At 43.6% G+C, this 57671-nt stretch carries 54 protein-coding genes and 1 pseudogene (1 of these 55 cut by a window edge); 24 read left to right on the top strand and 31 right to left on the bottom strand.

Translation table 11 applies throughout. From position 1 onward, the window contains the following. The first annotated feature begins 56 nt into the window (after positions 1 to 56). From yihA to M1L62_RS09850, 6 genes and pseudogenes are all read left to right on the top strand, one after another. Entirely contained in the window at positions 57 to 671 is a 615-nt protein-coding gene (gene yihA / locus M1L62_RS09880) for a ribosome biogenesis GTP-binding protein YihA/YsxC (protein ID WP_254412875.1), read from the top strand. Between the two features lie 180 nt (positions 672 to 851). Next, the gene (locus tag M1L62_RS09875; RefSeq protein ID WP_254412874.1) at positions 852 to 1349 is read left to right on the top strand and encodes a DUF5606 family protein; all 498 of its coding nucleotides are present in this window, start codon (positions 852 to 854) and stop codon (positions 1347 to 1349) included. A gap of 84 nt (positions 1350 to 1433) precedes the next feature. Further along, on the top strand, positions 1434 to 2093 hold the full coding sequence (gene deoC / locus M1L62_RS09870; protein ID WP_254412873.1) for a deoxyribose-phosphate aldolase: 660 nt from the start codon (positions 1434 to 1436) through the stop codon (positions 2091 to 2093). After that, complete coding sequence (locus tag M1L62_RS09865; RefSeq protein WP_254412872.1) at positions 2090 to 2545, top strand: hypothetical protein; 456 nt, start codon at positions 2090 to 2092, stop codon at positions 2543 to 2545. Before deoC ends, M1L62_RS09865 begins: the two co-directional genes overlap by 4 nt. Further along, a pseudogene (locus M1L62_RS09860) lies at positions 2542 to 3233 on the top strand (glycosyltransferase). The gene M1L62_RS09865 and the pseudogene M1L62_RS09860 overlap by 4 nt, the downstream one beginning before the upstream one ends. Before the next feature lie 124 nt (positions 3234 to 3357). Next, positions 3358 to 4305 carry a 3-oxoacyl-ACP synthase III family protein gene (locus tag M1L62_RS09850; protein WP_254412870.1) on the top strand — a complete coding sequence of 316 codons (948 nt, stop codon included), beginning with the start codon at positions 3358 to 3360 and terminating at the stop codon, positions 4303 to 4305. Positions 4306 to 4476: 171 nt separating this feature from the next. Here the strand turns inward: M1L62_RS09850 and M1L62_RS09845 are convergent, their stop codons facing one another. Then, a complete protein-coding gene (locus M1L62_RS09845; protein ID WP_254412869.1) occupies positions 4477 to 6471 on the bottom strand; it encodes a M1 family metallopeptidase in 1995 nt (664 codons plus the stop codon). A 136-nt stretch (positions 6472 to 6607) separates the two neighbouring features. Here M1L62_RS09845 and meaB point away from each other — a divergent pair, with 136 nt between their 5' ends. Both meaB and M1L62_RS09835 read left to right on the top strand, forming a co-directional pair. After that, the gene (gene meaB, locus M1L62_RS09840; protein ID WP_254412868.1) at positions 6608 to 7600 is read left to right on the top strand and encodes a methylmalonyl Co-A mutase-associated GTPase MeaB; all 993 of its coding nucleotides are present in this window, start codon (positions 6608 to 6610) and stop codon (positions 7598 to 7600) included. 112 nt (positions 7601 to 7712) lie between these two features. Beyond that, positions 7713 to 8195 (top strand): lipocalin-like domain-containing protein, encoded by a 483-nt coding sequence (locus M1L62_RS09835; protein ID WP_254412867.1) that lies wholly within the window; start codon positions 7713 to 7715, stop codon positions 8193 to 8195. Positions 8196 to 8275: 80 nt separating this feature from the next. Here M1L62_RS09835 and nhaA read toward each other — a convergent pair whose 3' ends face one another. Beyond that, a complete protein-coding gene (gene nhaA, locus M1L62_RS09830) occupies positions 8276 to 9466 on the bottom strand; it encodes a Na+/H+ antiporter NhaA (RefSeq protein ID WP_254412866.1) in 1191 nt (396 codons plus the stop codon). Positions 9467 to 9497: 31 nt separating this feature from the next. Further along, positions 9498 to 9929 carry a YybH family protein gene (locus M1L62_RS09825; RefSeq protein WP_254412865.1) on the bottom strand — a complete coding sequence of 144 codons (432 nt, stop codon included), beginning with the start codon at positions 9927 to 9929 and terminating at the stop codon, positions 9498 to 9500. 244 nt (positions 9930 to 10173) lie between these two features. On the opposite strand from M1L62_RS09825, the gene M1L62_RS29555 reads away from it, so the two are divergent. Together M1L62_RS29555 and M1L62_RS09815 are read left to right on the top strand one after the other, a co-directional pair. Next, positions 10174 to 11049 (top strand): diacylglycerol/lipid kinase family protein, encoded by an 876-nt coding sequence (locus tag M1L62_RS29555; RefSeq protein WP_254412864.1) that lies wholly within the window; start codon positions 10174 to 10176, stop codon positions 11047 to 11049. 29 nt (positions 11050 to 11078) lie between these two features. After that, entirely contained in the window at positions 11079 to 11414 is a 336-nt protein-coding gene (locus tag M1L62_RS09815) for a translation initiation factor (protein ID WP_254412863.1), read from the top strand. A gap of 86 nt (positions 11415 to 11500) precedes the next feature. Here the strand turns inward: M1L62_RS09815 and M1L62_RS09810 are convergent, their stop codons facing one another. After that, a complete protein-coding gene (locus tag M1L62_RS09810; protein WP_254412862.1) occupies positions 11501 to 11953 on the bottom strand; it encodes a DUF8785 domain-containing protein in 453 nt (150 codons plus the stop codon). A gap of 72 nt (positions 11954 to 12025) precedes the next feature. Beyond that, the gene (locus M1L62_RS09805; RefSeq protein ID WP_254412861.1) at positions 12026 to 13267 is read right to left on the bottom strand and encodes an ABC transporter permease; all 1242 of its coding nucleotides are present in this window, start codon (positions 13265 to 13267) and stop codon (positions 12026 to 12028) included. A 235-nt stretch (positions 13268 to 13502) separates the two neighbouring features. Between M1L62_RS09805 and ggt the strand changes: the two genes are divergently transcribed. Further along, entirely contained in the window at positions 13503 to 15269 is a 1767-nt protein-coding gene (gene ggt, locus M1L62_RS09800) for a gamma-glutamyltransferase (protein ID WP_254412860.1), read from the top strand. Between the two features lie 3 nt (positions 15270 to 15272). Here the strand turns inward: ggt and M1L62_RS09795 are convergent, their stop codons facing one another. After that, positions 15273 to 15776, bottom strand: a complete 504-nt coding sequence (locus tag M1L62_RS09795) for a cupin domain-containing protein (RefSeq protein ID WP_254412859.1) — start codon at positions 15774 to 15776, stop codon at positions 15273 to 15275. 21 nt (positions 15777 to 15797) lie between these two features. Continuing rightward, on the bottom strand, positions 15798 to 16547 hold the full coding sequence (locus tag M1L62_RS09790) for a DeoR/GlpR family DNA-binding transcription regulator (protein ID WP_254412858.1): 750 nt from the start codon (positions 16545 to 16547) through the stop codon (positions 15798 to 15800). Positions 16548 to 16604: 57 nt separating this feature from the next. Between M1L62_RS09790 and nudK the strand changes: the two genes are divergently transcribed. Next, a complete protein-coding gene (gene nudK / locus M1L62_RS09785; RefSeq protein WP_254412857.1) occupies positions 16605 to 17186 on the top strand; it encodes a GDP-mannose pyrophosphatase NudK in 582 nt (193 codons plus the stop codon). Positions 17187 to 17231: 45 nt separating this feature from the next. Here nudK and M1L62_RS09780 read toward each other — a convergent pair whose 3' ends face one another. The 11 genes from M1L62_RS09780 to rpsU all read right to left on the bottom strand — a co-directional run bounded on the left by M1L62_RS09780 (position 17232) and on the right by rpsU (position 28369). Next, complete coding sequence (locus tag M1L62_RS09780) at positions 17232 to 17570, bottom strand: YtxH domain-containing protein (RefSeq protein WP_254412856.1); 339 nt, start codon at positions 17568 to 17570, stop codon at positions 17232 to 17234. Between the two features lie 78 nt (positions 17571 to 17648). Then, complete coding sequence (locus M1L62_RS09775; protein ID WP_254412855.1) at positions 17649 to 18386, bottom strand: SIMPL domain-containing protein; 738 nt, start codon at positions 18384 to 18386, stop codon at positions 17649 to 17651. A 118-nt stretch (positions 18387 to 18504) separates the two neighbouring features. Then, complete coding sequence (locus M1L62_RS09770; protein ID WP_254412854.1) at positions 18505 to 19380, bottom strand: flavin reductase family protein; 876 nt, start codon at positions 19378 to 19380, stop codon at positions 18505 to 18507. Between the two features lie 15 nt (positions 19381 to 19395). Further along, positions 19396 to 20652 carry a fumarylacetoacetase gene (fahA, locus tag M1L62_RS09765; protein ID WP_254412853.1) on the bottom strand — a complete coding sequence of 419 codons (1257 nt, stop codon included), beginning with the start codon at positions 20650 to 20652 and terminating at the stop codon, positions 19396 to 19398. 5 nt (positions 20653 to 20657) lie between these two features. Continuing rightward, positions 20658 to 21092 carry a MarR family winged helix-turn-helix transcriptional regulator gene (locus tag M1L62_RS09760; protein ID WP_254412852.1) on the bottom strand — a complete coding sequence of 145 codons (435 nt, stop codon included), beginning with the start codon at positions 21090 to 21092 and terminating at the stop codon, positions 20658 to 20660. A 109-nt stretch (positions 21093 to 21201) separates the two neighbouring features. Further along, positions 21202 to 21927 (bottom strand): phenylalanine 4-monooxygenase, encoded by a 726-nt coding sequence (locus M1L62_RS09755; protein WP_254412851.1) that lies wholly within the window; start codon positions 21925 to 21927, stop codon positions 21202 to 21204. A 36-nt stretch (positions 21928 to 21963) separates the two neighbouring features. Next, a complete protein-coding gene (gene hppD, locus M1L62_RS09750) occupies positions 21964 to 23100 on the bottom strand; it encodes a 4-hydroxyphenylpyruvate dioxygenase (protein WP_254412850.1) in 1137 nt (378 codons plus the stop codon). Positions 23101 to 23155: 55 nt separating this feature from the next. Next, positions 23156 to 24325 (bottom strand): homogentisate 1,2-dioxygenase, encoded by a 1170-nt coding sequence (locus M1L62_RS09745; RefSeq protein WP_254412849.1) that lies wholly within the window; start codon positions 24323 to 24325, stop codon positions 23156 to 23158. 211 nt (positions 24326 to 24536) lie between these two features. Next, a complete protein-coding gene (locus tag M1L62_RS09740) occupies positions 24537 to 27122 on the bottom strand; it encodes a phosphoenolpyruvate carboxylase (protein ID WP_254412848.1) in 2586 nt (861 codons plus the stop codon). 66 nt (positions 27123 to 27188) lie between these two features. After that, positions 27189 to 28061 carry a phage lytic cycle repressor MrpR family protein gene (locus M1L62_RS09735; RefSeq protein ID WP_254412847.1) on the bottom strand — a complete coding sequence of 291 codons (873 nt, stop codon included), beginning with the start codon at positions 28059 to 28061 and terminating at the stop codon, positions 27189 to 27191. Between the two features lie 113 nt (positions 28062 to 28174). Then, positions 28175 to 28369: a 30S ribosomal protein S21 gene (gene rpsU / locus M1L62_RS09730; protein WP_090336895.1), complete on the bottom strand. Its 195-nt coding sequence runs from the start codon at positions 28367 to 28369 to the stop codon at positions 28175 to 28177. Positions 28370 to 28526: 157 nt separating this feature from the next. Here rpsU and M1L62_RS09725 point away from each other — a divergent pair, with 157 nt between their 5' ends. From M1L62_RS09725 to M1L62_RS09715, 3 genes are all read left to right on the top strand, one after another. Then, positions 28527 to 29462, top strand: coding sequence for a Ppx/GppA phosphatase family protein (locus M1L62_RS09725; protein WP_254412846.1), 936 nt, complete (start codon positions 28527 to 28529; stop codon positions 29460 to 29462). 223 nt (positions 29463 to 29685) lie between these two features. After that, positions 29686 to 32259: a zinc-dependent metalloprotease gene (locus M1L62_RS09720; protein WP_254412845.1), complete on the top strand. Its 2574-nt coding sequence runs from the start codon at positions 29686 to 29688 to the stop codon at positions 32257 to 32259. A gap of 67 nt (positions 32260 to 32326) precedes the next feature. Next, a complete protein-coding gene (locus M1L62_RS09715; RefSeq protein ID WP_254412844.1) occupies positions 32327 to 32998 on the top strand; it encodes a peptidoglycan DD-metalloendopeptidase family protein in 672 nt (223 codons plus the stop codon). Positions 32999 to 33093: 95 nt separating this feature from the next. Here M1L62_RS09715 and M1L62_RS09710 read toward each other — a convergent pair whose 3' ends face one another. The 4 genes from M1L62_RS09710 to M1L62_RS09695 all read right to left on the bottom strand — a co-directional run bounded on the left by M1L62_RS09710 (position 33094) and on the right by M1L62_RS09695 (position 37641). Further along, positions 33094 to 34329, bottom strand: a complete 1236-nt coding sequence (locus tag M1L62_RS09710) for an MFS transporter (RefSeq protein WP_254412843.1) — start codon at positions 34327 to 34329, stop codon at positions 33094 to 33096. Between the two features lie 24 nt (positions 34330 to 34353). After that, positions 34354 to 35025: a FadR/GntR family transcriptional regulator gene (locus M1L62_RS09705; protein WP_254412842.1), complete on the bottom strand. Its 672-nt coding sequence runs from the start codon at positions 35023 to 35025 to the stop codon at positions 34354 to 34356. A 111-nt stretch (positions 35026 to 35136) separates the two neighbouring features. Then, positions 35137 to 35889, bottom strand: coding sequence for an SDR family NAD(P)-dependent oxidoreductase (locus M1L62_RS09700; protein WP_254412841.1), 753 nt, complete (start codon positions 35887 to 35889; stop codon positions 35137 to 35139). A 48-nt stretch (positions 35890 to 35937) separates the two neighbouring features. Further along, entirely contained in the window at positions 35938 to 37641 is a 1704-nt protein-coding gene (locus M1L62_RS09695; protein ID WP_254412840.1) for a S41 family peptidase, read from the bottom strand. A gap of 154 nt (positions 37642 to 37795) precedes the next feature. Between M1L62_RS09695 and M1L62_RS29835 the strand changes: the two genes are divergently transcribed. Together M1L62_RS29835 and M1L62_RS09690 are read left to right on the top strand one after the other, a co-directional pair. Beyond that, entirely contained in the window at positions 37796 to 37951 is a 156-nt protein-coding gene (locus M1L62_RS29835; RefSeq protein WP_510185842.1) for a hypothetical protein, read from the top strand. 348 nt (positions 37952 to 38299) lie between these two features. Then, positions 38300 to 38728, top strand: a complete 429-nt coding sequence (locus tag M1L62_RS09690) for a hypothetical protein (RefSeq protein WP_254412839.1) — start codon at positions 38300 to 38302, stop codon at positions 38726 to 38728. A 53-nt stretch (positions 38729 to 38781) separates the two neighbouring features. On the opposite strand, the gene M1L62_RS09685 is transcribed toward M1L62_RS09690, so the two are convergent. Then, the gene (locus M1L62_RS09685; protein ID WP_254412838.1) at positions 38782 to 40731 is read right to left on the bottom strand and encodes an acetoacetate--CoA ligase; all 1950 of its coding nucleotides are present in this window, start codon (positions 40729 to 40731) and stop codon (positions 38782 to 38784) included. A gap of 374 nt (positions 40732 to 41105) precedes the next feature. On the opposite strand from M1L62_RS09685, the gene M1L62_RS09680 reads away from it, so the two are divergent. Continuing rightward, on the top strand, positions 41106 to 42875 hold the full coding sequence (locus M1L62_RS09680) for a pseudouridine synthase (RefSeq protein ID WP_254412837.1): 1770 nt from the start codon (positions 41106 to 41108) through the stop codon (positions 42873 to 42875). A 76-nt stretch (positions 42876 to 42951) separates the two neighbouring features. On the opposite strand, the gene M1L62_RS09675 is transcribed toward M1L62_RS09680, so the two are convergent. Together M1L62_RS09675 and M1L62_RS09670 are read right to left on the bottom strand one after the other, a co-directional pair. Continuing rightward, positions 42952 to 44496 (bottom strand): Do family serine endopeptidase, encoded by a 1545-nt coding sequence (locus M1L62_RS09675; protein ID WP_254412836.1) that lies wholly within the window; start codon positions 44494 to 44496, stop codon positions 42952 to 42954. A 203-nt stretch (positions 44497 to 44699) separates the two neighbouring features. Continuing rightward, positions 44700 to 45131: an Hsp20/alpha crystallin family protein gene (locus tag M1L62_RS09670; RefSeq protein ID WP_254412835.1), complete on the bottom strand. Its 432-nt coding sequence runs from the start codon at positions 45129 to 45131 to the stop codon at positions 44700 to 44702. Between the two features lie 295 nt (positions 45132 to 45426). Here M1L62_RS09670 and M1L62_RS09665 point away from each other — a divergent pair, with 295 nt between their 5' ends. Next, on the top strand, positions 45427 to 46968 hold the full coding sequence (locus M1L62_RS09665) for a sensor histidine kinase (RefSeq protein WP_254412834.1): 1542 nt from the start codon (positions 45427 to 45429) through the stop codon (positions 46966 to 46968). 35 nt (positions 46969 to 47003) lie between these two features. Continuing rightward, on the top strand, positions 47004 to 47708 hold the full coding sequence (locus tag M1L62_RS09660) for a LytR/AlgR family response regulator transcription factor (RefSeq protein WP_254412833.1): 705 nt from the start codon (positions 47004 to 47006) through the stop codon (positions 47706 to 47708). A 7-nt stretch (positions 47709 to 47715) separates the two neighbouring features. Here the strand turns inward: M1L62_RS09660 and rnc are convergent, their stop codons facing one another. Genes rnc through M1L62_RS09645 form a run of 3 tightly spaced genes read right to left on the bottom strand, consistent with a single transcriptional unit; the run spans position 47716 to position 50011 of the window. After that, positions 47716 to 48462 carry a ribonuclease III gene (gene rnc, locus M1L62_RS09655; RefSeq protein WP_090337817.1) on the bottom strand — a complete coding sequence of 249 codons (747 nt, stop codon included), beginning with the start codon at positions 48460 to 48462 and terminating at the stop codon, positions 47716 to 47718. A 14-nt stretch (positions 48463 to 48476) separates the two neighbouring features. Beyond that, positions 48477 to 49730, bottom strand: a complete 1254-nt coding sequence (gene fabF, locus M1L62_RS09650) for a beta-ketoacyl-ACP synthase II (RefSeq protein ID WP_254412832.1) — start codon at positions 49728 to 49730, stop codon at positions 48477 to 48479. 44 nt (positions 49731 to 49774) lie between these two features. Continuing rightward, entirely contained in the window at positions 49775 to 50011 is a 237-nt protein-coding gene (locus tag M1L62_RS09645) for an acyl carrier protein (protein WP_015813362.1), read from the bottom strand. Between the two features lie 229 nt (positions 50012 to 50240). Between M1L62_RS09645 and kdsA the strand changes: the two genes are divergently transcribed. The 4 genes from kdsA to M1L62_RS09625 all read left to right on the top strand — a co-directional run bounded on the left by kdsA (position 50241) and on the right by M1L62_RS09625 (position 52928). After that, positions 50241 to 51053: a 3-deoxy-8-phosphooctulonate synthase gene (kdsA, locus tag M1L62_RS09640; RefSeq protein WP_254412831.1), complete on the top strand. Its 813-nt coding sequence runs from the start codon at positions 50241 to 50243 to the stop codon at positions 51051 to 51053. 62 nt (positions 51054 to 51115) lie between these two features. Beyond that, the gene (locus M1L62_RS09635; RefSeq protein WP_254412830.1) at positions 51116 to 51826 is read left to right on the top strand and encodes a phosphatase PAP2 family protein; all 711 of its coding nucleotides are present in this window, start codon (positions 51116 to 51118) and stop codon (positions 51824 to 51826) included. 103 nt (positions 51827 to 51929) lie between these two features. Next, a complete protein-coding gene (locus tag M1L62_RS09630) occupies positions 51930 to 52394 on the top strand; it encodes a GyrI-like domain-containing protein (protein WP_254412829.1) in 465 nt (154 codons plus the stop codon). Positions 52395 to 52400: 6 nt separating this feature from the next. After that, positions 52401 to 52928: a DNA-3-methyladenine glycosylase I gene (locus M1L62_RS09625; RefSeq protein WP_254412828.1), complete on the top strand. Its 528-nt coding sequence runs from the start codon at positions 52401 to 52403 to the stop codon at positions 52926 to 52928. Between the two features lie 432 nt (positions 52929 to 53360). On the opposite strand, the gene M1L62_RS09620 is transcribed toward M1L62_RS09625, so the two are convergent. From M1L62_RS09620 to M1L62_RS09610, 3 genes are all read right to left on the bottom strand, one after another. Next, positions 53361 to 53717, bottom strand: coding sequence for a type II toxin-antitoxin system antitoxin SocA domain-containing protein (locus M1L62_RS09620; RefSeq protein ID WP_254412827.1), 357 nt, complete (start codon positions 53715 to 53717; stop codon positions 53361 to 53363). A gap of 90 nt (positions 53718 to 53807) precedes the next feature. Further along, a complete protein-coding gene (gene recQ / locus M1L62_RS09615) occupies positions 53808 to 55961 on the bottom strand; it encodes a DNA helicase RecQ (protein WP_254412826.1) in 2154 nt (717 codons plus the stop codon). Between the two features lie 113 nt (positions 55962 to 56074). Beyond that, positions 56075 to 57671, bottom strand: the 3' portion of a protein-coding gene (locus tag M1L62_RS09610) for a ComEA family DNA-binding protein (RefSeq protein WP_254412825.1). 533 nt of this gene lie beyond the right edge of the window; only the last 1597 of its 2130 coding nucleotides appear in the window; its start codon lies beyond the right edge, outside the window; its stop codon occupies positions 56075 to 56077.

The raw sequence follows: 57671 nt of genomic DNA, 5'->3' as shown, positions 1-57671 counted from the left end.
TTCCCGGATAAAAAGAAAACCCGTACATTTGTCCCGAAAAAATATAACCTACCGTCATGAAAATTCAAGATGCCAGATATGTGATGAGCAATTCTGATTATGAGAAATGCCCTAAACCTGATTTGCCGGAATACGCATTCATTGGACGCTCAAACGTGGGAAAATCCTCCCTGATTAACATGCTGACCGTGAAAAAGGCACTTGCCAAGACTTCACAACAGCCTGGAAAAACGCAGCTTATCAACCATTATTTCATCAATGAGCAATGGTACCTTGTGGATTTACCCGGGTATGGATATGCCAAGGTAAGCAAAACAGAGCGTGAAAAGTGGGAGAAAATGATCGGCGATTATCTGCATAACCGATCCAATCTTGTTTGCACGTTCGTTTTGATCGACATACGTCACGAAGCACTGGCGGTTGATCTCGAGTTTATGGAAGAATTAGGCCAGGCAGGAATTCCGTTTCATATCATTTTTACCAAAGCCGATAAGCTTAAAGCATACCAGCAAGAGGAACAAGTAAAAAAATACAAAGAAAAACTTGGGGAAATCTGGGAAGAAGTTCCTCCGTTGTTTGTTACCTCAGCCGAAAAAAACGAAGGAAGAGATGCAATTCTTGAGACAATAGAATCTTATAATCAAACGTTTGAGAAAACGAACGTCGAATAAGGTTGCTTACCGACCAATCTTTCCGTTATTTTGCGGAAATTTTAATTTAGTCATAAACCGTTATCAGGAGTTTTTTCCGCTCCGGTGTTTTTATTTCACTGGAATGTAAATGCTTTGATAGCCTTCATGACATCGAAAAGACATTAAATAAAGAGACCACTAATAGCACAAACAAAAAGGATGAGCGAGAAAGTAGAATCAACAGGAATGGAATTGTTGAAGGAGATAGCAAACGTTTCAGGGAAAAGCGGATTGTTCCGTATTTTGAAACCAAGCCGCGCAGGTGTCATTGTAGAAAGCCTGGATGAAAAACATGAAAAGTCATTGATCGGGCCTACTGCTCGTGTTTCCGTTTTGAAAGACGTTTCTATTTTTACAGACGGCGAAGAAGAGTCTGCTCCATTGGCTGACGTATTTCTTAAAATCAGAGAAGTGCACGGTGAGCAAATTGCCGTACAGATCAAAAGTGCATCTGACAAAGACCTTATTGAGTTTTTGAACGAAATCCTTCCTGATTTCGACCGTTCAAGAGTTTATGTATCGGATATCAAAAAAGTGATCACCTGGTATAACTTGTTGTCTAAATACGTACCTGAGCTGTTTGTAGCCGCTGCGGAAGAAGTAGTATCAGAAGCAAAAGAAGAAACAACAGTGGAAGCTGAGAAAAACGAGGCTTAAAACTGAAAATGTATAAGTGATAACGCAAAGCCCCGTCTGAACGACGGGGTTTTTGCATTATCTTTTCCCGACCGCGCACTTGCAATGACCGACCTTTCACGATACATCGACCACACGCTTCTTTCACCCGTTGCCAGTGAAACCAACATTCGTAAGCTCTGTGAAGAAGCCTGGATTCATCAGTTTAAAGCTGTTTGCGTCGCTCCTACCTATGTTTCGTACACAAAAGAAATGTTTGAGTTTTGCCCGGTAAGCATTGAAATTGCAACGGTTATCGGGTTTCCGCTCGGTTATTCCACTACGGAAACAAAAATATCCGAGGCAAAAAACGCTATTCGTGACGGCGCGACTGAGCTGGATGTAGTAATTAATATCGCCCAGTTCAAATCCATGGCCTATCTGAGCATTCGCGAGGAACTCAGACAACTGGCAGCCATCGCGCATGAAAACGATGCCATACTTAAGGTGATCATAGAAACCGCTTATCTGGATTCTTTTGAGCTTTACACAGCCTGTGAAATATGTGCAGAGGCCAAAGTGGATTTTGTAAAAACATCAACCGGGTTTGCCCCTAACGGCGCCGACATTGACATCGTAAAGAAAATGAGGTCAATTCTGCCAGCGGAAATCAAGATTAAAGCATCCGGCGGCATCAAAACCTATGAACAAGCCATAGCTTTTATCGAAGCCGGGGCCGACAGAATAGGAACATCATCGGGCGTGCTGATTGTATCTGAAAAATGAAACCACGGGTTTTACTTCTCAGTACTGCACATCCGCCGACCGATCCCAGAATCGTTTACAAGATCGCTCCCTCGCTGTCACCGTATTACGAAGTAATTTGTGCATTACCCAACGTTAAAAACAAGAATGCGCAGGCTGATATCCGTTTTATAAGTCTGCCTTATTTCAGGGGTTTATTGCAGAGAATTTTACGCTGTCATCCGGTTTTACTTTGGAAATGTCTGCGTTTTCGTCCCGCAATTGTTCATATCTTTGTACCGGAACTGATTCCAATGGCCTTTTTGTTGCAATGGCTGGGTGCAAAAGTGATTTATGAAGTACAGGAAAATCTTTATAAAAAATTTGCGATCAAACGTTACAACAACGCATTAATATACAGGCAGCTTTTTAATTTTTTCGATCATATTGCCCGAAAAATTTTCACTGCCTTTTTACGGAAGACGCTTATCTGAACGAATATTCAAACCTGGCATTTCCTCATGCGGTTGTCCACAACTATGTTTCATTACCGTTTATTGACGCTTATGGAAAAACAAAACAGGAAATAACAAAATCACCGGTATTTTTCTATTCCGGCGTAATTTCCCTGGAACGATCTTTTGATACCATCATTGAAGCATTAGCCATTTTAAAAATAAGATACCCTGAATTTCATTTGCATCTGTTTGGCAAGGTTCAGTTTGACTGGAATGAGGTGAAAAAGTCGCCTCATTATGAAAAAATTCAGCAGAATCTGACTTTTCATGGTTACACAGATCTCCGTAAAGTCCTGTCCTACGCACAAAATGCAGTTGCAGGAATTGCTTTATTAAAGCCGGTTGCAGATTATTCGGACTCATATACTACCAAATTGTTTGAGTACATGGCATTGTCATTGCCTGTGATCACATCCGATTTTCCTCTTTCAGGGAGGTGGTAGAAAAAACAGGCTGCGGCTTTTGCATTTCGCCTTACGATCCAAAAGTGTTGTCAGATAAATTTCAGTGGTTAATCGAAAATCCTGAAAGTGGCAGACGGATGGGACAACAGGGAAGAAAAGCCGCAGAAAGCAAGTATAACTGGGCAAACGAAGAACAGATTCTGCTGCACTTTTATAAAAATTTAAACCAAATCAAAAAAACAGGAATTTTAACAACTTAAAATATTTGTATAATTTTATAAACTTATTATTGAATTGTTCAAATATTAAGTACTATGCTTTCTACGAAATATTTAACTTTCGGAATTAAACAGAATTGTAGATTGCGAAGTCAACTTCTCAACCATGTATATTAATACACTCAGTCATTATCTACCAAGTGAAGTAATTGGTAATGAATATTTTACAAATCTCAATAACCTGTCCAGCGAATGGATTGTTGAGCGCACGGGAATTTACGAACGCCGCAAAGCTGCAGAGGGAGAAAATACTTCAACCATGGCTATTGAAGCCGTAAAATTATTATTAGAGGATAACATCCCATTCAGTAAAAATGAAATTGATCTGATTGTTGGCGGGACTTATACTCCTTACGATACGATAGTAACTGTTGCGCATGCGGTACAGCATCATCTGGCTTTGCCGGACATTCCGGTTGTTTCCATCTCCTCGGCCTGCTCTTCTTTGCTGAATGCGATTGAGATTGTGGAAGGTTATTTTGCCATGGGTAAAGCATCCAAGGCACTGGTTATCGTTTCTGACCACAACACGGCTTATTACAATGAGAGCGACACGGTTTCGGGTCACTTGTGGGGCGACGGCGCTTCGGCCATGCTGATCACAAAGGAGAGACAGTCGGAATCGGACATGGAAATCAAAAAGCTGATCACGGGTGGTGCTGCAACAAGCGGAAAGGCTGTTGAAGCCGTTGTACTTCGTCCAAACGAGCGCGGTGTGATCATGCCATTTGGCCGTGATGTATTCCAGAATGCCTGTATTTATATGCCAAAGGTCAGCCAGCAGGTTTTACAGGCTTGTGGTTTAACGATCGAAGATCTTGATTACCTGATCCCGCATCAGGCCAATCATCGCATCAGCTTAAACGTAATTAATACCCTAGGTATTCCGGCAGAAAAACTGATTTCGAATATTCAGTACCTGGGAAATACAGGATGTGCCGGTTGTGCCATTGCGCTTTCCGAAAACAGACCGAAGTTTAAAAAAGGTGAGAATATTGTGTTAACAGTTTTTGGCGGCGGTTATTCGTACGGTGCCATGCTGATTACCATCTGATAAAATTGCAATCGTCGGTCGGCAATCGGCTTTCGGTTAACGGCGGTTAAATAAAAAGCCTTTCAAATTTGGCATTGAGTCAAATTTGAAAGGCTTTTCATTTCGGGTTGGCAATCGACGGATATCATCCGAAAAAGAGTTTTGACGCTGAACGCCGACTGCCGACAACCTCTAATTTGTTTCCGAAACAGGATACTTAACAGGTTTCCAGCTATTGTTTTGAGGATTGATATCCGGAAGCTGATGATCAGGATCGATCGTCACAGATTTAAGCGGCTGTTGCGTTTCCACACGGAAAGTCCATTTACCGCCGCGCTGCCAGATCTCCACAGGCAATTCAACACGCGTCTTTTTACCGCTGATTTCTTCCACATCCACTTTGGCAGGCATCGCCCACTGGTCAAGGTTTTCAATCGTGATGATAGAACCCTTCTGTGGATTTTGCTCGATATAAGCAACATCTTTCACGCTCTGGTCCAGTTTGTAATTTTCAAAGAACCATCCTTTCCAGAACCAGCCCAGATCTTCTCCCGCTGCGTCTTCGATGGTACGGAAGAAATCATAAGGTGTAGGGTGTTTAAACGCCCAGCGTTTTACGTAAAGATGGAAAGCGTAGTCGAAGCGGTCTTTGCCCAAAACTTGCTCACGTAACATTTTTAAACCCAAAGCAGGTTTGTAATAAGCTTCCCATCCCAGATTGGAAGCCTGAACCACATCAGGAATCGTCATTACCGGATCTGCATTGTCACGGAAAATGATCGGTGCCAGACGGTGCAGGTCATTCATCTGACTATCCTTAAATTCACCATTATTAAAGTTATCTCCCGATAGGAAATTGATGAATGTATTAAAACCTTCATCCATCCAGGCGTACTTACGTTCATTACTTCCCACGATCATCGGGAACCAGTTATGGCCAAATTCATGGTCGGTAACGCCCCAAAGATCGTCCTTGCGGCTTTTACTGCTGCAAAAAACAATACCCGGATACTCCATTCCACCCACAATTCCGGCTACGTTGGTAGCAACCGGGTAAGTATATTCATGAATGTAGTTGGAGTAAAACTCGATACACCCCTTTACATATTCGGTCGAGCGGCCCCAGCCATCTTTTCCGCCATCTTCGGCAGGATATGCCGACTGCGCCAAAGCTATTTTTCCATTGGGCAAATTCATGCGTGCTGCATCCCAAACGAACGCTTTTGAGCTCGCCCATGCGATATCACGTGCCTGAACGCAACGGAATTTCCACGTTAACGTACCTGACTGTTTTGGGCGTGAAGCCGGATTTGTAACCTCTTCAGCCGTACGGATCATCACTGTCTGATCGCTTTTGGCAGCATCAGCCAAACGTTTTCTTTGTTCCGCTGTAAGCACTTCCGCAGGGTTAAGCAATTCGCCCGAACCTACAACAATATGGTCCCAGGGTACAGTAACTGCATATTCAAAGTCACCATATTCCAGATAAAACTCGCCTGCACCAAGGTATGGCAATACGTTCCAGCCTTCGATATCGTCGAAAACAGCTACACGCGGATACCACTGCGCCATTTCATACACAATTCCGTTTTTGGTTTCAAGCGTTCCCATCCGGTCTGATCCGTATTCAGGAATTTTGAAAGAATAGGCAATTTTAATTTTGATGATATCACCGTTCGATTTTACCGCATTGGCCAGGCGGATTTGCATACGCGTGTCGTTGATGATATAATTCGCATCAACAGCCTTATCTTTTCCCTGCTGCACTGACACCGACTTAATGGCATCACCGCCATTAAAACCAATGTTCCCAAATCTTCCTCCGGTTATTGAAGTCGTTTTACCACCGCGGGACTCGGTGTTGAAAGAATTCTGGTCCAATTGAAGCCAGATAAATTCCAGTGCTTCAGGACTGTTATTTTTGTAAGTGATTTCTACATCTCCGCTAATGGTGCCTTCTGCTTCATTTAGCGCGACATTAATCTTATAATCTGCCCGGTTTTGCCAGTAACTTGGGCCCGGCGCGCCACTTCCTGTACGATATTCACTTCCAGGCTGGAAATTAAACAAGGGATGGAAAAGCACGTGCGCATCGTACTTGGGCTTCTCCGCTTCCTGAGCGAAAACACTTAGGGAGCTCAGGCACCATATGGCCATAACCCATAAGCGATTGGATAAGATCTTCATTCGTATTATTGAAAAGTAAAATATGAATTTGTAAACGAACAATATACAGCTTTTCGCCTTTTTACTCTAAAAAGTTTCATTATTGCTATTGATTGGCGAATTTTACAAACTTGCTTTTTTCACAAAAATCCACTCCATGCGCCAGCGCCTCACTGTTGAAGCTTACACAGCAGGTATCCTTTCCGGCGACCGGATTATTCTGAGCCGCGCAATTACACTGACTGAAAGCAGGCTCAAAAACGACCGGGCTCTGGCTAAAAAAGTACTGGAAAATATCCTGCCTTTTACCGGCAAGTCATTGAGAATCGGGATCAGCGGAGTACCTGGCGTTGGAAAAAGTACTTTTATCGAAGCTTTCGGCCGGCATGTTACCGGTTTGGGTATGAAGATTGCCGTCCTCAGTATTGATCCAAGCAGCAAAAAATCCGGTGGCAGCATTCTTGCCGACAAAACACGGATGGAAAATCTCGCTCATGATCCGCTTGCTTATATCCGTCCATCCGCTGCCGGGCCGTCTTTGGGCGGCGTTGCTAAAAATACGCGTGAAACAATCTTACTTTGCGAAGCAGCCGGTTACGAAGTCATCATCATCGAAACGGTCGGTGTCGGACAGTCCGAAACCCTCGTAAGGGGTATGAGCGACTTTTTTTTGCTGCTGATGCTGGCAGGAGCTGGCGACGAACTTCAGGGTATAAAAAAGGGAATTATGGAAATGGCAGACGCGGTAGCGATTAATAAGGCAGATGGCATGAATCAGGTGTTGGCCGAACAGGCGGTTGGAGAATACCGGAATGCGCTTCATCTCTTTCCTAAACCCGAATCCGGCGTAGATACGCAGGTACTGACCTGCTCTGCTTTGGAAGGAACGGGTATCGCTGCGCTTTGGGAGCTGATCCGAAAGTATCAGGAGACGACTTTGCAAAACGGCTATTTTGATCAAAACCGCAGGAATCAAAACCTGGAATGGATGCACGATCATATCCGGCAGACATTGGAAGAGCAGTTTTATGAAAATAGCATTTTAAAAAAAGCAGTTAAAACCACGGAAAAATCGGTTTCCGAAGGCCGGGAACTTCCTGTGGCCGCAGCAGAACGTTTGCTCGAATTTTTCTTCAAAAACCGGATTTAATACCCTTAACTCAATTTTAGCACTGAAAACGTCTTAATTTGTCAATCAGGACAATTTTTCGCGTAAGTTTGATGTTTGAATATCAGATCTTAATCATTAACTACCTTTCGCTATGAAAATTTTTGACCTTTTAAGAAAAACTGCATTTTTTTCCTTCCTGCTGGTGGCGTTTGTATTCGTTGGCTGTAAAGATGACGACGATGATAACAACACAACACCGGTTGATAACAATGAAATTGTAGGTACCTGGCAATTAACTGCCATAACACCTGAAACATCAGGTACACTTCCTGAAATCGCTTTATTGCCTGGCTTGGCTCCTTGTATTTACAGCCTGAAATTTAAATTTACCAACGATAACAAAGTAGCTCTTTCTGACTGTCCTGCGGCTGTAACACTGATTGGCAGTTTCATCAAAATTGAAGGTGATACGAAATGGAAAGTAGAAACAGGCAAACTGACCATAACAAACGGATCAACAAGCAACACTTTCGCCCTGGTTCAGAACACGAATGACATGAAAATCACTGTCAATACAAATACAACCGGAAGCGGTGCCGCAGTAAATGCAATTTTGTCATTGAAGAGATTGTAAGATATTTGAAGGATACGCAAAAGACCCGGCTTGCTTTCAGGCCGGGTCTTTTCATTTAAATAACATTGCGCAATTGAATTTCAGACCGTTCTATTTCCGATTTGGCTCAACCAAACCAGACCAATAAGCGCTGAAAGCGTGGTTCCCACCATGATTGCGATCTTGGCGCTGTTTTGCAGGTCAAGATCTTTGAAAGAAAGCGATGCTATAAATATGGACATGGTAAAACCGATACCGGCGGTAAAACCCAGTCCTGTGATATGTTTCCAGTTTAATCCTTTTGGCAAACTGGCCAGCTTCACTTTAACCGCAAGCCAGGACATTCCGACGATGCCTAAAGGCTTTCCAATAACAAGGCCAAGAATAACCCCAAAACTCAGGTTTGAAACCAATAGTCCTGAAATGTCCCCCGGAAGGATAATGGCAGTATTGGCCAGTGCAAAAACCGGCATGATCAAATAGTTCACCGGCTCATGAAGTGCGTGCTCCAGCTTGCTTATTTTATGCAGCGGAATCGTAACTGCCAGTAAAACACCGGCAATGGTCGCATGAATACCCGATTTAAGGACGAAATACCAAAGGATCGCCCCGGGTATCAGATACCAGATCGTCGACTCTACCTTGAAATAATTCAGCAAACACAAAACCAGCAAAACGCATCCGGCATACAAAAGCATATCCGTTTGAATGTTGGAGGTATAAAAAACGGCAATAATCAACACCGCGATCAAGTCGTCAATCACCGCCAATGCCGTCAAAAATACTTTTAAACTAAAAGGAACGCGGTCGCCCAGAAGAGACATAATACCCAGTGAAAAAGCAATATCCGTAGCCGTTGGAATAGCCCATCCATGAGACGAAGGCCCTGTCCTGTTTAATGAAAAATAGATAATGGCCGGCACCATTACACCACCCAGCGCAGCCAATGATGGCAACAATGCTTTCTGTACCGAGGCAAGTTCTCCGCCCAGCACCTCACGTTTGATTTCAAGCCCCACAAAAAAGAAAAAGATCACCATAAGCCCATCGTTGACCCAATGTTCAACACTTTTTTCCAGCGGGCCAATGTGTAATTCCTGATGCCAAAAAGCGATATAGGTCTCTCCGGTTTCCATATTCGCCCATATCAGCGAGATTGCCGTAGCGACCAGCAGGAGAATGCCTGATAAGCGCCCTGTATCGGCCAGATCTTTGATCGGGTTAACCAGTACCTTCCTGATTTTACTTTCTTTGCCTCCGTTCGGGTTTAACTTCTTTTTATGTTCTGCCATTGAATTTTAGATAGAGTCAATAAATGTGGGATTAGCTGGAATGATCACAAACGATGACCCACTTTCCCTTCATTTTTTTCCATAGTAAGGTATAATGTCCGCCGATATCTCCTTTTTCCGGGCGGGTAAGATGCCATTTACCTACCAAAAAAGCGACGTCCTTTGCCGGAAAAGTCAGATTGACGAACTCAAATTTGAGGGTTCCCATAGAGGCACGGTCCGGATAACGTTTCAGATAATTCTCGTATGTTTTATTATAACCGTAGGTTACGCCAGCCTTCCCGACAAACATCAGAGAATCGGATTCCCAGTATCCATGCATGAAAGATTTAACATCACCCTTGTTCCAGTCGCCGTTCTGACGGTTCAGGATGGCATAAATTTCATCGCGGTCCGCTTTTGACTGCGCCATGGCAAAACAGCTGATGGATAATAGAAATAGCGTTAACAGACAGTTTCTCATATTTTTTACGGATTTTTGTAAAATGTTTCTTTCGTTTAAAGATACAGTAAAGATTCTTTCTGAAAGATATTTGGCGGTATTTAAGTCCGCAAGCGATATTTAAAATAAACCAACTGGTTTTATGAGCAAATTTGATGATATATTTAAACGGCTGGATCGGCAAAAATATCCCTTTATCGATGGCTTGTACTATCTTTTCATAATCATTTTCATAGGCATTCTCTTCTTATTTTTCGCTTAACCCGTGGCTGACTCTTATTTATTTATCATTAACCCAAGTTCAGGCACTTCCATCGGACAGCAACCTGAAAAGATTTCCCAGGCCATTGAATCCTTTGTAGAAAAGAGCGGTGGACAATCACAAATTATCTTTACTGAGGGAAGAGGGCACGCCACAAAACTGGTTAACGAAAATATAGACAAACAAAACTGGAAGGCTGTTGTAGCCGTAGGTGGCGACGGAACAGTCAATGAAGTAGCCAAAGCGCTCGTGAACCGCTCGACCCCGCTGGGAATACTTGCACTGGGATCAGGAAACGGTCTGGCGCGTCATTTAGGCTTACCGCTGACACTGGATGCCGGCCTGAAACAGCTTATTTCGGGTTCTGTTAACACCATCGATAGCGCAGAACTGAACGGGATTCCATTTTTTTGCACGGCCGGAATGGGGTTCGATGCTTATGTAGGTTATTTGTTCAGTCAGCAAAATTCGCGTGGACTGGCTACCTATGTAAGTGTTTCGCTGAAATCATACTGGAATTATAAACCTCAGACCTACAAGCTGAACGGAAAACAAATCGAGGTGTTCTCACTTTCATTTGCAAACGCGGGACAGTTTGGAAACAACGCCTGGGTGGCTCCGCAGGCCAGTTTGTTTGACGGACTGCTGGACATTTGTACCATTAAACCGTTTCCGACATGGTATGGCTCTAACCTCACCTACCGGCTTTTCACCAAACAATTGAAACCATCGACCTATATCTCTTACCAAATGGCGCAGGAAGCTGTTGTTGAAGCAGAGAAACCGCCTTTGGTACACTACGATGGAGAGCCGTTGCAACTTGATACAAACCGTATCGAAATCAAGATCAAACCGAAAAGTTTAAGGGTTATCGTTTAACCCGCTATAAATCAATTCTCAATCTCCTTATGTCTAAAAAGAACCGCTCAGGAATCATTTATTCTACCAATCCTGATTTTGAGTATTCTGATTCAAGCCAGGATGAAGCAGAAACATTACCACCGGCACAGCAGGATTTGCGTGTCTGGCTGGATAGAAAAGGTGGTGGAAAAGTCATTACCGTTGTGAAAGGCTTTATCGGCACGCTCGCAGACCTGGAAACACTTGGCAAACAGATAAAAGTATTATGCGGAAGCGGAGGCTCCGTAAAAGAAGAAGAAATCCTGATCCAGGGCGATCACCGCGAAAAAGTGATTACCTGGCTGGTGGGGAAGGGATATAAAGCGAAGAAAGCGGGAGGATAATTAATTTTGAATGATAGAATGATAGCATGAGTGAATAAGATGGCCCAATCCGACATTCTATCATTCTATCATTCACTCATTCAAAATTAAAGCGCCTTCGTCGTATCAATCTCAGTCGGCTGCTCTGGCTGTACTTTTGGGAAATTGGTTGGGTTTTGCTGTGATGCTCCGCCTGCCAAAACTTCTACGTTGGTCACAAAAAACTTGGTGTCCCCGTTCCACGGAAGTGTAAAGAATTTTTCTTCATAAGTCAATGAAACCCGGTGACCACTGGCAATAGCCTCTTCCAGTTTCGAAATCGCATCTTTATTTTTCCCGCTTACTGAAAACGTCCATTCCGATGCATTCAAAGAGCCGTCGCCTTCATACAAGCCGCCCATTTTAAGCTCCCCTTCATAGGTTTTAAAAACGTATCCTTTATTGCTAAGCCGTGTGATAAACCCGCCACGCTTACCTTCACTGTAATAACCAAAAGTTAAATAATACAGGACTCCGAAAACAATTGCCAGGAGTACAAAGAGAATGACCCATTTACGCATGATTAGTTTGTTAGTTAAAAGATGTGTGATTTTTAAAGCAACTTCGGAAAACCGAATGATTTTTCCTATTCCCTACTTCGCCCGGATCGCAATTACAGGATCCATGCGGGCTGCAAGCATAGCCGGAATAATCCCCGAAAGGATGCCGATAACGCAGGAAACCCCTAGGCCAAGCATTATATTTCCGGGTGTCAGAATAATCACCAATGTCCCCAATTGCATGAAAGAAAGTAAGTATACAAGAAATATACCAACCAACCCTCCCACCAAACTTAACATGATGGCTTCAAAAAGAAACTGAAAGAGAATTGAATAATTTTTTGCCCCAAGCGATTTCTGGATGCCGATCAGGTTCGTCCGTTCTTTTACCGAAACAAACATAATATTGGCAATACCAAAGCCACCCACCAGAATAGAAAAACTACCTATAACCCAACCCGCCAACGATAACACGGCAAATAGCCCCGATACCGCCTGAGCCGCAGCTTCCGGTCTGTTGATCGAAAAATTATTTTCTTCCCTTGGTTTAATCCCGCGTTTGGTCCGCATCAGCCCGATCACTTCCGCTTCCACCTCTTTCATTCCCTCATCATTCTCAAATCCCTTTACGACAATATCAGGATCGGGTCTGCCAGACTGGAACATTTTTGCAAATGCCCCATAGGTGATCAGGCATTTTGTGTCGGGATTTCCCCCAAAGTCAACCAGGCTCTCTCCTTTTTTGACCTGAACCCCAATGACTGTGAATTTATCTCCATTGAGTTTGAAAACCTTTCCTTCCGCAACCTGATTAGGAAAAAGTGCCTCGGCAATATCGGCCCCGATGATAGCCACATTACGCGCATTGGTTGTTTCAAGCGGCATGAAATAACGGCCGGTTTCAAGAGGTACGTCAGAAATCTGATTGTACTCATAAGAAACACCCTGGATCAAAGCATCAATACTGCTTGATCCGTTTTTCAGGGTAATATTCCCTCTGAAATCCATCACCGCCACGGCGCTGGCGTTTTCAAGATTATCGTATAAATATTTGTACTCCGCGTTCGATGGGCTCGGCCATTGGAAATATTTCCACCACTGATATTCCCCACCAAAACCCCAGGGCCATTTTTGAACATATAAAACCTTTTCGCCAATCGCGCTCATACTGTCACGGATACTTTTTTCCAGCGAATCAACGATGGTAAAAACAGCAACGATCGCAAAAATACCAACCGTTACCCCGAGTAGAGACAGCGTGGTTCGGGTGATATTGGATCGCAATGCCTGCCATGCAAACCGGAAGCTCTCGTAAATCTGCCGTATAAGTTTCATAATAGCGCGTTAGCCTAAATTTCTGATCAGGGACTTATTATTGAGTTCGAAAAGTTAACTGTAAAGTGCCGTGCTCAGAAATAAATTAGTATAAAAGGTATTTTGAGCGTTTGAGCAGTTTAATAACCTGTAAGTTATGCGAAAATTCTCATAAATAACTTCAAATATCCACGTTGATGCAACACCTCTTCTGAACATTCATTAAATTACATTTACAATCTTTGACTGTCAAAAAATGAACCTACGTTACACGTTAATCTTTTCCTTCTCGCTGTTATCCGGCCTTGTGGCAGCCCAGCAGCCTGTTAAAGAGTCAAAAGGCTTCTATCAGTTCCTGACCGATGATCCCAATCAAAAACCATTTTACAACGACCGCCAGGGTGTGTTTGCTAAAAATGGTGTTGTAGCCTCCGCGCATCCGGAAGCATCGAGGGTGGGTGTGGAAATTTTAAAGGCAGGCGGAAACGCGATTGACGCTGCCGTGGCGGTTCAGTTTGCATTGGCGGTTGTACATCCTTCTGCGGGTAATATTGGCGGCGGCGGATTTTTGGTTTTCAGAGATAAATCGGGCAAAAGTTTCAGTATCGACTTCCGCGAAAAAGCGCCCATAAAAGGCGACCGGGATATGTTTCTCGACAAAGACGGCAATGTCATTCCGAAACTCAGCATTTTAGGCCGGCTCGCATCAGGCGTCCCCGGCTCTGTGGATGGCATGGTAGAAGCCCACGCAAAATATGGCAAAATGCCCTGGAAAGATATTTTACAGCCTGCAATTGACCTCGCCAAAAAAGGGGTGATCCAGACAGACCGCGAAGCACGTGGACTGAACGCGGTAAAAAAAGATGTCGTCGCACTGAATCCGGGCAGCAAATATTTTCAGCGCGCCGATGGAAAAGACTGGGCAGCCGGCGATACCCTGATTCAGAACGATTTGGGCAACGTACTGACCCGTATTCAGAAAAAAGGCAGAAAAGGATTTTATTCCGGGAAAGTCGCTAAACTGCTTGCCAGGGAAATGAAATATAAAAAAGAAGGGATCATCAGTAAAAAAGACCTCGTCGAATATCATGCAAAGTGGCGTGAAACGATTACAGACAGCTATAAAAACTACAACATTATCACGATGGCTCCGCCATCCAGCGGCGGTATTGCGCTGATCCAGCTTTTGAAACTTACGGAACCTTATCCATTGAAAAAATGGGGATGGCACAGCGACTCAACGGTGCAGGTGATGATCGAAGCAGAAAGACGGGTTTACGCTGACCGCGCCAAATTTCTGGGAGACCCGGATTTTGTGAAAATTCCACTGGCAACACTCACAAGCAAAAACTATCTTGAACAACGCTGGAAAGATTTCTCTTTCGATAAGGCAACAGAGAGTAAAAATGTTAGCGGCGGTGTTTTTCCGGGTTATGAAAGTACCGAGACTACTCATTTTTCGGTAGTCGATAAGGAAGGCAATGCAGTTTCGGTCACTACGACCTTGAATGGCGGTTATGGCAGCCGGGTTGTGGTGAAAGGTGCAGGATTTTTCATGAACAATGAAATGGACGATTTCAGTGTAAAAGCAGGCGCACCAAATATGTATGGACTGATCGGAAACAAGGCAAATGCCATAGCACCAGGCAAGCGGATGCTTTCTTCCATGACACCAAGCATCGTAGAAAAAGACGGCAAGTTATTGATGGTGGTGGGCACGCCAGGCGGCTCCACGATTATCACATCGGTTTATCAAACCATCCTCAACGTGCTCGAACATGGTATGACCATGCAACAAGCCGTTAACGCCTTCAAATTCCATCATCAGTGGCTGCCGGACAAAACGGTTTTTGAAGACGGCGCTTTTACTGAAAACACCATCAAAAAACTTCAAAGCAGAAGTTACAATATTGAAATACAGCGTAACTCCATTGGTCGCATGGATTGCATCCTGGTTTTGCCGGACGGAACACTCGAAGGTGGTTCCGATCCTCGCGGCGATGATACCAGTCTGGGTTATTAAAACTTATCGGGTCAGTTCTTCGATCAGCTTTGCATGCTGTGGAAAACTGGCCCTTAATGTTTCCCGTTCGGCCATTTCAAAATCTGCAAAATCAAAACCGGGAGCAACCGTACAGCCTACCAGCGCATATTTGCTGCCGGACGCAGGACGTGAGGCAAACCAGGTGTTAGCCGGCACCACAGCCTGAAACGTCTCACCTTTATCAGGATCATCACCCAGCCTGATGACATCCAGTTTTCCGGAAACCGGGTAAATTACAAATATTTCCAGCGCCTCTCCCTGATAGAAATGCCACATTTCATCAGACTTGATCCGGTGGAATGCGGAAAAATTATGTTTTTCCAGCAGAAAATAAATGCCCGTCGAAAAAGAACGGTCACCGCTGAAACCTTCCGGCAAAGCTTTCTGAGGAATATTTTCGAATGACCTGTACGTTTCTGCATAAAACCCGCCTTCCGGATGTGCCGTCAGATTGTATTTCTCGACCCAGTAACTTGCCTTTTTCATTTTTTCTGAATTCAATGTTAACTAAAAAGTGAGCACACGGATACCGGCCTTTTCAATTTCCTCGGTATCATCCGTTTTTTTATTGGTAATCATCACATCGAGCGCATTCAAGGGTGCGAACTGGAAATACTTATCCTTCCCCACTTTGGATGCGTCACAAAGCAAGTACGAAATGGCGGAATTGGCAAACATCGCCAGCGTAATTCCGGCTTCAATCTCACTGAAAGCACTCAGCCCGTTTTTTACCGAAATCCCGTCCACCCCAATAAAGGCCCTGTCCGCTTTGTAACGGCCTATATGTTCCTCGGCAATGCGACCGTGTACGGCCTGCCTCTCCGGATCTATTTCACCACCAACCAGATTAATTTTCACCGAAGAATTCATCAGCTCATAAACAACTGGCAGCGAATTGGTAATAACGTGAATTTTTTTGTTTCGTATAAACTGGCACAACCTGAAAACCGTACTGCCGCAATCCATAAAAATAATGTCGCCCTCCTGAATTTCCTTTGCGGCCAGCCGGCAGATATTATCCTTTTCTTCGACATTGATTGCTGCTTTATTGGCAAAATGAAAAGGTGTTTTTGTGAGTTCCACTTTCATGATCCCGCCATGGGTACGGTAAACCAGCCCATCCGCTGTCAGAACAGTCAGATCACGTCGTACGGTAATTTCCGAAATCGCCAGCTCGTCCGCTAATTCCTTGACAGTGACCTCACCCCGCTCTTCCAGAATATTTAAGATTATATTTTTTCTCTTTTGAAAATTCATAAGTTATTGTACATTTGTTCAAAAATAATCAATTACAATCAAAAACAATCATTAGCCATGAATAAAAACATCAACCTGATCTCAGAAGAAATTCTCTCCGATAACTGGTACACGCTGAGAAAATTTACTTTTGATTATCAACTCGCCGACGGAAGCTGGGAACGGCAGTCGAGAGAAGCGTACGACCGCGGAAACGGTGCCACCATTTTGTTATACAATAAAGAAAAACAAACGGTTATTCTTACCCGACAATTTCGTTTACCGACTTATACCAACGGAAATCCGACCGGCATGCTCATAGAAGCCTGCGCGGGATTGCTCGATAAAGATAATGCAGAAGATTGCATCAAACGGGAAACGGAGGAAGAAACAGGGTATAAAATTAAATCGGTAAAGAAAATTTTTGAAGCGTACATGTCTCCGGGCTCCGTGACTGAAATACTTTATTTCTTCGTTGCAGAATATTCGGCTGACATGAAAGTAGGTGACGGTGGTGGCTGCGAAACGGAACAGGAAAATATTGAGGTAATGGAAATTCCTTTCAGCCAGGCGATTCAGATGGTAACGTCGGGCGAGATTAAAGATGGAAAGACGATCATGCTGCTGCAATATGCGCAGATTCATAGCCTCGTTCAATAAAAAAGACAGAAGAGAAATTTTCCCTTCTGTCCATTTTACTTATAATTATTGCGCCGAAGGCGTTACAGAAGCAACATCGCCACTTTCTGTGGTGGTACCAGCCGTAGTGGCTCCACTTGTGAATTTATCGATCAGGTCTTTCAGAAACTTTTCAGCGTCCGGGAAATTGGATTTCAATGCTTCCGAACCCTTCGTTTTCAATTCCTGAAAATATTCCGGTGCTTTATCCACGGCGCCTTCTGCCTCGGCTTTCAGATCGCTTGCTTTCGTTTTCAAATCTTCAAGAAGTTTTTCTCCTTCCTCGGTCTGAAGATATTTATGGGCTGCTACTCCGGCTGCTGCGCCAAGAATAAAAGTGGCCAGATGTTTTGCGTTAATGCTCATTTCGCTATGTGGTTCGTTGATTGATAGGTGAATATACAATAAATCAGTAACTTATTGACCTTCAAATATCGTTCCAGCTTACTTAATCTCAAAAGCGGCCTGCATCCGGTAATTGATCTTTATTTTTTGATACTGCACATCACTGTCCTGCACCGCGTCCGCTGATTCTGCGGCTGCATACATACGCACATTGGCCTTTGCAAACATCGGCTGCGGGTAGTTGATGTTATCCTCAACTTCTCTGATTTCCAAAACCTGTCCCAGTTTCTGGTCCACGGCTTCCAACAGATAAGTGGCCTTATCCTTGGCTGCTTTCAAAGCATTGATCTTCACCTGCTTCTTGAATTCCTCTTTTTTAGAGTGATCTACACGTGCGATGTTCGCATACTGCACACCACGGCTCTCTACTTTTGACAAGATTCCGTCCAGTTTGTCGGCGCGGTCTACTTTCAGTTCATACTGTTTACTTTCCAGGAACGTAGCCGGTTTTTTCTTTTTATCGGTATAATTCTGATACCCTCCAACGCCAACGATCGACAGACTTTCTTTCGGCAATCCCGCATCGGCAATGGCCTTCAAAAGTTGTTTTTCCAACGTGGTGATGATCACCTTATCCTTCTGGTTTTTTTCGTCATTGAAATATTCTCTCAATGAAATATTGAAATACAGCTCGTCGGGAGTGACCTCAATTTCGGCAAAACCCGCTACTTCTATTTTTCTGGTTGGAGGCGTTACGGACACAGTGGCTGTTTGTGAAAAAGTTGGAAATAAAACAGCTCCCATTAAAAGCGAGCTCAAAAGAATTACTTTTTTCATGGCTGAAAAATTTAATAAATTAAAAAAGTTGTTGATAAAATTGCCTGAGCCTTTATCCCGGTAAAATGTTCTCCGGAATGTAAACTCAAAGTTTAGACGCAAAAAGGATGCAAAAGGTTTAAATGGCCTGCAATAAAGTTAACCAGGCCTCTTTCACTTTGTTGACCGTCAACAGCTTCCGTGCATGCTCGTGCAGCAGATCCGGGAGGTATTGACAGCCATATTTTGCCTGTTCCAGGATTTCAGTCATTTCTCCGGTTTTAGCGAATGCATCGATCTCGGCCGTATCGGGCAGGCAGAGAACGCTTCCCAGTTGTCCTAAATTGTTCCCCGACAGAATTTTTGAATTCCGGATACGCTCAGGCATCGCATCGACGCCAATCCCCATCTGCGGGCGCGCTACTTCGAACAAAGCATTTTCATTGGCCCGCGCATACCAGTCATTGCCAAGTCTGGCGATCCAGTCGGTCCGGCGCTGATCAATTTGTCCATGTTCGTCCATAAGCTCCTCAGAAAAATGTGCCAGGACCACTTCTGCCAGAATCAATACCATCGATCCATGTTCCCTGATCTCAATGACCTTACATTCAAGCTGAACCGGAGATTCTTTGACACGTGGCGGCCGGATGCGTTCAGAAGGCAATGGCGTAAAACCAGCTTTTTCAAATTCATTGACGCCACGCTCAAACTCTGCACTGGCCAGTGAAATCTGCTGTACCATGTCATAAGTTACCAGATTAACAACAACTTCTGGTATCTCAAAAATATTCAGGGCGGTATCTTTGTAGGAATTATCACGGCCACGCCGATTGGGTGCAAATGCTACAATGGGCGGGTCAATACCCATGTAATTGAAAAAACTGAACGGGCTTAAATTAACATTCCCGGCCTTGTCAACCGTACTGGCAAATGCCACGGGACGGGGCGCAACCGATGCCGTCATGTACTTATAAAATACGCGCGAACCCATTTCCGCCGGATCGATTGTTTTCATATCAGGGTAAATGATTTATATAAAATCAGGGTGTGCTGACAAAATTTCACCTCGTACTTCTCCAAAACCCACTTTTATACCATCGCGTTCTGCAAATCCACGAATAATCACTTCGTCACCATCTTCCAGAAATATCCTGTTAATACCATCGTTTAGGTTCAGCACCTGCTTACCTCCCTGTGTCGCTTCCAGAAGACAGCCGGCTCCTTTTGGACCGGGCATACTGATTGTCCCGGTTGCCAATAAGTCGCCCACATTCAGGTTGCAGCCCGTTATCGTATGATGTGCGGTTTGTTGATTGATATTCCAGTATAGGTGTTTGGCATTGGTCTCGGTAACCACCGTTTCTACGTGTCCTTTCGGCTGAATCGCTGCGCTGAGGCGGATATCAAAGTTTTTCAGACCGGTTGTTCGCAAATAACACATCACCTCCGGCACTTGCAGAGGACTTTCCACCCGAAACGTTTCCAGCGCATCCATCGTAATAACCCAGGGAGAAATGGAGGAGGCAAAATTTTTACTTGCAAAAGGTCCCAGAGGCTGGTATTCCCAACGCTGGATATCCCGTGCCGACCAGTCATTAAAAAGTACAACGCCAAATATATATTCCTCAGCCTCCGAAGCAGTCACCGGTTTCCCCAGTTCGGAATTTTTCCCGACCACATAAGCCAGTTCCAATTCAAAATCCAGGGCTTTTGTAGGACCAAAAACCGGATAATTCGAGGTTCCCGGTTTTGTCTGTCCCAGCGGACGATGTATGGCTGTTCCTGATAAAATAATAGAAGATGCCCTGCCATGATAAGCAATCGGCATGTGTTTCCAATTTGGCATGAGCGGATTCTCGGGTCTGTAAAGTTTCCCGACGGCCGTTGCGTGCTCTTCACTGGAATAAAAATCAGTATAATTCCCGATCTTTAAGGGCATATGCATCCGGGCAGCATCCTGTCTGACTAAAACCCTGGAAGCCATTTGCCGGAACGGAGAATTTTCATCCGTCAGCCATTGCTGAATCATCGAACGGATCGTTTGAGTCTCCGTTCGCCCCAACGATATAAGATCGTTGAGTGTCTCCTTTTTGAAAACAGCCGCTTCGATTTCAAGAGTTTTGAAAAACCCAAGCTCGTAAGCGGCTGTCATATCCATAATCCATTCACCAATAGCCACACCTACCCGCGGTGCTCCCGACTTCGTGCTAAAAATCCCAAATGGTAAATTGTAAAGCGAAAAGTCGGACTGGGCCGAAACCGGCAGCCAGGAAGCACGGTGTTGCATAAAACTCAGGTAAAGTTATTGTAGATCGAATCCATGATCCGTACAAAATGCTGATAGTCTGCCTCATCCAGATCGCCCCACCCTTTGTAACGGATTTCAGCAACGATCGGGAAGGCTTCGTTATATGTTTTTTCACCTTTTTCCGTAAGAAAAAGATTGAATTTACGACGATCCCCAACAGCCGGGGTACGTTCAACAAGCCCTTTTTTTTCGAGCAGATCAACAATCCGGGTTACAGTCGGTGGATCTTTAAAGGTAAGCTCGGCCAGTTCATTCTGGCTTATTCCTTGTTTGCGAAAAATATGGTCAATAAGCACCCATTGATCGACAGTTAAATCAAAGCCAGCTTCATTTAACTGTTTCTGCAATGCGTTGCGAATTTTTTTTATAGTCGTGTCTATTTTAAAAAAATAGGCACGTTGATCGGAATGATGGGTCATAATAATTCAATAAGAGTACCAATACGTTTATACAGCATACTAATATAAGGCAACCCAACTATTCGTCTACTAATAATTGAATAATATTTATTGAATAAATTTTAACGAATCAAACCATTTCTACAAATTTGTCTAATAATTTCTCAATTTCAGAAACAGATTCGTAAAGCTGGTCGTAAGAGTCGATCACAAAGTAATGATCCTGATACCGGTCAATGTGGTAGGGAGTAGCCAATAAAGTGGCCGTATCAAAGTTCAGTTTTGGTACTTTTTCGCTCAAACAGTAAGCGCTTTCTCCTGCTGACGAGATGATCCCGCCTCCATATATTTTCAATTCCCCGCGCTCTCTGATTAAACCAAATTCAACGGTATACCAGTACAACCTGGAAATCTGCGCCAGCGCATTTTCATTTTCGATAAATCGCAGGGCGACATGGCTCAGATGTTCGATAAAGTCGCAAAAGGGTTGATTGCTCAATAAAGGCACATGCCCGAAGGTATCATGAAACATATCCGGCTCTTCCAGATATTCCAGCTGTTCGGGTTTCCGAAGCCAGGTTGACGCCGGAAATTCCCTGTTACTTAAATGGGTATAAAACTCTTTGTGTGGAATCAAACCCGGGACCACATACACCTTCCAGTTGGTCAGCGCCTGTAAACGTGGATTGGTCTCTTTCCTGAAATCAGGGATATGATCCGTAACAAACCCTACCTTATCAACGCCTTCAAGATAAGTCCGGCTGGCTATCGAGGGCAAAACATCCATTTGCCGTTCAAATAACAATTTCCACATCCTGTGGTCAGCCTCCGAATATTTTTGATAATCCTGGTCCATGGTTTTCAAAAATAAGTTTCTCTGTTTTCGCGGGGCTCACAACGTTCCCCTGAGCATTTGTTCGCGTTCAATGGCCTCGAACAACGCTTTGAAATTCCCTTTTCCAAAAGACTTCGCGCCCTTCCTCTGAATGATTTCAAAAAAAAGTGTCGGCCGGGGCATAATAGGTTTTGTAAAAATCTGAAGCAGATAACCCTCGTCATCCCGATCGATCAGTATACCCAGCTCACGGAGTTTGTCAATTTTTTCATCGATATAACCCACCCGTTCGGCAAGGTTTGCATAATAGGTTTGTGGAATCTGCAAGAACTCAACACCCCGGTTCCGAAGTTCGGTAACGGTTTCAACAATGTTATCCGTCGCAACGGCGATATGCTGCACACCGGGACCGCCGTAAAAATCCAGATATTCTTCTACCTGGGATTTCTTCTTTCCTTCGGCCGGCTCGTTGATCGGGAACTTGATCCGTCCGTTTCCATTGCTCATTACCTTGCTCATCAGCGCGGTATATTCGGTGGATATTTCCTTGTCGTCAAAAGATACCAGTTGCTGAAAACCCATCACATCGGCGTAGAAATTAACCCAGCTGTCCATTTCATGCCATCCCACATTCCCGACCATATGGTCTACGTAACGCAATCCTACCGGTTTGGGAATATAAGCAGGATTCCAGGCCACAAATCCCGGCAGAAAAACACCGTCATATGCCTTCCGCTCCACAAAAACATGGACGGTTTCACCATAAATATGGATTCCCGAACGAATTACCGTACCCTTCGGATCTTTTTCAGTAACGGGAGCCAGGTAAGAAAGCGCCCCACGACTTATTGTTTCCTCATATGCTTTTTTGGCGTCATCAACCCATAAGGCTATGACTTTAACGCCATCACCGTGACGGTCTATATGCGTACTTACGGGCGTTTTACCGCGCAACGGAGAGGTCAGCACAATACGGATTTTGTCCTGCACCAACACATAGGATTCCCGGTCGTGAAGCCCCGTTTCCAACCCTGCATAAGCCAAAGGCTGAAAACCGAAGGCAGTCTGAAAATAGTGCGCCGACTGGAGTGCATTACCCACATAAAATTCAAGGTAGTCAGTCCCGTTAATCGGCAAAAAATCGGGTTGATCACCTGAAACAACTTCTTTCTGATCCAATTCCTGTATTTCCATTGCTTTGAATAGTTATAGACACTACCGAATATTTTTTCTATTGCACGCCAGTGAGTTACGGTTCCAGCCAGCTCTGATAATATTTACCATCATCGATACCCATTGCCGCTTCTGTCACCATCAACGGCCGGAACGTATCCACCATCACCGCCAGCTCCTGTGTTTCCTTTTTACCGATGCTGCGCTCGTAAGCACCCGGATGCGGCCCGTGCGGAATCCCTCCCGGATGCAGCGTGATATGCCCCTGCGCAATGTCATTCCGGCTCATGAAATCCCCATCCACATAATATAATACCTCATCCGAATCAATGTTACTATGGTTATAAGGTGCAGGGATGGCCAATGGATGATAGTCGTACATTCTCGGACAAAAAGAACAAACGACAAACGCATCGGTCTGGAAGGTTTGGTGCACCGGCGGCGGCTGATGGACACGCCCCGTGATCGGTTCAAAATTATGAATCGAGAATGCCCAGGGATAGTTATATCCGTCCCAACCCACGACATCAAACGGATGTGTCGCGTAAATGACGGGATGCATTGTGTTTTGTTTTTTTATTTTTACCAAAAAATCACCCTTCTCGTCATGCGTTTCCAGGTTCCGCGGTAAAATATAATCCCGCTCGCAAAATGGCGACTGTTCCATCAACTGGCCGAAATGATTCCGGTATCGCCTGGGTGTATAAATCGGCGAATGCGATTCGAGATAAAAAAGGCGGTTGTCTTCCGTGTCAAAATCGATCTGGTAGATCACACCGCGAGGTATAACAACGTAATCGCCATATTGAAATGGTATCGACCCAAAAGATGTCCGCAGCCTGCCACTGCCCCGGTGAACGAATAACAGCTCATCGGCGTCGGCATTTTTATAAAAGTAGCGGGTCAAAGAATGTCTGGGCGCGGCCAACCCTATGGTCAGATCGCGGTTGACGAGCAACGGAACCCGGCTGTCGAGATAATCACTTTCAGGTAAAATATTGAAACCAATCAACTTTCGCATCATCAGGCTGTTGCCACTGGCAATTTTGGGAGTAACGTCATAGGGTGAAAGCAAAGATTTCACCTGTGTTGGCCGGGCAACATGATACAGCAGTGAGGACATTCCTTCAAAACCAATGGTACCAAAAACTTCTTCATAGTACAACCCTGCTCCTGCTGCTTCCGGTTTGCGGAACTGGGTGTGGCGCTTCGCCGGAATATTCCCAAGTTGATGATAGATCGGCATTTTTCTTTCAGTTTACATACTGGAAATTATGTCTCTACACTAAGCTGTCAAGTATTTAGAATCAAGAAAATTTTATATAGTTGTTTTAATAACAATTATATAAACAATTTAATATTTAAACAAATATTTGTATTATTTTGTTTTTGTAAGAACATAAAAAAGCCCCTGACAAATCAATGTCAGAGGCTTGGAATTATTTTATCTGATAAATCTATGCAGAATTTCTAGCCGCATTGATAATACCGAACATCGCACGCATGATAAGCTGGTTGTAGGTTTCTACATCCACAGGCAATGTTTTAGGATCCTCGGCCAGCATTTGCAGCGCATATTGCTGGATCGTGATGAGCGGTAATACAATACGTTCACGGATTTTGATCGATACTTTCGTCACGTTATTGCTGTCCAGCAATTCCTTTTGTTCCGAAACTTCAAGCAATAAATCCAGCGTCAATTTGAACTCAGCGTACATTTTATCCCAGAATTCCTGATACTCCGGCTCTTCACGAAGATATTTGGTTGCCGGGAAAAATGCTTTCGACAAAGATTGCATCGAGTTCTCGATCAGCGTACGGAAGAAAAGTGATTTCTTATACAACTTCTTGATTGACTCTTTTTTACCTTCCTGCGATAACTGCTGGATCGACGTTCCAAATCCGTAGAAGCCCGGAACATTTTGCTTCATTTGCGCCCATGAACCCACGAATGGAATGGCACGCAAATCTTCAAATTTCAACCCTTCATCTCCATTGCCACGTTTCGTCGGACGACTTCCAATATTGGTTTGTCCATAAAAACGAAGCGGCGTTTTCTTATCCAGATATTTTACAAACATCGGATGGTTTTTCAGGTCAAGATAAGAATCGTAAGCAGCAGCTGCCATTTCTTCAAGCAAATCTTTGTCCTCAGGGCTTAATTCTTCCTCTTTTCTGTTGCCGCGGAAAAGGTGATTTTCAAGACCGGCTGTGAAAAGTCGTTCAAGATTGTACATCGCCGTGGTCACCGTTCCATAGTTAGAACTGATCGTCTGTCCCTGTACAGTCAATTGTATTTCTTTGTCTTCAATATCTTTTCCAAGTGACGAATAGAAGTTGTGGTTGTTTCCACCGCCACGCGCCGGAGGGCCTCCACGACCGTCGAAGAAGGTCACTTTGATCCCAAACTCACGCGACACTTTTGTCAGCTCTTCTTTCGCACGGTAAATAGACCAGTTTGCACGCAGATAACCACCGTCTTTTGTACCATCTGAGAAACCAACCATGATCGTCTGGTGATTTTCACGTTTCGATAAATGGGTGCGGTAATAGTCATTGGTATAAAGCGTACGCATGATTTCAGGCGCATTGGCCAAATCGTCTACCGTTTCAAACAACGGCACTACATCCAGCGCCAGATATCCGTTTTCGTCGGCAATCAGGTTTTTCGCAAGCGAAACCACCTCCATCACATTCAGTGCAGACGTGTTGTTGCTGATCACATAACGGTGGGCACCCTGCTCGCCATTAAGTCCCTGAATCGTTTTGATCGCGCTGATGGATCCAAGAATATCCTTCGTAAGCGGATCTTCATAATCTTCAATACGCAAAGGAATATTGAGCGAAAGCAGAAGATCTATTTTCTTGCTCTCATCCCAGTTCTGGTAATCGCTGTATTTCAGCAACGGGATTTTCTTCTCAAGACGTTTCAAAATATCTTCCCAGGCTTTACCGTGTTTACGGCTGTCCTGACGAACGTCGAGACTGGCAAAGAAGAAACCGAAAAGATTTAATTTCAGAATAAAGTTATCCAGAAGTTCAACGAACAAGCCCTGGTGTTTGTCCACAAGGACCACTCTGGCTTTCAGAAGTTCGTCGATCAGCTCCTGCGCATTTTCATATCCTTCTTCCGTCGGTCCGAAAATGGTGCTGTTCATTTTGCGTTCTGCCAGTGAAATAGCATCTTCAACACCTTTGAAAGTTAATCTGCGTTTCAGGTTACGGATATCACGGTAATAGCCGCGAAGCAACGTCTCGCGCAGACGGTCTGCCACCTGCAACGTAGTATCCGCATTCACAAAAGGGTTACCGTCCCGGTCGCCTCCCGGCCAGAAGCCCAAACGGAAAACATTCGGATAAGGCCAGTCGTGTGCGCTCATGCCCAGTCCGTTGATCAGTTTGATCAGAATGGCAGGAATGGCATCGTAATATACATTTTCAAGGAACCAGCATAAACTCACCGCCTCGTCAAAAGGAGTGGGTTTTTCGTGATTGATAAAGGCTGTCTTTCCAAGCTGAAGAAGCAACTGATTGACTTCTGTAAAATCATTTACTTTGATTGCATCTTCCAGGTCATTGATAATGCCCAGCACTTTTCCTGAATAAAACTGCGTCGGGTGTGCGGTTAACACGATCCTTACACTGAAATCATCCAGTTTATGTAAAAGTTTTTTTCGAAGAGATTCATTATCCAGACGGTCCGTCAGATAAGTTATTGATCCTTTCCCGTTCAATTCATGCGTCTGGTCAAAAGCAGCATCTTCTACGGAATCAAATAAAACAACCTGCCTTTCAATATATTGAATAAAGGCAAACAAAAGATCGGTACGTTCCTTTGGGGTAGCAGTTTCAAGCAATTCTTCAAAAAAATGTTCGATGATCTGCTTGGGTGACTTCCCTTCCTGGAATCCTACTTCACTCTGCTGGGTGAGTAACGGAAGTAACGAACCTGTCTGAAAAATACCCCTGTAAGGTAAACTCAGGAAAAGGCTATTAAAAATATTGTACTTCGTAACTACTGCGTCCTGGAAACTGTGATTCATATGGAGTGACAAAATTTTATTTTGAGACCGGCAATTTGAAACAAATATACCTGAAAAAAATCGGTATCAGGCCTTCGGATGGGCCTGCTGGTGTGTTTTTTTAAGTTTTTCTATCGAGTTATGAGTATAAATCTGAGTAGCCGCCAGATTTGCGTGACCAAGTAACTCTTTAATCGCATTCAGATCCGCACCGCGGTTTAGCAAATGCGTGGCATAGGTATGACGTAAAACGTGAGGACTTTTTTGAGATAAGGTGGTAACGCCTGAAAGATATTTTTTAACCGTTCGCTGGATAAACACCGGATAAGCAGCCTTCCCGGAATCTGTTAGAATAAGCGCGTTGGTAGGTTCTTCGGGAGACCGCTGCGTGAGATATTCTTTTAAAAACCCCACCAGCAAAGTGGAAACAGGGATCAGCCGTTCCTTTCCTCTTTTTCCAGTCACGCGGACAATCCTGGCTTCGAGTTCGAGGTCTTTTATTTCCAGATCGATCAATTCAGAAAGTCGCATTCCTGTCCCATACAGGAGTTCCATGATAATCCGGTCACGATATCCGGCAAAATCATCGGTAAAATCTTCCGAGATAAAAAGTGACTCCATGGCTTTCTCGTCCACAAAAGCAGGCAACTTGCGTCGCATTTTCATCGAGGATAATATACCGGAAGGATCTTTGGTAATATATTTTCTCCGACGGAGAAATCCGTAATAGGATCGTAACGAAGCCATCTTACGATTGATAGAAGTCGGGTTTAACTTCTCTTCCATCAAACTGACGATCCATGAGCGAAGCATCACCGGTGTAGCAGTTTCAGGCTTGTCCAGCTCATATTGGAACAACAAATATTTTCTAAACTGGTCCAGGTCAGTGCGGTAAGAAATCACCGTATGTTCACTGGATCGTTTTTCAAATGCAAGGTATTCCAAAAAGGGCTCTATCATACCTCTAACCTACAAAAAAGGGTTGTCTAATACAAGACAACCCTTTTTTATATGATGTTGGTCAGGATATAATTATCCCATCCTACTTTCAACAGAAAAACAATTCAAATGAACTAGTCTTCCAGGTGACCGTAAGTTTTTTCTTTATATACCGCACGCAAAACTTCGAAACGACGCTTTACAGATGGCTTTTCGAATGCGGTACGAGAGCGAAGCTGACGCATAGTGCCGGTTCTCTCAAATTTCTTTTTGTAACGCTTCAATGCGCGATCGATCGATTCGTTGTCTTTGATGTTAATAATAAGCATGCTTATAAGATATAATGTTCTTTGAACTGGTTTTCTGAAATTGGACTGCAAAGAAAAGACTTATTAAACAGAAAATCAAGAAATAAGTCATTAAAAATTAGGTTATTTTTGCAACTTGTCCATTATAATGAAGGGATTAACCCGTTAACCATCGCTTATGAGCTCCCGATTGGGTATTATTGATTTAGGAACAAACACATTTCATCTGCTGATTGTTGAAAAAAATAGTGACAAAATCACTACACTTTTCCATAAAAGCCTGCCAACTCAGATTGGTTTGGGCGGGATCAACAAAAAACTCATTACAGATGAGGCCACGGAACGCGCGCTGAAAGTGCTTCACACTTTCCGTGAACAGCTGGATATTTTTGAAGTTTCACAGGAAAATACTTTTGCTTTTGGAACGAGCGCGATTCGGAATGCCGAAAATCAGGAAGATTTTTGTAAAACCATTTTGCAGGAAACCGGCATTACCATCACCGTCATTAATGGCAACCAAGAGGCGGAATACATTTATCACGGTGTTCGTACGGGTGTAAATTTAGGAAAAGAACCTTCGCTGATCATGGACATTGGCGGTGGCAGTGTTGAATTTATTATCGGTAACGAAAACCAGATTTTCTGGAAACAAAGTTTCGAAATTGGCGGGCAGCGGCTGATGGAAAAATTTATGAAAAATGATCCTATTTCCGACAGTGACAAAAAACGTCTTTATAACTACTTTGACGAAAATCTGATCGATCTGGCCAACGCCGTTCACCAATACGCCCCGACCAAACTGGTTGGTTCCTCCGGAACATTTGATACCTTGGTGGATATTGATTACCAGTATCGTACAGAACAATGGCCCGACAGAAGCCAAACCGATTTTGCCATAACCCACGAAGAATTTTACCGGGCATACGCATTAATTCTTTCCGGAAACCACGATGAGCGGATGGCCATTCCCGGTATGATCGAACTTCGTGTGGATATGATCGTAGTGGCAGTCTGCCTGGTTGATTATGTCTTAAAAAGCCACAACATTTCGCATATTCAGGTTTCAAGCCACGCGCTCAAAGAAGGTGTTTTGTCAAAACTGATCAACGGGTAATCCCGGCACGCAACGTATTATTTAAAAATACATCTTTGACAATATAGAATGTTCAGACAGGCGATTCCGTCCGACGGTTTTTCTACCGTCGGACGGATAATTAAACAGCAAACCTGTTTTAATTCCGCCTCCGTAAATCCCGACCGGATCAATAAGTCATTGTCATACCAATCAAATTCCTATTTTTGTTTCTGAATCATAAATTATACTTTCTCAAACTTTCATGAAAATAAAAGAACTTCTCCTACCCCTCTGCCTGATCTTAACGACCCTGCCGTTTGCTCAGGCACAAAAGAAAAAAGACAAAAAAGAAGACGAAAAGAAAATCGAAAAAGCAGTTGATGCCGTTGCAGACGCCGCAAAGGACAAGCTGAAAGACGAAAAAAAGAAAGGCCCCAAGGCTTATAAGGACTTCCTCGACAACACAGCCGTCAGTCAGAAAGGTATGATTTCTGTCCACAAAATGGCAGAAAAATGGTATTTTGAAATACCCGATACGTTGCTCAACCGAGACATTATGGCCGTGACACGCTACTCAAAAACAGCTGCCGGTGGCGGGATTTTTGGCGGCGAAGAGGTCAGAAGGCAGATGATCCGCTGGGAACGTGGAATAGACAATAACCTTCTACTACGATCAGTGACTGTTGTCGTAGCCAGCGCAGACAGTACAAAGCCTATTTTTCAGGCAGTCAAAAATTCTAGTTCTGATCCGATCATCGGTGTTTTTGATGTGAAGGCTCTAAAAAAAGATGACAATGATAAAGCCTCGGTCATTGATGTTACCGACTTTTTCAATGCCGACAACCAGACTTTTTCTTTAAATCCGATTGTAAAACAGTTACACAAACTTGCCGCCTTTAAAAAGGAAGCTTCATTCATTGAAAAAATTAAAAGTTTTCCTCTGAACACAGAAATACGGACAGTCAAAACTTTTGCAGTTGTACCACCCGTAGTCAGCGCTACTCCCGCACCAAGTGTCGGTCAATATTTACCTTCCGGATATGATGCCGGTGTTGTAACTATGGAATTGAATACATCACTGATTCTTCTTCCTAAGACACCAATGAAAAAACGTACATTCGATGGGCGAATAGGCTTTTTTGCCAATCAGTACGCTATTTTTGGCGAAGAGTCTCAAAAATCTGATAACGATGTATTTGCAGTTCGGTGGAGATTAGAACCTAAAAATGCTGCTGACGCTCTGCGTCAAAAAAATGGAGAATTAATTGAGCCAAAAAAACCAATCATATATTACATTGATCCTGCAACACCCGTTAAATGGAGGAAATTTCTGAAGGCAGGTGTTGACGATTGGCAGGTTGCGTTCGAAAAAGCAGGTTGGAAAAATGCTATTCGTGGCGAGTACTGGCCTGAGTCTGACACGACTATGAGTTTGGAAGATGCTCGTTTTTCAGTAATCCGATATTTTGCTGCTGACATTCAAAATGCTTACGGCCCTAATATTCACGATCCTAGAAGTGGGGAAATAATAGAAAGTCACATTGGGTGGTATCACAATGTTATGCGGTTATTGAGAAACTGGTATCTGGTTCAGGCTGCCGCAGTTGACCCTGCTGCACGCAAAAAGACTTTCGATGATGAACTCATGGGGCAACTGGTTCGCTTTGTTTCCTCTCACGAAATTGGGCATACGCTAGGCCTTAGACATAATATGGGCGCAAGTTCAGCAACCCCTGTAGAAAAACTTCGTGATAAAGCCTGGGTTGAACAAAATGGACACACATCGTCCATTATGGATTATGCCCGTTTCAATTACGTGGCACAACCGGAAGATGGAATAACCAACTTGTTTCCTAGAATCGGAGATTATGATAAATGGGCTATTCGTTGGGGATATAGTTATTTCCCAAATATCGACTCCAAAGAGGAAAAAGGTGTATTAAATAACTGGACAAAGGATGCTTACAAAAATCCACGGCTTCGTTTTGGAACTGAAATAAGTCCGCATGACCCTAGATACCAAACAGAAGATTTAGGTGATAATGCTATGAAGGCATCGGATTATGGTATAAAAAATCTGAAGAGAATTGTTCCTAATCTGATTGAATGGAGCAAAGAAGACGGCGAAAGCTACAAGGAATTAGAAGAATTATATGGCAACATTGTTGTGCAATACAGACGCTATATTGGGCACGTAATTAAAAATGTTGGTGGTATTTATGATACTCCGGTAACTTATGACATGGCGGAAGTTGGCTTCGCAACTGTCCCAAAAGAAACACAAACCGAAGCGGTGGCATTCCTGAATAAACAATTGTTCAAAACTCCGACCTGGCTGCTTGATCAGAATATTCTTAACAAAATAAAACCGGAGTCTGGCGTTGAATCAATCAAGTCTTTGCAGGAATATGCACTTAACTCACTTCTTACAGGAGACAGGGCAGCTCGTCTAATAGAAACCGGAAATTCTGTTAAAAATTACTCCGTCGACGACCTTTTCACCGACTTAGATAATGGGATTTACACCGAAATAAAAACAGGACAAAGTATCGATGTATATCGAAGAAATCTTCAAAAAGTCTACGTTGACAAAATGATTACTTTATTAAAACCAGGAAAATCTAATGTACTTTCCATACCTGTTGGTATTTCATTTGGATTTTCAACAAGAATCGTGGATTTAGAAAAAACCGATTTGCCATCCATCGCACGCGGTCACCTGGAAATTTTGAAAGGCTCGATTCAAAAAGCGATACCGTTGCAGACGGACAAACTGAGCAAGTATCATTTGAAGGATGTTTTGCAGAGAATTGATCTGGCACTGGATCCAAAATAACAAAACGAAAGCATAAAAGGCAGTATCCGCGTCATTAGGGTACTGCCTTTTTTATACCTTTTGCATCATGAAAACATTATCAGAAATACTCCGCGGCCATCCTCATTTTGAAAAGGTTATTGCTAGCCATAAACCTTACAAAAAATTGGATTTTTCAGCAACCAATAAAGATCTTCTTAAACAGGATCTGACGGAAACGGATGTATTTTCTACCTATGTTTTCGATACGATGTTGTCAAAAAGCCAATATATCGGCATTGGCGGATATGACGAAAACCGTGTCATTTACCGACAACGCGAACATTTTACCAGTCAGGAAAATCCAAGAAGTATTCACCTGGGAACGGATCTATGGGCAGATGCCGGCGAACCGGTTTACACTCCGCTGGACGGCGAGATCCATGGTTTTGCCTTTAACAATCACTTCGGGGATTATGGTCCGACGATTATCCTGGCACATGCATTGGAAGCTACCCGTTTCTACACCTTGTACGGCCATCTTTCTTTACAGTCCCTCGACGGATTATTTGTAGGAAAAACATTTACCGCTGGCGAAAAGATTGCCGAGATCGGATCTTATCCTGAAAACGGTGACTGGCCGCCACACCTTCATTTTCAGGTTATCAGCGACATCGGCAACGCCCAGGGAGATTTCCCGGGCGTGAGCAGCCTCCCCGACAGAAATTATTTCCTATCCCTGTGCCCCGACCCAAACCTGATCTTACGGATTACTGTTTAATGCAATGGGTAACGAAAGAAAAAGGAGTTTCGCCGAGAACTAACAATCTCTCGACGAAACTCCTTTTTTAACTCAACTACCTCTGCGTTTAAACCTTAGTTTTTCTTCCGTTCGAGATTTGGCAAAAAGCCTGTTAATAATCCGATTAGAGGTAGGAATGAACAAACCCAGAATACGTATTCGATACTGGTGCTATCGGCAAGTTTTCCCAGAATCGCGGAACCTATACCGGCAATTCCGAAAGCAAAACCGAAGAATAACCCCGCTACCATGCCCACCTTACCCGGAATCAGTTCCTGTGCATAAACAAGGATCGCTGAAAACGCCGATGATAATACAAGACCGATTACAACCGTAAGCGCTCCCGTCCAGAAAAGATTGCAATATGGCAGCAACAGGGCAAATGGAGCAACCCCAAGAATGGAAATCCAGATCACATATTTCCGCCCGATGCGGTCACCAACCGGCCCGCCCACAAAGGTTCCGGCGGCCACAGAGAATAAAAATATAAACAAATGGATCTGAGAGCTTTGTACAGAAATTCCGAATTTCTGAATCAGGTAAAAAGTATAATAGCTCGTCAGGCTCGCCATGTAAATGTATTTTGAAAAAATCAGCAACAACAATACACCTATTGAAAATGCCACTTTTCCTTTTGAAAGATTCAGTGCAGTATCGTTTGTTACCGCTCCCCCCGATTTTTTCCGGTTCAGGTGCATATTGTTTTTGTACCATCCACCAACTTTTGATAAAATGATGATCGCCAGCAACGCGACAAGTGAGAACCAGATAATCTGAAACCGGCCAAAGGGTAAAATAATCAAAGCAGCAAGCAATGGGCCCAGCGAGCTCCCGGCATTACCCCCAACCTGGAAAAGTGACTGCGCCATACCATGTCGCCCACCCGAGGCCATACGTGCGATCCGGGAAGCTTCCGGATGAAAAACAGCAGAACCAATTCCAATCAGAGCAACAGAAAGCAAAATGATCTCAAAGCTTGGTGCCATCGATAATGAGATCAGCCCTAGCATTGTAAAACACATCCCTATCGCAAGCGCATAAGGTTGCGGTTTTTTATCGGTATACAACCCTACGAGCGGCTGAAAAACAGACGCGCTTAGCTGAAACGTAAATGTGATTAATCCTATTTGCGAAAAAGTCAGATGGAAAGAATCCTTTACCATCGGGTAGATCGAGGGAATCAGGGATTGCAGCGTATCATTTAAGAGATGGGAAAAGCTTAATGCTAATAAGATGGGAAATACGGCCTGTTCGGCACTGACCACGGGCGCCTGATAGGAGCCTGAGGGATTTTCTTCAATGGTTTTCATAAACTTATATGCTAAAAACGGATATTAAACAGGCTGGCCGGTTATTCTTGCGGCACACTCCCAGGCCTTTTGCGGGTTCTGATCTACAATGCTTTGCAGCAATGATTCATGCAGCTCCTGCGACTGGATAAAACTTTCGGTATCTATAAATAATTCTAAAAAATACTGCTTCAAATGATGCGCCACCGTTTTGTACATATCCAGCAGGATTTCACTTTGTGAGGCCGTAGCAATACTAAGGTGAAAGTTAATATCCGCCTGGATACACGCTTCCGGAATATTGGCAAACGCCATTTTCCGACGCTCTTCGAGATGCTTTTTCATTTGGAGAATATCCGCGTCCGTCCTGTTCAGCGCAGCCTTTTCAGCCACTTTCAATTCAAAAAGCTGGCGAATTTCATTCAGTTCCAACCCTTTCGCCCGCAAAAACCGCTCCGATAGAGACTCTGAGGTCACCTGTTGACGTTCCACAAATGTTCCTAATCCTTGCTGAACACGCACCAGTCCGGCATTTGACAAGTTCCGCACCGCTTCCCGTATCGTTGAGCGCCCTACCCCGAAAACCACCATCAACTCGGGTTCCGTCGGCAGTTTTTCACCAATGGCATATTCACCAAGAGTTATTTTCTCCTGCAACCTTCCGGCAACTTCATCTGCCAGACTTAATCTTTTTATAATTGTATCTTTATTCATCATATCATCTGATGTTTCAAAAGTACAAATAATTTTTATTCTGCAAAAAAATAATCGCTTTTCTACCAAATTTTATTTGGCGGAAAAGCGATCTATAAATTTTTACGCTGATTATTATTTTCTGTAAATCGTTGTGGCAGCGGATTGAGCAGCGGCAAGAATGGTCACATCCGCGATCGTTACACGAGCCGGGGCATTGACTGCATATAAAATTGTGTCGGCAATATCGCTGGCCTGTAATGGGTCAAAACCCTGGTATACCTTTTCTGCACGCTCTTCGTCACCCTTAAATCGCACCAGCGAAAACTCGGTTTCAACCGCGCCTGGGGCAACATTGGTAACCTTTATACCATGTTGTGTCAGTTCAAGGCGCATACCTTCGCTTAAAACTTCTACCGCAGCCTTTGAAGCACAGTACACCGCTCCATTGATATAAGTCTGTTTACCGGCCACAGAACTGATATTGACAATATGACCTTTTCCGTTGGCAATGAGCGTAGGAATTATAGCCTTGGACACATAAAGGAGGCCCTTCACATTGCCATCGATCATGGAATCCCAATCCTGAATATCACCTTCGTCAAGGGTTCCAAGGCCATGTGCGTTACCGGCATTATTAACGAGTATATCAATATTTTTCCATTCGTCGGGTAATGAGGCTATCGCATCGAAAACCGCTTTTTTATTTCTTACATCAAAAAGCAAAGTCGTGGTCTTTACCTTACCGGATAGTTCGGCCACGACACTTTCCAGTTTTTCCTGGCGACGGCCACACAATATGAGATCTATACCTGCCTCAGCAAACGCTTCTGCTGTGGCTTTTCCTATGCCGGATGTTGCTCCGGTAATTAATGCAATTCGGGACATTATATTTTTTGTATGTATCGACGACTCCCGCGAAGGGTCAATCGCCGACTATTTATCAATCTTTTTTGTATTTAAACTACTAAAATTTCCGTGCTCGAGTTCAGCCGCTTTATCAAAAAGTTTCAGCGCATTCTGATAAACATTGTCCGTTGGATTAAGCACTTCATAAACTTCATTGTTCAATCCGTTTTTACGCTTACGCCCCCACACATAACGCCCGATAATCGCCTTGGTTTGTGATAACACGATCGGTTTCGAGCGGTTCAGTTCTTTTTCATTTAACTTAATCCCTGATCTGGTTGCGTCTTTAACCAGCTCCCCAACCATCACATCCGACACTTCAAATGTTTTCAGGAATTCATTAAACGTTTGTTTTTCAAGTTTTTTCTGGTTCTCGTTGGCATAACGAAGCGCGTATTCACGGATAATATTTTTGGCATACAGCTCAAATAAATACTTGCTGTTCATCAACGTATCCCTTGGCACAAACACATCCGGCATGATTCCCCCACCGCCATAAACTGTCCTTCCACCATCCGTTTTGTAGGCTTTTGTCTTATCAAACTTAATGCTGTCGGCGTTGAAGAATTCTCCGCTGTCGTAACGGTGCGTCAGATCCTGGTTATAATCTTCTCCCTTGCCCATTTCATAAGGTTTCTGGATACTGCGACCGCTTGGTGTATAATATCTCGAAATGGTCAGGCGTAATTCAGATCCGTCCGAAAGTTTGATCGGCATTTGCACCAATCCTTTTCCGTATGATCTGCGTCCTACAATCAGCGCACGGTCATGGTCCTGCAAAGCACCAGCCAGAATTTCAGAAGCAGAAGCACTTCCTTCATCGACCAATACCACCACTGCACCCTGCTCAAAGCCGCCTTCCACATGTGAGCGCGTTTTTCTGTCAAAGCGACTATCCTTTCCTTCGGTGTAAACCAATAGCTTATCTCCTGAAATAAATTCATCTGCCATACTGGTCGCTCTTTCCATGTAGCCTCCCGGATTACCACGAAGATCCAGCACCAGTTTTTTAAGGCCGTTCGCCTTCAGGGTGGTTAATGCCGATTTGAATTCGTCAAAAGTAGTTTCTGAGAAACGGCTCACTTTGATGTAACCAATTTCTTTGTCAACCATATACGCCGCATCGACTGAATAAGTCGGGATACGATCGCGGACAACTTCAAAATTCATTTTATCCTTCAAACCGAGACGCTCAATCGTCAGTGTAACCTTGGTTCCTCGCTTGCCTCTAAGCAGTTTATAAACCTGGCCATTCGTTACGCCAGGTGCAGACAGCACCTCTTTATTAACTTTTATAATGCGGTCACCGCTCTGAATACCTGCCGCTTCCGACGGGCCGCCGCTCAGTGGCGTTACCACATAAACTGTATCATTGTAAATATTGAACTCAACGCCAATGCCGTCAAATCCCGAATCCAGCTGTGATCTCGCCGCAGTTGCCTCTTCTGTATTGAAATATGCCGTATGCGGATCCAGTTTTTCCAGCATTTTTGAAATGGAATAATCAACCAGCTGCTCTGTATTCACAGAATCGACATAATTGTTTTCCACCAAAAGTAAAACCTCACGGAATTTTGCATATCCCTTCGCCACGTCTGTCAGCTTTTTGCCTCCGCTGAAAAAAGTGCTCCCTATCAACATCCCCGCTGCCAGGGTAATGCTGATGATAATGGGCAAACGGATGATTGATTTTGAATTGCGGACGGGCTCTTCAGGAATTTCTTGGTTCATGTATAAATGACTTTTTTAACAAGTAAAGTTAAAATTTTATTTGACTTAAAAATACGCTGTTAACGCTTGTTTCTCCTTAATCCTTATGCTGGATTATAAATATACATAAACTATATATTATAGCATAGTATCGGAAGTGCCATTACCTATAACCATGCTCCATGAATACGTATATTATGGAGACCTGCTATCAGGCGTTGAATATTACGAAGAAGAGGGAAAGGAATTTGAAAAAATGGTTTACGGAGTGGTAGTTGATCGCTCAAATGCATATAATATTTTTATAAAATTATATGGCAGACCAAAATGACAAATCTTTGTGTAAAATATCCAACACCAGGCAAAGTGACTTTTTAAATAACTTAGGGTCAAATGTTTAATCTTACTTCTTTGAGGATGGACTCGATATCAATTGTAAACGCCGTACTATATGACCGACAGTTAAACGACCCAATTCTAAGATATTACAGAAACAATTCAATCCCACTCAAAATAATCAATATACATTTCAAAACCAGTATAAAAAACGGATGTCTGGCCCAATGACATATTATTTCCTGTAATTGAAATCAAAAACTACACCGATTCCGGTGCTGCACAGATTTGTATGACTATTAATCGGAAGTTTATATGGTGTCTTGATTAAAACAGATGGAACATGAAAAAAATATTTTTATACACAATTTTAGTAGCAGAGACTCTTACATGTTGTCAAAAACGTCATATTTGGGAGTATCAAGTGTTACCTGAAACATGTTATGCGGACGCCTTTTTTATCCAGCCCGATTTTAAACCTAATGGTTATATTATTAAAGTAACGGGCATATTGAATCAAGATGTAATGTTAACAATTTTAGGCACTCAACCGATTTCTGAATATTCAAAAAAGAGGAGTGTGGGTTACAATCATTATGCCAAACTAAGTAAAGGAAAAGTATCTTTTTCGGATAGTGCTGAACTTTATGTGGATGATCTGAAGATTATTCTTTCAGGATCTGATACAAAGTTGCATCCTAGCTCAGAAAGCAGAGAAAAACTTGGTTGTTTACCATTGGGTAATATAAAAATTAAACTCGATTTGCAATAGTAAAAAATGGTAGCAAGTGTTTGCTGCCATTTTTTTATCTCGGCTAATTTAACTCATACAAACCCATCCAAAGCCTCCGGATTCCGCATCGTGTCACGGCTTACGGCTTTTGCCGGATCCATACCCATAAGTATTTTTTTGATCGGCGCTTCCATTTTTTTACCGTTAATGGTATATGGAATTGCGGCAACGGCTTCGATCGTGTCGGGAACATGGCGGGGACTGTACTGCGTTCTCAGCACTTCTTTGATCTCCGCCTTCAATGCTTCCGTGAGTTTTTTATTTTCTTCTAACACCACAAAAAGCGGCATAAAACCTCCGCCGTCTTCTTTTTCAAGATAAACAACCAGGCTATCTTTGATATCAGGAATACTCTCGACTGCGCTGTAAACCTCCGCCGTTCCTATTCTCACCCCACCTCGGTTGAGTGTCGCATCCGATCTTCCATAAATAATAACCGACCCACGGGGGGTTATTTTAATCCAGTCGCCATGACGCCAGACATTCGGATAACTTTCAAAATAACTGCTTTGATACCGCTCGTTATCTTCATCATTCCAAAAGTAAACCGGCATTGAAGGCATGGGCTGGCTGATGACCATTTCGCCCAGCTGGTCAATAACCGGATTCCCGTTTTCGTCAAAAGCTTCTACCTTGGCACCCAGTGCCCGACATTGAATTTCGCCGGCGTAAACCGGTTCCATAGGATTTCCGGCCACAAAAGCACTGCAAATGTCCGTTCCTCCACTCAGAGATATCAGCTGCACATCTTTCTTAACATGCTGATAAATCCACTCATAAACCTCCGGAGGAAGCGGAGAACCAGTTGAACCTATGGTTTCCAAATGCGAAAGTCGCTCCGACGGAATGCTCGTGCCTGCTTTCATACAAGCTATAAAAAACGCTGCGCCACTGCCGAAATGAGTAATTTTCGCACGCTCAGCCAGCGTCCATAAAACCTGGGTGGAAGGGTAATTCGGGGACCCGTCATAGATTACCAGTGTAGTACCGGAAAGCATGGACCCTATCGCATAATTCCACATCATCCAGCCCGTGGTGGAATACCAGAAATAGCGGTCACCAGGTTTGACATTTTGATGGATCGATAAAATTTTAAGGTGTTCCAGCAGACAGCCCCCAACACTGTGGGTTATCGCCTTGGGCTTTCCCGTTGTTCCGGATGAATAAAGCACCCAGATCGGATGATCGAAAGGAACGGCTTCGAAGTCGATCCCGAAATTTGGCAGGTGTAAAATATCTTCCCAGGAGGTCACTCGTTCCGGTTTGACTTCCGAGTCAATATTGGAGATCATCACCAGATCTTTAACCGATGGCAAAGCAGTCCCCAGTTCCATCGCAGCGGAGGTGGTATCGTAGGTTTTGCCATTGTAGTGATAGCCATCTGCCACAAAAAGTACCTTGGGCTCAATCTGGGAAAACCGATCGATAATCCCGGCTTTTCCAAAATCCGGTGAACAGCTTGACCAGACTGCTCCAATTACATTCACAGCAAGAAATGCAACCACCGCCTGGGGAATATTAGGCAGCACCGCCGCCACCCTATCCCCTGGCCTGATACCCCGCTGACGCAGCCAGGTAGAGACTGCTGCTACCTTTGATTCGAGCTCTTCCCACGAAATTTTTGTCAATCCGTGCTGTTCCGACTGGAAAAGAATAGCAGAATGGTCTTTTGTTTTATTTCTGAAAATATGTTCGGCATAATTCAGCCTCGCACGCCGGAACCACTGCGTCCCGATCATCCCCTTTTTGGGGCGATGTAAAACTTCCAGATAAATGTCGTGTGATTTGATATTAAAATATTGCCACAAGCTTTCCCAGAAGTCCTCGACATCGGTCACCGACCAATCCCACAAGTCATGATAGCTCCGGAAGTACAACCCCTTTTTAACAAACAGCCAGTCCATATACTTTTTAAGGTTCGACTGTTCGGTGAGTTTTTTACCGGGTTTCCAAAGTGGTGAGAGCTGTATATCCGTAGGCATAGGTTGTGCAATAATTAATGAATAACGCGTTGATGGTCCATGTTTTTTTCAAGAACCGGCAAGGATTCATTTTGCCATAACCGGAACTCTTATTCCTGTTTTGTTTGTTGCCCGTAAGCAAAATACGGGTAACGATTATTACTAACGCAGCAATACTGTTTTTCGGATAAAAGAAACGAAAATATTTAGTAATAAAAATTAATGTATCTTTGCATTTGAAAACATAAATAACACATAGTACTCTGAACATCAGATACGTTTGTCAATGCGTTTTAGTGGTTTTCTGTTATGACAACGGTCATCAATTCCACTATCCCAGGTAACAGCAAGTTTGTAGAGAGGAAAACAAATCCAGTAGTGATACTGCATTCCTAATGAGAAAAAGAATAACAAAATCAAGTGATGCGAGCTCTTCGCGTCCTTCCGGAAGAAGCAATGATGGCGCGGGCCGTCCGTTTGGCAAGAAACGCGTAGAAACAGAAAGTCGTTTCAGCAAGCCAAGCATCAAAAAATCCAGTCTTAGAGTAGTTAGCAGAAACGCAGATTCTCCAAAACCTTCGTACGACAGACAATCCGGAAATGAAAGACCGGGCTTCGATAAGCCTCGTTTCGACGGAGCTGAACGTCCGCGTTTTGATAAGCCTCGTTTCGACAGGCCGTCACAAGGCTCAGACAGACCGAGCTTCGATAAACCACGTTCTTTTGATCGTGGCGGAGATTCCCGTGGATTTAAACCAAGAGGTGAGTCTGCTCCAAGAGAAAGATCAGAAGGTAGAAGTTTTGATAATCCACGTTCATCCGGACGTGATGGCGATTCACGCGGCTTCAAGCCAAGAGGTGAGTTTGCACCAAGAGAAAGATCAGAAGGAAGGAGTTTTGATAAACCACGTTTTGAAAGATCTGAAAGACCAGCTTTTGACAAACCGGGCTTCGATAAGCCACGTTCTGCCAACCGCGACGGAGATTCCCGTGAATTCAAGCCAAGAGGCGAGTTTGCTCCAAGAGAGAGATCAGAAGGTAGAAGTTTTGATAAGCCACGTTTTGAAAGATCGGAAAGGCCAGCTTTTGACAAACCGGGCTTCGATAAGCCACGTTCTGCCGGTCGCGACGGAGATTCGCGTGAATTCAAGCCAAGAGGCGAGTTTGCACCAAGAGAAAGATCAGAAGGAAGAAGTTTTGATAAGCCACGTTTTGAAAGAGGAGGAGATGCTCCACGTCCTTTCAAACCAAGAGAAGATCGTCCTGCAAACGGCAGACACGAAAAATCAGGCTTCAAAAAAAAAAGCGTTTTTGAAGAGGTAGCGAGAGATCCGGAAGCTGAGCAACGTGCAAGTGAAGAAGCAGCCAACCGTCGTGTTGGTAGATTTGAAAGTGCACCACGTTATAATTTAAGCGGTTACGAAAAAAAACCGGGAGCAAAGCGCAAAGAACAAAGTTCTGAAATGCGTTTGAACCGATATATTGCCAATGCAGGGATTTGTTCACGTCGTGAAGCAGATGACCTGATCGCAGGCGGCCAAATTACTGTCAATGGAAAAGTCATTACAGAAATGGGCTACAAAGTGATGGTTTCTGATGTCGTAAAATTTGGTAAAAAAGCACTAAACCCTGAAAAACTGGTTTACGTTCTTATCAACAAACCAAAAGATTACATCACGACGACTGACGACCCGGAAGAACGTAAAACCGTTCTGGATTTGATAAAAGGAGCTTGCTTCGAGCGGATTTACCCGGTGGGGCGTTTGGACAGAAATACAACCGGATTACTTTTGTTAACCAATGATGGTGAACTTGCTGAAAAGCTGACACACCCATCTGGCGGTATTAAGAAAATTTATCAGGCAGAACTGGACAAACCGATCACAACGGAGGATTTCGAATTACTGCAGGCAGGATTGGAACTGGAAGATGGTTTTATCAAACCGGATGAAGTAGGAATTGTAACAGCTGATGCAATGGTTGTTGGTCTGGAAATTCACAGCGGAAGAAACAGGATCGTTCGTCGTATGTTCGAGCACCTGGGTTACGAAGTTCAGAAACTTGACAGAACCGTTTTTGCAGGGTTGAACAAGAAAGATTTACCACGTGGCAAATGGCGTTTCCTAAGTGAAAAAGAAGTTGTCAGGTTGAAATTTATGCTTTAATCATTTCAATCGCGAACATAAAAAAATAGTCCTGGAATATTCCAGGACTATTTTTTTATGTATTTAACAGATCAGCTTATAATCTGAATCCGAATGAATAAACGTCATAAGGGGCATCTGCATACAATCCTTCAAACTGAACCATGGATTCTGCCTTGCCTTCCAGCGAAGTTTCCAGTTCTTTCACAGATTTAACAGGTTTGCCATTTACTTTGGTAATGATAAATCCTTCTTCAACACCGGTTCTTGCCAGTTTACCGCCGTCAATAGACAATACTTTCACACCGCCATCAACTTTGTATCGGGTCAAGCGTTGTTTTTCCTGATCACTAAGGTTACCAAACTGAGCACCTAACACGCTCATAACCGCCGCAGACTCATCACGTTTCAGAATATCAGATCCACCCGTACGGTTTCGCAACGTAACATTAAGATCCTTTTCAGTACCATTACGGTTTACAGTAACCACCACTTTATCGCCAGGTTTATGCAAACCGATAGACTGCTGCAATTCAGGAATTGAATGTGTATTCAAACCATCTACTTTCACAATCACGTCGCCTTTTGTGATTCCGCCTGCTTTCGCTGCACTGTTTTCTGTAAAATCACGTACGTAAACACCGTCGTTAACTTTCACACCATATTCTTCGGCTTTGCGGCTATCCAGTTCGTCAAGTGAGATACCTAAATATCCACGCTGAACATTTCCGAATTTGATCAGATCACCTGAAACTTTTTTCACGATGCTTGAAGGAACAGCAAAAGCATAACCCGCAAAACTTCCAGTCGGGCTGGCAATGGCGGTATTGATACCGATCAGCTCTCCTTTCAGGTTCACCAATGCACCACCGCTATTACCCGGGTTAACAACTGCGTCGGTCTGGATAAAAGATTCTAATGGAGAATCACCGGTTGTCGCGGCAGTCGGCTTGGCATTGCCATAACGACGGTTCTGAGACTGACCAATAATTCCTAATCCACGTCCTTTTGCACTCACAATACCCGCAGTTACGGTAGATTCCAGGTTGAACGGGTTACCAACGGCAACTACCCACTCTCCTACTTTAACAGCATCCGAATTTCCGAAAGTAACAGCCGGAAGATTTTTGCTTTCCACTTTAATTACGGCAATATCAGTAGAAGGGTCGGTACCAACTACCTTCGCACGAAGTTTACTTTTATTAGAAAGCGTAACTTCCAATTCCTGGGCGCCCTCCACAACGTGATTGTTGGTTACAATATAACCGTCCTGTGAAATGATAACACCCGAACCGGTAGCTTCTGACGACTGAGGGCCACGGGAACTGCCGCCGCCACCAAAATCTTCTCCAAAAAAATCACGAAATATATCAGGAATATCACCCTGCCCACCCCGGGAAGTCCTTGTCATGGTCGACTTGATGTGTACCACCGTTGGTGTTGTTGCTTCCGCTGCATATACGAAATCGCCGGGTGCCCCTGCCGGTGAACCGGTTGAAGTAAAACGAGCCAGTGATTCAGAGGGAGATTCCTTAAAAATGACATCTCTGTCACCATTTGAACTTAAAAGTTTAAAGCCCGCGAGGGTTGATGCGCTCGAAAGCAGCCCAACCAATACCAGAGCTTTCCAGTTTGTTTTCATATCCATTTGTTGGGATTATATTTTTTGTGAATGAATAACGTAAACGAGCTATAAATTTATTCCCTTCGTATGATCATTTAACATATTTTAACAAAGGTATGAATCTGATAATTCACTAAAACATCTTTTCCGGGAATTATTATGCCCTACACAGCAAAAAAGGCGTTATTCATGACAAATAACGCCTTTTCCCAAATTAAATTTTAAGCTATTTCGATTTCACGTAATGGCTTTTCAATAGCTTCCTCACGTTTAGGAAGTAGGATATTCAAAATGCCGTCTGCGTAGGTTGCAGCAATTTTTTCGCCATCAACCGAATTAGGCAAAGTGAAAGTCCTTTGGAAAGAGCCGTACTTGAATTCTCTGCGGGAATATTTCTCAGTAGTTTCCTCGTCCTTCTGCTCCTTTTGCGCTGAAATAGTCAGTTGGTTCTTTTCAAGATTTAGTTTGAAATCTGATTTTTGTAAACCCGGTGCCGCCACCTCAATCCTGAATCCTTCTTTGTTTTCAACCACGTTAACAGCCGGAACGCTGCCCGCATAAGCTGGTGCGAAAAATTCATTCAAAGCTTCTTTACCAAAAAGTCCGTTGTACAATTTAGGATTTGCGAAGTGAGTTTTTACTAATGTGCTCATGGTTCTATAAATTTTAATGTTTTTGATTTTAAGTTTAGTACCGTTGCGGTATGTTAGACATTTAACAACTTTTATACCGATCCAAAAAAATTAAAACAAACAAGACAAAATGTCATTAAAATCAATTTTTCCAAAAAATAAATGACAAAATGTCTTATTTTATTGAGAATTTATAAAGTTCATGTCATTTTTTAGCGCCCTTTACGCTATTCACACCATAATCCTGAATGTTCACATCATTTATTCGCCGAAAGTCACCGCGTTAATTAGCTTTGAAGAAAAAACGACGCGAACAATGAACCTACAAATAATTCGCAGATTCGAACTGTGGCTAATTCTCAGCATATTTATTTCTTATGCCGTAAGAACACTGCTATGGTCTGCCTGGAAGTTCGAGCAAATGATTGCCAATGCAAGAGGAGAAGGAGTACGAGTCAATGCCATATTAGATGATCTGCAAAGCTATAATCACACCTCAGACTACAATATTCCTTTTATTGCAGCCACGGTTTTGAGCTTCGCCGCCTGGTATTTATTCCACTTCCAGGTTTTTCCAAAAATCAAAACAGAAACTTTCAGCTGGCGGGAAGGAATCATATTATTGAGCGCTATCGCAGTAACAATGACCGCGGCAATGGTTCTTGGCAATATCGTAAAGCTCGAATACAAGATGGGTCATGCCGGGCAAATTGCCGGCCTGAAAACATTCTCAGACTACCGGATCTTATATGTTGTATCAGATTCAGCAGCATTATTTGCAATCATATGCGTGTATGAGGCATTAGCCCAAAGTTTTTACAGATACTATGACGTACTGGCAACACGATTCGAAGAGAGGAAACTTACCTACATTTTACTCATAGCGGTTTTCACGCTGTTTCTTTTCTTCACCGTCATATGGGGGGTTGTCCCTTCACTTTTCTATGCCATCGGCATGCGCCAATTCTGGTCTCTGCTTTTGTTTTTGATATTGGTTTATGTTTTGCAGGAGTATTATTTCAGGAAAGTATATGCGGTGATGCACAACCCAAAAGCGTTGCCTATCCGATCTTACCCGCTAACAATTTATGTTTCAGGCCTCATTCTCGGCACTTGCCTGATGTGGGCGGTAAATGCCCGATTCGAAACCAATACGCCGCCTTTCATTATTTTTGCCTCCATGGCTTTGTATATGGCATCCATGGTGATTGCCTACATCAGAAAAAACCAGCAGAAACAACAGCAGATTTTACAAACAGAGGTTTCTACAAAATCGGCAGAGCTGTCCAGTTTACGTTCTCAAATCAACCCGCACTTTTTATTTAATGCACTGAACAGTCTGTACGCTCTGGCGTTAAAGGAAAACAGCGAACAGACTGCAGACGGAATTCAAAAACTTGGTGATATGATGCGTTTTATGCTTCATGAAAACAACCACGAACGCATTCCGTTAAAAAGTGAGATAGAATATCTGCACAATTATGTTGAAATTCAGCGTATGCGACTCGACGAAAATCAGGATATCGAGATCAGAGTGAATATCCAGGAGCCGGAACGCGAGATTTCTATTGCACCGATGTTATTAAATCCGTTTATTGAAAATGCGTTCAAGCATGGGATCAGTTTTCAGAATCCAAGCTGGATCTATATTACATTGACCATGGACGCGAGCCGGATTTATTTCAAAGTGCATAATTCATTCCGTAAACAAACAGGTATCGACCCAGAAGAGCGCATGGGTGGTATTGGCCTGGAAAATGTAAAAAAACGTCTGGAACTGATCTATGCTGATAGGCACATCCTGGATATACAAAATTCGGAACGCGATTTTTTCGTTGCCCTCACTTTAAATTATTGACAATAAAGTATAAAATCTGCCTCACCGGAAAACCTATGCCACTGAAAGCCATCGCCATTGATGATGAACCCAAAGCCCTGGAGGTGGTAAAAATGCATGCGGCCAAGGTGCCGTTTCTCGATCTGACGGCCTGCTTTACCAATGCTTTTGAGGCGATTCCGTATATCAAAAAGAACAAAATCGATTTGATATTTCTGGATATCAAGATGCCGGATATATCGGGTATTGAGTTTGTCAATTGTTTTACAAATCCACCGATGATCATTTTCACTACGGCTTATTCCGACTATGCGGTGCAGGGTTTTGAGCTGGATGCGGTTGATTATCTGTTAAAACCATTTTCACTGGCACGGTTTACCAAATCCTGCAACAAAGCGTTGGAAAACAACAGTCTCAGAAATGGAGAGTCCGAAAAATTCATCTTTGTGAAAACAGGCTATGAGGAGGAAAAAGTATTTCTGAACGACATTCTATACCTGGAAGCCGACGGTAATTACATTTCATTTGTCCTCAAAAATAAAAAACTGCTGAGCCGCCAGTCTTTAAATGAAGTCGCTACGATATTACCCGAAAATGATTTCATAAGGATCCACAGATCCTACATTGTGGCTTTCAATAAAATAGAAAAAATCAGCAGACAGGAAATTACCATCGCAGGAACAGCTCTTTCCGTCGGTGTTTCTTATGAAGAAAAAATGAATGAAATCAGACAAAAACTGAAAATGGAAACCGGGATCTGATACCGACTTATTTCAGTTCAAGCTGCTCACAGGCCCTTTCAGAAGCAGATTGCTCGGCTTTCTTTTTTGTAAATCCATTTCCAACAGCAAACGGCTCGTCGTTGACAAGTATCTGGGAAATAAATTCCCGGTGATGGCGGGTTCCGCGTTCTTCCAAAATCTCGAAACGGATTTCCTTTCCTTCACGCTGTGCCCATTCGATGATAAGGCTCTTGAAGTTGATATTATTCTGGATGATATCGTCCAGGTCGTAATGTGTCAGCAACTTGCTGATGATAAATTTCCGGGTAAAGCGAAATCCTTTATCCAGATAAATCGCTCCTACAAACGCTTCAAGCGCATCGCCATACATGGATGAACGGGGCGACATACCACGGCGGTTGCCATCGTATTCAATAAGCCTGTCCAGACCCAGCTTGCGGGAAATTTGGTTCAGGGATTCACGGTTTACGATCCGGGAACGGATCTCCGTCAGGAATCCCTCGTCTTTGTAAGGATACTTGGTAAATAAAAACTCAGCAACGACCATCCCCAACACAGCATCGCCCAGATATTCCAGTCTTTCGTTGGATTCACGAAAACCCTTGATAGCTGTTTCACGGGACGCTGAGGTATGGCGGAATGCCAATTGGTACACGCCCAGATTAGACGGGCGGTCGCCAATTACATGCGCAATAGATTCCTTAAATTTCTTATCCTCAGGACTTCCGGTTCTGAATAGGGCGAGGATCGGTAAAAGAATTCGTTTTGCCAAAATCAATAAGTTAATTATCCCTCGTACTTTTTGAAAATGACGGAAGCATTATGACCGCCAAAACCAAAAGTGTTACTTAGGGCTATATCGACCTTGCGTTTTTGAGCTGTATTGAAAGTAAGGTTCAGCCTTGGATTAATCTCCGGATCATCCGTAAAGTGGTTGATTGTCGGAGGAATAATCTGGTCCTGAATTGCCATGATACAAGCTGCTGCTTCAATTGCTCCCGCACCACCGAGCAAATGTCCGGTCATGGATTTGGTGGAGCTGATATTCATCTTGTATGCATGTTCACCGAAAAATTTCTCGATGGCTTTAATTTCCTGCGGATCACCAATCGGAGTAGAAGTTCCGTGGGTATTGATGTAGTCGATATCCTCAGGCTGCAATCCTGCATTTTCAAGCGTATTTTTCATTACCATGTAAGCGCCACGTCCATCCGGATGCGGAGCAGTAATGTGATAAGCGTCGGAAGACATTCCGCCACCAATCATTTCCGCATAAATTTTAGCACCGCGCGCCTTCGCATGCTCGTACTCTTCAAGAATAATAGCTGCACCACCTTCTCCCAGAACAAATCCGTCGCGATCCTTGTCATAAGGACGTGAGGCCGTTTCCGGAGAGTCATTTCTTTCTGATAATGCTTTCAGGGCATTAAATCCACCTACACCTGCATTGGTCACCGCAGCCTCTGAACCGCCTGAAATACACACGTTCATCATACCCAGACGGATATAATTGTATGCATCGATCAAAGCATTGGTTGCGGAAGCACAGGCGGAAACTGTAATGAAGGTAGGCCCACGAAAACCGTAGCGGATTGAGAGAACTCCTGACGCACTATCGGCAATCATTTTAGGAATGAAGAACGGATTAAAGCGCGGGTTCCTTCCACCGTCAGAGAAGTTCAACACTTCGTCTTCAAAGGTTTTCAGACCACCAATGCCAGAACCCCAAATTACACCGGCTTTGTCGAGATCAAGTGTATCTGCGTCAAAGCCGGCGTCCTTCATTGCCTCATCAGCTGCAATTACGGCATACTGGGTAAATGGATCCATTTTACGAGCTTCCTGACGCGGAATGTAATCATGTATGTCCAGCCCTTTTACCTCACAGGCAAATCGGGTTCGAAACCGTTCGGCATCAAACCTTGTTATAGGCGCAGCACCGCTGACGCCTGCAACTAAATTTTTCCAATAGGTGGCAACATCATTTCCAATAGGCGTCAATGCGCCCATACCGGTAATTACAACTCGCTTAAAACTCATAAAATAGGGACAGAAAAAGAAGATGATACTGGAAAAGCGTAAAACTATTTTACGTTTTCTTCCAGATATGCAACAGCCTGACCAACTGTACCAATGTTCTCGGCTTGATCATCAGGAATAGAAAGATTGAATTCTTTCTCAAATTCCATAATCAACTCAACGGTATCTAGAGAGTCCGCTCCCAAGTCGTTCTGGAAGTTTGCTTCTGGCGTTACCTCCGACTCTTCTACGCCGAGTTTTTCGACGATAATTTGCTTAACTCTTTCTGCAATTGCTGACATTTTGTAAACACTTTTTGGTTAAAATCGCAACAAAGAAAGATATTCTACTTCACTTTGTCAACATTTTTTTAATACCAGCCATAATAGTATACAGAAAGCCTAGGAAATAAAAGGGACAGAATATCAAATGCTTAACCATATAAGTTCCACGAATACAACGAATCACATAGAGAAGATTGCAGATAACAGTACCTTTACAGAACTTTATTAAACTTTGATTATTAGTCTTATGCTGTCAATTCCCAAATTAAAAAACACTGATTCTTCCCAGTTTTTCCTCATGGCGGGCCCTTGTGCTATTGAAGGAAGAGACATGGCATTGCGTATTGCAGAACACATTGTGACCCTGACAGACAAATTTAAAATTCCTTATATTTTCAAAGGTTCTTACCGCAAAGCAAACCGTACCAAAGTAGATTCTTTCACCGGCATAGGTGACGAAAAAGCACTGAAAATTTTAAAAGAGGTAAGTGATACTTTTGGCATACCGACGGTAACCGATATCCACGAATCGCATGAAGCCGCTTTCGCAGCCGAGTATGTGGACGTGTTGCAGATCCCCGCATTTTTATGCCGTCAAACTGAACTAATTGCCGCAGCAGCACGTACTGGAAAAGCAGTGAATGTGAAGAAAGGACAATTTCTGTCGGGTGCGTCCATGAAATTTGCCGTTGAAAAAATCAATGAGACCAATCCTGATTGCCAGGTTCTGCTCACGGATCGCGGCAACAGCTTTGGATACGGAGAGCTGATTGTTGATTACCGCAACCTCCCGGCGATGCGCGCTTTTGATGTGCCGGTTATTATGGACTGTACCCACTCATTGCAGCAGCCAAACCAGGAATCGGGTGTGACGGGCGGAAAACCCAAATTGATTGAAACCATAGCCAAAGCGGCAATTGCCGTGGGCGCCGACGGATTGTTTATCGAAACGCACTTTAACCCCGCCGAAGCAAAATCAGACGGAGCCAATATGCTTCCGCTGGATCAGCTTGAAGGATTGCTTGAAAAACTCGTGCGTGTGCGAGAATCAATTTTGTAATTGAAGCCTTTATAAATTTGAGATTGCGGTGTCATGCCGCAATCTGATTATCAAACCTCTTTATGAAAAAACAGTTTACTTGTTACATCTTTTCCGTAACCTTGATCTGTCAGATTTTATTTTCATTTCACGCTTCTGCGCAGGAAGTTGATTCTGTTTATCACGATTCCCTGGTAGGGAAAAAAGAGGAAAAACTCTGGCAGGTCCGCCCGATCGAGGTGGTTCCGCCTGTTACCCTTGCACTTGCGGCATTTGTTGTACAAGGCTCCATCAGCAGACGTTTACAAGCGAATCTGGTAGGCCAGCAACCTAACATTCATACGCACGCGGATGACTATTTGCGCTATTTACCGGGAGCTGTCAGCTTGGGTCTTGGAGCTTCGGGTGTTAAAGGAAAACATTCTTTTGGAGATCAGCTGATTCTTGCAGTTCTCTCAAATATCATCTCTCAGGGAGCAACCGGGAGTTTGAAACTATTATCGAAATATCCGCGGCCAAATGGCGAAGACAACCGCTCATTCCCGTCCGGACACGCCAGCAGTGCCTTTGCCAACGCGACCATCCTGCACGAAGAATACGGGCATAGAAGCGTCTGGTACAGCGTAGGCGGATACACCACGGCCACGGCGGTAGGCGGCATGCGTGTGCTTCAAAACAAACACTGGCTTTCAGATGTACTGATGGGTGCGGCCATTGGCATCGCGGCTACAAAAATTGTCTATATCAGCTATCCCTGGCTGAAAAAGAAAGTTCGTCACATCAGAAAGCGGTAAATTTGATATCAGAAAATAAATCCGGATTTCTGATATCACACTGACATAGGGTTGTCACTGCGGGCCGTTTATTTTGGGAAATCATTTACCACAATGTAGTCCCATGAAAATAAAAAAAGTACATCCGATGCAGGTTTTGTGTTTTGAAACACAAACAACTTTAAAAGAAATATTCCAGTACATCCGCGTAGTGGCCCATAAAATGTATCAGGTGGCCGTGCAGAATGAGCTTGAAATAACGGGCCCTGTTTATTGGATTTATGAAGGCATGGACGGAAATCCTGAGACCGTTTTTTCTTTAACCATCGCACTTCCGATCTCTTTTAAGGATCAAGCACTGAATACGGCCGATTTCAAACTGAAACAACTGGAAACCTTCAACTGTGCCACAGAACAGCATCTGGGCGACTGGAATAAATTAGGTGAAACCTATGGCTCATTGATCCCGACGATACTTTCGGAAGGCCATAAAATGAGTGGGCAAAACCGCGAGATTTATCTGAATATGGATTTTGAAAACCCGGAAGCCAATATCACCGAAGTTCAAATAGGGATCACTGAGCAATAATTTTTTATGTCTTACTGCGACTACGTAAACAACAACCCGTCCGAACTTCCGGATTATTTACTGCACAAACATTATCACGACCACCAGTACGGTTTCACGATAGACGACGATGATGAGTTGTTTGGCAGGCTGATTCTTGAAATTAACCAGGCCGGGTTAAGCTGGACGCTCATGCTCCGGAAACAGCAGGGGTTTCGTAACGCTTACAGTCATTTTTCCATCGAGAAAATCGCTCAGTATGACGAAACAGATCGTGAAAGGTTATTGCTCAATCCTGACATCATACGAAACCGGTTAAAGATTAACGCCGCCATCGTTAACGCGCAAAAAATCGTTGAGCTGAAAAAAGAATACGGCTCTTTCAAAGCCTGGCTCGATGCACATCATCCGTTAACCATTACCGAATGGCTGAAATTGTTTAAGAAAAACTTCAAGTTTGTCGGGGGAGAAATTGTCAATGAATTTTTAATGAGCACCGGGTATTTGCCTGGTGCGCATAATGAAGGGTGCCCGGTTTATTCGCGGTTGAAGTAGCCTGAGTAAATGCAAATCACACCGAAAATTACAAAGACAATAACCTTTTGAATTTTAGTTTTACAGTGGCTGAATACCTAAATTTTGTAGTCCAAGCCTTCGACCGGATAAATATCTTTTAAAACAGAAATCTCATATTCGTCTATCTGTTGCCCATAAACATAGGTATTTCGGGGAAAGGACCCACTTATTGTCCGTAATAATCTGCCCGCATTTAAAAACATAACAGTTAAAGGAAGCTTCCGGAATTTCTACGCAACGGTGTTCACGATGGCTTGCAGAGGGACGAAAATCCAAGCTGGAAGGTAAGCTCGCCAACAACGATTTTCCTTCCATGACTTTTAAAACAATAAAATATTTTGGTTTTGAAGCATTCCCATTCTTAAAATAAAACGGGTCGAAATACAAAATATCTCCTTCGCTATCCACGCATTACATTTTTAGAGCCTGATTTTTTAAAAGATATTCTCGTTGATCCTTGTAAATTGCTTTTTTAGCAGGCACATCTTCCAATAGTCTGGCAAAGTCAATTGGTATTTCCGAGGAATTCATGGTGCCTTGTTCCAAATATTCCAATACGCCGTGTTCCAGGGCCGTTAAATACCACAATGAATGTTTGCGGTGCGTAAGCTGCACTAATTCTGATGCTGAATAATCCTTAAATGTCCTCGTTACATCTTCCAACAGCCGTATTTCATTATCAGAAAATTCACCATCAGAAAACTTTACCTTCGGTTTTATAAAAAAATTACCATTCCCATCCACAACCCTTTCGATATATTTAACCATTAAAACAGGTTCATCTGACGAAAGGTCCAAAAAAACGTCACGAGATACAGAGAGATAGGGAATTACGGTTGCTTGCACCCTCCATTCGTACTACTTCTCCCGCTCCTCTTCCCAAACCGCCAGAGCCAGTTTTATCTGTCCGTAATCATATTTTTCATTCAGCTGCTCAAAAAGCGGCTTTAATGGTTCATCTCGCCGGATACTCAGCTCCTGAGCAGCGGTTACGATGATTTTATAAATGTTCGGATCAATTAATGCTTTCAGATTAATCTCGTGTCCGTCTTCCTTCAATTTAACCAGATGCGAAATAATCGTGACCGGGTTAAGGTCGCGTTTTTCGGCAATTACTTTTAGAGAATAACCAGCCTTGAACAACTCCCAGGTTTCGATGTAGGTCATGCCCTGCGCGATACGTGTGCCCGGTTTGGTATTTTCTCTGGCAAAAGCTACAATTTCCTTGATGAAAGTATCGCCATAATTCCGGTAACGCTCCGTACCGATACCTGAAATCGCCTTCATCTGGGCTTCCGAAACCGGCCTTTTCTGCGCCATTTCCGACAATGTAGCATCTGTAAAAACCACATAAGGCGGAACGCCCATCCGATCAGCAATCTGCTTGCGAAGCGTCCGCAAACGCTCAAACAATGCATCCCGGATAATTTCCTGTTTGGGTTTTTCCTTTGGAAGCTGTGCCTCTTCTTTGGCCTTCCGTTCAGCAAGCGGTATAAACCTTACCAGCTCCACCTTCCTTTTTTCATACAAAACCTGACGGCTGAATGCATTCAGCTTAAATGAATGCGCTTCATCATAAGCAATATCCATCACACCGGAGTTCAGCAGCTGACTGATATATTCTGCCCATTCCTCACCCCGCAAATCATGCCCCACGCCGAAAGTCGGAAGCCGGTCGTATCCATGTTGTAAAATATTTCTATTCCGGCTACCACGAAGAATATCGATAAGCATCCCCATCGCCACTTTCTGGTCTGTCCGGGCGATACCCGATAACGCCTTCTGCGCTATGACTGTCGCATCAAAACGTGACCTTGGATTCCGGCATACATCACAGTTTCCGCAATCGTGATCTACGGCTTCGTTAAAATAACTCAGCAAAATTCTTCTACGACAAATATCTGCCTCGGCATACTGTTTCATCCGGTCGAGTTTGGCATTCAGCAGTTCCTTCTGTTCCGCCGACTGATCCGAATTGGTGATCATTTCCTGCCGGGTGATGATATCCATATAACTGTAAAACAGCACCGTATCAGAAGGCGAGCCATCACGCCCTGCCCTACCAATTTCCTGGTAAAAACTCTCGACATTCGATGGCAAATTATAATGAATAACCCAGCGCACATTCGATTTGTCAATACCCATTCCAAAGGCAATCGTAGCTACAATAATCTGGATATCATCTCTCAAAAACAGGTCCTGTACGCGTGATCTTTTATCCGCCGCCAATCCGGCATGATAATATTCAACGCGAAATCCGGCTTTCTGCAAACTTGCTGCAACGGTTTCGGTCCCTTTCCGGCTCAGACAGTAAATAATACCGGCTTGTCCATTATGTTTGGTCAAAAAATTTTGTATCTGCTGAATCCTCTTCCTTCCCGGAAGTACATTCAGACTCAAATTCGGGCGGTCAAAACTGGCAACGAAGGTTTCAGCTTCTTCTATACCGATTTGTTTCAGAATATCCCGGCGTGTCACGCGGTCGGCCGTAGCCGTTAAAGCGATTACCGGAACATCAGGGAAATATTTTTTCAGTGCACTGAGCTGACGGTATTCCGGTCGGAAATCATGACCCCACGAAGAAATACAATGGGACTCGTCAATGGCAAAAAGCGAAACTTTCCATTCCCTTAAATATTCGAAAGTATTTCCTGAAAAAAGTCGTTCAGGTGCTATGTATAGTAGTTTTAATTCGCCAACCTTGGCTTGCCACATCACCTGGTCCTGCTCAACGGCAGAAAGTGTCGAGTTCAAAAATGCAGCCTTGATCCCATTCACCCTAAGTGCCTCCACCTGATCTTTCATGAGTGCAATCAGCGGTGAAATAACCACAGTTAACCCTTCCCGAAGTATTGCCGGAATTTGAAAACAAACGGATTTTCCTCCGCCGGTTGGCATAAGTACGAGACAATCATGACCCGCCATGACGGTATCGATAATTTCCGCTTGTTGCGGCCGAAAAGAATCGTAACCAAAGTACTGTTTTAAAGCCTGTTCTTTATTGATAGACATGATGAAGTGCGTTCGAAACGGTATGCATTGCAGTTTTGGAACGAAAAATTAATCCTGATCCAAAATGCGCTATGTATTTATTGTAAAACTAAAATATCCGCAAAAGTAACGATTCAAAACTGATAGATGACCTGCGCTTTTAATTCACTACGCTTTTTTCCCTGAATCTCACTAAGCCCCGAACTGATTGTATCCATTTTCGTATAACGGGTTTGCGACCACCGAAGCCAGACCTTCATCTTTTTTGAAAGCGGATAACGCAGCATTACATAGTGCCTTGTGCCCTGGTCATAATACGCCGGAAGCGAAAAGGCGTAAAGCATATCCTTTTCATAAACATACTGCCGGCTATCGTAATCATCCGTTTTAAAAAAAGCAATACGGGTACTGAGTTCAAGCTTTGAAAATCGGTAAGAAATATCCTGAACAATGGTAATCCCGGAAGATTTTGCTTTGCCTTCATACCGAAAACTTCCGCCCTGAAGACGCGTCCTCACCGAAAAACGAAGTGGTACTTCATACTCAAAATTCATCATAACCGTACGACGGATTGTTTCCAATACCCGTGGAATTGGAAATTGAGACTCAGGCTCATTATGAGCTTTATGTTTCTCATGAAAAATCGCATACATGTTCAGCTTTTTATTCGGTTTCCAAAGTGCATGCAGGAAATAATCATGACCGTCGGACGGCGCATCAATCTGGTACTTCAACCAGGGAAAATGAAAGCGGTCGTAAAACCCGCTGAATTGCCAGCGCCGGTTTGGCGCATACCGCACTCCCCAGTACACACCCGTTTCATTGATCGGTCGGGTTGCTTCACTTATGGCGCCTCCATACAATGAATGAAAATTCCGGTCATAGTGTCTTAACAACAGGGTAAAATCGATTGTTTTTCCCAAACCTGCGATCAGACCACCGATTCCGCCCAAACCGCCACTTTTTGACCTGGCACCTTCGCCAAAGAAATGGATATTCTGCCAGCGATAATCTCCGTGAAACCCGATCACCGTATTCTGATTTCCCTGAAATTCAAACTTGTTATACAGGTCGTCCTTCTTGTGTAAACTGGCACTGTAAGCGGTGCTTAAAATCGTCATCCCGATCTGTCCACGTTGGGATGACAGTTTGTACAATGCGTGAAAACCAACATTTTGCTCACCAACAGCGCCATAATTTTCGCGTTCAGTCTGCGTCCGGTGATAACCCGAAATCTGCAACGATGAAACCCTTAATTCATCCTCTACCTCTCCGGTGCTTTCCGGATTTCCGTCGCGCCGGGTATAGGAATAAAACAAACTGACATCCAGCTGTTTTCGTACTGAATAAGTCGCTGCGACACCCCGAAAAAAACCAGCTTCGAGCACCGATGTAAACGGTCTCAATCCCGTGGTACTTCTATACGTTGTCCTGATCACCTCCGATCCTTTTCCAAGTGAAAAGCCACCAGCCATCACCAGGCCCTGTCCGGCCTGCATCTGATAATCGCCAATGATTAAATTTTTTAGCTTGCCTCTATTCATAATCTGTGCATGAAAGGAGGTGAAATCCGCTCCAAAAATCTGTCGGCCTGGCTTCCAGCTTAATTTTTCGCCCGCATCATTTTCCATCGTCAGCCCGAAACTATACTGACCGGCGCGGGCATACCGATAGCGAAGATTTCCATAAAAAGGTTTTCCCTGGTAACGGGAAGTTGAACGACTTGCTGTA

The organism is Dyadobacter diqingensis (genome assembly GCF_024220585.1).
Taxonomy (GTDB): domain Bacteria; phylum Bacteroidota; class Bacteroidia; order Cytophagales; family Spirosomataceae; genus Dyadobacter; species Dyadobacter diqingensis.
The sequence above is the reverse complement of the archived record's forward strand: the minus strand, read 5'-3'. Positions and strand labels throughout refer to the sequence as shown.

Excerpts from the sequence above, each read along its gene's own strand:
- M1L62_RS09645 (WP_015813362.1), bottom strand. The coding sequence starts at position 50,011 with ATGTCAGCAATTGCAGAAAGAGTTAAGCAAATTATCGTCGAAAAACTC.
- M1L62_RS29835 (WP_510185842.1), top strand. The coding sequence starts at position 37,796 with ATGCTCCATGAATACGTATATTATGGAGACCTGCTATCAGGCGTTGAA.
- M1L62_RS09660 (WP_254412833.1), top strand. The coding sequence starts at position 47,004 with ATGCCACTGAAAGCCATCGCCATTGATGATGAACCCAAAGCCCTGGAG.
- M1L62_RS09805 (WP_254412861.1), bottom strand. The coding sequence starts at position 13,267 with ATGAAACTTATACGGCAGATTTACGAGAGCTTCCGGTTTGCATGGCAG.
- M1L62_RS09685 (WP_254412838.1), bottom strand. The coding sequence starts at position 40,731 with ATGCCTACGGATATACAGCTCTCACCACTTTGGAAACCCGGTAAAAAA.
- M1L62_RS09760 (WP_254412852.1), bottom strand. The coding sequence starts at position 21,092 with ATGACCCATCATTCCGATCAACGTGCCTATTTTTTTAAAATAGACACG.
- M1L62_RS09865 (WP_254412872.1), top strand. The coding sequence starts at position 2,090 with ATGAAACCACGGGTTTTACTTCTCAGTACTGCACATCCGCCGACCGAT.
- kdsA (WP_254412831.1), top strand. The coding sequence starts at position 50,241 with ATGCTGTCAATTCCCAAATTAAAAAACACTGATTCTTCCCAGTTTTTC.
- M1L62_RS09790 (WP_254412858.1), bottom strand. The coding sequence starts at position 16,547 with ATGAATTTTCAAAAGAGAAAAAATATAATCTTAAATATTCTGGAAGAG.
- M1L62_RS09875 (WP_254412874.1), top strand. The coding sequence starts at position 852 with ATGAGCGAGAAAGTAGAATCAACAGGAATGGAATTGTTGAAGGAGATA.
- M1L62_RS09620 (WP_254412827.1), bottom strand. The coding sequence starts at position 53,717 with ATGGTTAAATATATCGAAAGGGTTGTGGATGGGAATGGTAATTTTTTT.
- M1L62_RS09675 (WP_254412836.1), bottom strand. The coding sequence starts at position 44,496 with ATGAAAACAAACTGGAAAGCTCTGGTATTGGTTGGGCTGCTTTCGAGC.
- M1L62_RS09845 (WP_254412869.1), bottom strand. The coding sequence starts at position 6,471 with ATGAAGATCTTATCCAATCGCTTATGGGTTATGGCCATATGGTGCCTG.
- M1L62_RS09695 (WP_254412840.1), bottom strand. The coding sequence starts at position 37,641 with ATGAACCAAGAAATTCCTGAAGAGCCCGTCCGCAATTCAAAATCAATC.
- deoC (WP_254412873.1), top strand. The coding sequence starts at position 1,434 with ATGACCGACCTTTCACGATACATCGACCACACGCTTCTTTCACCCGTT.
- recQ (WP_254412826.1), bottom strand. The coding sequence starts at position 55,961 with ATGTCTATCAATAAAGAACAGGCTTTAAAACAGTACTTTGGTTACGAT.
- nudK (WP_254412857.1), top strand. The coding sequence starts at position 16,605 with ATGAATAAAAACATCAACCTGATCTCAGAAGAAATTCTCTCCGATAAC.
- M1L62_RS09665 (WP_254412834.1), top strand. The coding sequence starts at position 45,427 with ATGAACCTACAAATAATTCGCAGATTCGAACTGTGGCTAATTCTCAGC.
- M1L62_RS09740 (WP_254412848.1), bottom strand. The coding sequence starts at position 27,122 with ATGAATCACAGTTTCCAGGACGCAGTAGTTACGAAGTACAATATTTTT.
- fahA (WP_254412853.1), bottom strand. The coding sequence starts at position 20,652 with ATGCAACACCGTGCTTCCTGGCTGCCGGTTTCGGCCCAGTCCGACTTT.
- M1L62_RS09795 (WP_254412859.1), bottom strand. The coding sequence starts at position 15,776 with ATGAAAAAGGCAAGTTACTGGGTCGAGAAATACAATCTGACGGCACAT.
- M1L62_RS09720 (WP_254412845.1), top strand. The coding sequence starts at position 29,686 with ATGAAAATAAAAGAACTTCTCCTACCCCTCTGCCTGATCTTAACGACC.
- nhaA (WP_254412866.1), bottom strand. The coding sequence starts at position 9,466 with ATGGCAGAACATAAAAAGAAGTTAAACCCGAACGGAGGCAAAGAAAGT.
- M1L62_RS09775 (WP_254412855.1), bottom strand. The coding sequence starts at position 18,386 with ATGAAAAAAGTAATTCTTTTGAGCTCGCTTTTAATGGGAGCTGTTTTA.
- M1L62_RS09700 (WP_254412841.1), bottom strand. The coding sequence starts at position 35,889 with ATGTCCCGAATTGCATTAATTACCGGAGCAACATCCGGCATAGGAAAA.
- M1L62_RS09710 (WP_254412843.1), bottom strand. The coding sequence starts at position 34,329 with ATGAAAACCATTGAAGAAAATCCCTCAGGCTCCTATCAGGCGCCCGTG.
- M1L62_RS09755 (WP_254412851.1), bottom strand. The coding sequence starts at position 21,927 with ATGGACCAGGATTATCAAAAATATTCGGAGGCTGACCACAGGATGTGG.
- hppD (WP_254412850.1), bottom strand. The coding sequence starts at position 23,100 with ATGGAAATACAGGAATTGGATCAGAAAGAAGTTGTTTCAGGTGATCAA.
- M1L62_RS09715 (WP_254412844.1), top strand. The coding sequence starts at position 32,327 with ATGAAAACATTATCAGAAATACTCCGCGGCCATCCTCATTTTGAAAAG.
- M1L62_RS09725 (WP_254412846.1), top strand. The coding sequence starts at position 28,527 with ATGAGCTCCCGATTGGGTATTATTGATTTAGGAACAAACACATTTCAT.
- M1L62_RS09850 (WP_254412870.1), top strand. The coding sequence starts at position 3,358 with ATGTATATTAATACACTCAGTCATTATCTACCAAGTGAAGTAATTGGT.
- M1L62_RS09670 (WP_254412835.1), bottom strand. The coding sequence starts at position 45,131 with ATGAGCACATTAGTAAAAACTCACTTCGCAAATCCTAAATTGTACAAC.
- meaB (WP_254412868.1), top strand. The coding sequence starts at position 6,608 with ATGCGCCAGCGCCTCACTGTTGAAGCTTACACAGCAGGTATCCTTTCC.
- M1L62_RS09815 (WP_254412863.1), top strand. The coding sequence starts at position 11,079 with ATGTCTAAAAAGAACCGCTCAGGAATCATTTATTCTACCAATCCTGAT.
- M1L62_RS09680 (WP_254412837.1), top strand. The coding sequence starts at position 41,106 with ATGAGAAAAAGAATAACAAAATCAAGTGATGCGAGCTCTTCGCGTCCT.
- rpsU (WP_090336895.1), bottom strand. The coding sequence starts at position 28,369 with ATGCTTATTATTAACATCAAAGACAACGAATCGATCGATCGCGCATTG.
- M1L62_RS09835 (WP_254412867.1), top strand. The coding sequence starts at position 7,713 with ATGAAAATTTTTGACCTTTTAAGAAAAACTGCATTTTTTTCCTTCCTG.
- M1L62_RS09705 (WP_254412842.1), bottom strand. The coding sequence starts at position 35,025 with ATGATGAATAAAGATACAATTATAAAAAGATTAAGTCTGGCAGATGAA.
- M1L62_RS09630 (WP_254412829.1), top strand. The coding sequence starts at position 51,930 with ATGAAAATAAAAAAAGTACATCCGATGCAGGTTTTGTGTTTTGAAACA.
- M1L62_RS09825 (WP_254412865.1), bottom strand. The coding sequence starts at position 9,929 with ATGAGAAACTGTCTGTTAACGCTATTTCTATTATCCATCAGCTGTTTT.
- M1L62_RS09635 (WP_254412830.1), top strand. The coding sequence starts at position 51,116 with ATGAAAAAACAGTTTACTTGTTACATCTTTTCCGTAACCTTGATCTGT.
- M1L62_RS09625 (WP_254412828.1), top strand. The coding sequence starts at position 52,401 with ATGTCTTACTGCGACTACGTAAACAACAACCCGTCCGAACTTCCGGAT.
- fabF (WP_254412832.1), bottom strand. The coding sequence starts at position 49,730 with ATGAGTTTTAAGCGAGTTGTAATTACCGGTATGGGCGCATTGACGCCT.
- M1L62_RS09745 (WP_254412849.1), bottom strand. The coding sequence starts at position 24,325 with ATGCCGATCTATCATCAACTTGGGAATATTCCGGCGAAGCGCCACACC.
- yihA (WP_254412875.1), top strand. The coding sequence starts at position 57 with ATGAAAATTCAAGATGCCAGATATGTGATGAGCAATTCTGATTATGAG.
- M1L62_RS09770 (WP_254412854.1), bottom strand. The coding sequence starts at position 19,380 with ATGAAAACAATCGATCCGGCGGAAATGGGTTCGCGCGTATTTTATAAG.
- M1L62_RS09690 (WP_254412839.1), top strand. The coding sequence starts at position 38,300 with ATGAAAAAAATATTTTTATACACAATTTTAGTAGCAGAGACTCTTACA.
- M1L62_RS09780 (WP_254412856.1), bottom strand. The coding sequence starts at position 17,570 with ATGAGCATTAACGCAAAACATCTGGCCACTTTTATTCTTGGCGCAGCA.
- ggt (WP_254412860.1), top strand. The coding sequence starts at position 13,503 with ATGAACCTACGTTACACGTTAATCTTTTCCTTCTCGCTGTTATCCGGC.
- M1L62_RS09810 (WP_254412862.1), bottom strand. The coding sequence starts at position 11,953 with ATGCGTAAATGGGTCATTCTCTTTGTACTCCTGGCAATTGTTTTCGGA.
- M1L62_RS09735 (WP_254412847.1), bottom strand. The coding sequence starts at position 28,061 with ATGATAGAGCCCTTTTTGGAATACCTTGCATTTGAAAAACGATCCAGT.